42 protein-coding genes and 4 tRNA genes are annotated in these 49,077 nt (G+C 59.3%); 39 read left to right on the forward strand and 7 right to left on the reverse strand.

The window, feature by feature from the left end; translation table 11 throughout:
* Positions 1 to 296 precede the first annotated feature (296 nt).
* From gltX to QRN50_RS16335, 8 genes are all read left to right on the forward strand, one after another.
* Entirely contained in the window at positions 297 to 1,778 is a 1,482-nt protein-coding gene (gltX, locus tag QRN50_RS16300; protein WP_011267360.1) for a glutamate--tRNA ligase, read from the forward strand.
* Positions 1,779 to 1,926: 148 nt separating this feature from the next.
* Positions 1,927 to 2,002, forward strand: a tRNA-Ala gene (locus QRN50_RS16305).
* An 88-nt stretch (positions 2,003 to 2,090) separates the two neighbouring features.
* Positions 2,091 to 2,166, forward strand: a tRNA-Glu gene (locus QRN50_RS16310).
* A gap of 51 nt (positions 2,167 to 2,217) precedes the next feature.
* Positions 2,218 to 2,293, forward strand: a tRNA-Ala gene (locus QRN50_RS16315).
* 46 nt (positions 2,294 to 2,339) lie between these two features.
* A tRNA-Glu gene (locus tag QRN50_RS16320) sits at positions 2,340 to 2,415 on the forward strand.
* Positions 2,416 to 2,940: 525 nt separating this feature from the next.
* Positions 2,941 to 3,402, forward strand: a complete 462-nt coding sequence (locus QRN50_RS16325; protein ID WP_032654042.1) for an acyl-CoA thioesterase — start codon at positions 2,941 to 2,943, stop codon at positions 3,400 to 3,402.
* A 29-nt stretch (positions 3,403 to 3,431) separates the two neighbouring features.
* The gene (locus QRN50_RS16330; RefSeq protein WP_053275764.1) at positions 3,432 to 4,397 is read left to right on the forward strand and encodes a tRNA dihydrouridine synthase; all 966 of its coding nucleotides are present in this window, start codon (positions 3,432 to 3,434) and stop codon (positions 4,395 to 4,397) included.
* A gap of 129 nt (positions 4,398 to 4,526) precedes the next feature.
* Complete coding sequence (locus QRN50_RS16335; protein WP_003316521.1) at positions 4,527 to 4,970, forward strand: Hsp20 family protein; 444 nt, start codon at positions 4,527 to 4,529, stop codon at positions 4,968 to 4,970.
* Between the two features lie 66 nt (positions 4,971 to 5,036).
* Here QRN50_RS16335 and QRN50_RS16340 read toward each other — a convergent pair whose 3' ends face one another.
* Together QRN50_RS16340 and QRN50_RS16345 are read right to left on the reverse strand one after the other, a co-directional pair.
* A complete protein-coding gene (locus tag QRN50_RS16340; RefSeq protein WP_096127404.1) occupies positions 5,037 to 7,229 on the reverse strand; it encodes a putative bifunctional diguanylate cyclase/phosphodiesterase in 2,193 nt (730 codons plus the stop codon).
* A 63-nt stretch (positions 7,230 to 7,292) separates the two neighbouring features.
* The gene (locus QRN50_RS16345) at positions 7,293 to 8,165 is read right to left on the reverse strand and encodes a LysR family transcriptional regulator (RefSeq protein WP_003345646.1); all 873 of its coding nucleotides are present in this window, start codon (positions 8,163 to 8,165) and stop codon (positions 7,293 to 7,295) included.
* Between the two features lie 145 nt (positions 8,166 to 8,310).
* Between QRN50_RS16345 and leuC the strand changes: the two genes are divergently transcribed.
* The 9 genes from leuC to QRN50_RS16390 all read left to right on the forward strand — a co-directional run bounded on the left by leuC (position 8,311) and on the right by QRN50_RS16390 (position 18,374).
* Positions 8,311 to 9,735 (forward strand): 3-isopropylmalate dehydratase large subunit, encoded by a 1,425-nt coding sequence (leuC, locus tag QRN50_RS16350; RefSeq protein ID WP_003406190.1) that lies wholly within the window; start codon positions 8,311 to 8,313, stop codon positions 9,733 to 9,735.
* 10 nt (positions 9,736 to 9,745) lie between these two features.
* Positions 9,746 to 10,387, forward strand: a complete 642-nt coding sequence (gene leuD / locus QRN50_RS16355) for a 3-isopropylmalate dehydratase small subunit (RefSeq protein WP_003406188.1) — start codon at positions 9,746 to 9,748, stop codon at positions 10,385 to 10,387.
* A 155-nt stretch (positions 10,388 to 10,542) separates the two neighbouring features.
* Complete coding sequence (leuB, locus tag QRN50_RS16360) at positions 10,543 to 11,625, forward strand: 3-isopropylmalate dehydrogenase (protein ID WP_003406186.1); 1,083 nt, start codon at positions 10,543 to 10,545, stop codon at positions 11,623 to 11,625.
* 70 nt (positions 11,626 to 11,695) lie between these two features.
* Positions 11,696 to 12,808: an aspartate-semialdehyde dehydrogenase gene (gene asd / locus QRN50_RS16365; RefSeq protein WP_002552957.1), complete on the forward strand. Its 1,113-nt coding sequence runs from the start codon at positions 11,696 to 11,698 to the stop codon at positions 12,806 to 12,808.
* 180 nt (positions 12,809 to 12,988) lie between these two features.
* On the forward strand, positions 12,989 to 13,993 hold the full coding sequence (locus QRN50_RS16370) for a 2-dehydro-3-deoxygalactonokinase (protein WP_011267365.1): 1,005 nt from the start codon (positions 12,989 to 12,991) through the stop codon (positions 13,991 to 13,993).
* 1 nt (position 13,994) lies between these two features.
* Positions 13,995 to 14,630 (forward strand): 2-dehydro-3-deoxy-6-phosphogalactonate aldolase, encoded by a 636-nt coding sequence (locus QRN50_RS16375; protein ID WP_024640844.1) that lies wholly within the window; start codon positions 13,995 to 13,997, stop codon positions 14,628 to 14,630.
* A gap of 12 nt (positions 14,631 to 14,642) precedes the next feature.
* The gene (dgoD, locus tag QRN50_RS16380; protein ID WP_011267367.1) at positions 14,643 to 15,848 is read left to right on the forward strand and encodes a galactonate dehydratase; all 1,206 of its coding nucleotides are present in this window, start codon (positions 14,643 to 14,645) and stop codon (positions 15,846 to 15,848) included.
* A gap of 326 nt (positions 15,849 to 16,174) precedes the next feature.
* Complete coding sequence (locus tag QRN50_RS16385; RefSeq protein ID WP_024651876.1) at positions 16,175 to 17,485, forward strand: MFS transporter; 1,311 nt, start codon at positions 16,175 to 16,177, stop codon at positions 17,483 to 17,485.
* A 79-nt stretch (positions 17,486 to 17,564) separates the two neighbouring features.
* Positions 17,565 to 18,374 carry an IclR family transcriptional regulator gene (locus QRN50_RS16390; protein WP_011267369.1) on the forward strand — a complete coding sequence of 270 codons (810 nt, stop codon included), beginning with the start codon at positions 17,565 to 17,567 and terminating at the stop codon, positions 18,372 to 18,374.
* Between the two features lie 11 nt (positions 18,375 to 18,385).
* On the opposite strand, the gene QRN50_RS16395 is transcribed toward QRN50_RS16390, so the two are convergent.
* Positions 18,386 to 19,438 carry an NAD(P)-dependent alcohol dehydrogenase gene (locus QRN50_RS16395; protein ID WP_003406175.1) on the reverse strand — a complete coding sequence of 351 codons (1,053 nt, stop codon included), beginning with the start codon at positions 19,436 to 19,438 and terminating at the stop codon, positions 18,386 to 18,388.
* A 179-nt stretch (positions 19,439 to 19,617) separates the two neighbouring features.
* On the opposite strand from QRN50_RS16395, the gene QRN50_RS16400 reads away from it, so the two are divergent.
* Complete coding sequence (locus QRN50_RS16400) at positions 19,618 to 20,511, forward strand: AraC family transcriptional regulator (protein ID WP_024639731.1); 894 nt, start codon at positions 19,618 to 19,620, stop codon at positions 20,509 to 20,511.
* A gap of 115 nt (positions 20,512 to 20,626) precedes the next feature.
* Here QRN50_RS16400 and QRN50_RS16405 read toward each other — a convergent pair whose 3' ends face one another.
* A complete protein-coding gene (locus QRN50_RS16405) occupies positions 20,627 to 22,282 on the reverse strand; it encodes an electron transfer flavoprotein-ubiquinone oxidoreductase (protein ID WP_003406170.1) in 1,656 nt (551 codons plus the stop codon).
* Between the two features lie 519 nt (positions 22,283 to 22,801).
* Here QRN50_RS16405 and QRN50_RS16410 point away from each other — a divergent pair.
* The 9 genes from QRN50_RS16410 (at position 22,802) to QRN50_RS16450 (ending at position 30,034) form a co-directional block, all read left to right on the forward strand.
* Entirely contained in the window at positions 22,802 to 23,551 is a 750-nt protein-coding gene (locus tag QRN50_RS16410) for an electron transfer flavoprotein subunit beta/FixA family protein (protein WP_003406168.1), read from the forward strand.
* The gene (locus QRN50_RS16415; RefSeq protein ID WP_003366683.1) at positions 23,552 to 24,481 is read left to right on the forward strand and encodes an electron transfer flavoprotein subunit alpha/FixB family protein; all 930 of its coding nucleotides are present in this window, start codon (positions 23,552 to 23,554) and stop codon (positions 24,479 to 24,481) included. It begins immediately after the preceding gene.
* 116 nt (positions 24,482 to 24,597) lie between these two features.
* Entirely contained in the window at positions 24,598 to 25,425 is an 828-nt protein-coding gene (locus QRN50_RS16420) for a substrate-binding periplasmic protein (RefSeq protein ID WP_011267373.1), read from the forward strand.
* A gap of 10 nt (positions 25,426 to 25,435) precedes the next feature.
* Complete coding sequence (locus QRN50_RS16425) at positions 25,436 to 25,789, forward strand: DUF4398 domain-containing protein (RefSeq protein WP_003409835.1); 354 nt, start codon at positions 25,436 to 25,438, stop codon at positions 25,787 to 25,789.
* A complete protein-coding gene (locus QRN50_RS16430) occupies positions 25,786 to 26,601 on the forward strand; it encodes an OmpA family protein (RefSeq protein ID WP_024660987.1) in 816 nt (271 codons plus the stop codon). The genes QRN50_RS16425 and QRN50_RS16430 overlap by 4 nt, the downstream gene beginning before the upstream one ends.
* Positions 26,602 to 26,818: 217 nt before the next feature.
* Positions 26,819 to 28,258 carry an aminotransferase-like domain-containing protein gene (locus QRN50_RS16435; protein ID WP_003366691.1) on the forward strand — a complete coding sequence of 480 codons (1,440 nt, stop codon included), beginning with the start codon at positions 26,819 to 26,821 and terminating at the stop codon, positions 28,256 to 28,258.
* Between the two features lie 114 nt (positions 28,259 to 28,372).
* A complete protein-coding gene (locus QRN50_RS16440) occupies positions 28,373 to 29,014 on the forward strand; it encodes a hypothetical protein (RefSeq protein ID WP_011267375.1) in 642 nt (213 codons plus the stop codon).
* Between the two features lie 94 nt (positions 29,015 to 29,108).
* Entirely contained in the window at positions 29,109 to 29,366 is a 258-nt protein-coding gene (locus QRN50_RS16445) for a YkgJ family cysteine cluster protein (RefSeq protein ID WP_003406159.1), read from the forward strand.
* 56 nt (positions 29,367 to 29,422) lie between these two features.
* On the forward strand, positions 29,423 to 30,034 hold the full coding sequence (locus QRN50_RS16450) for an START domain-containing protein (protein WP_003406158.1): 612 nt from the start codon (positions 29,423 to 29,425) through the stop codon (positions 30,032 to 30,034).
* Positions 30,035 to 30,100: 66 nt separating this feature from the next.
* Here QRN50_RS16450 and gltA read toward each other — a convergent pair whose 3' ends face one another.
* Positions 30,101 to 31,390 (reverse strand): citrate synthase, encoded by a 1,290-nt coding sequence (gene gltA, locus QRN50_RS16455; protein WP_003366698.1) that lies wholly within the window; start codon positions 31,388 to 31,390, stop codon positions 30,101 to 30,103.
* Between the two features lie 361 nt (positions 31,391 to 31,751).
* Between gltA and sdhC the strand changes: the two genes are divergently transcribed.
* From sdhC to sucD, 9 genes are all read left to right on the forward strand, one after another.
* Positions 31,752 to 32,126, forward strand: a complete 375-nt coding sequence (sdhC, locus tag QRN50_RS16460) for a succinate dehydrogenase, cytochrome b556 subunit (protein ID WP_003423585.1) — start codon at positions 31,752 to 31,754, stop codon at positions 32,124 to 32,126.
* On the forward strand, positions 32,120 to 32,488 hold the full coding sequence (sdhD, locus tag QRN50_RS16465) for a succinate dehydrogenase, hydrophobic membrane anchor protein (RefSeq protein ID WP_003316551.1): 369 nt from the start codon (positions 32,120 to 32,122) through the stop codon (positions 32,486 to 32,488). The genes sdhC and sdhD overlap by 7 nt, the downstream gene beginning before the upstream one ends.
* Before the next feature lie 3 nt (positions 32,489 to 32,491).
* Positions 32,492 to 34,264, forward strand: a complete 1,773-nt coding sequence (sdhA, locus tag QRN50_RS16470; protein ID WP_003394562.1) for a succinate dehydrogenase flavoprotein subunit — start codon at positions 32,492 to 32,494, stop codon at positions 34,262 to 34,264.
* A 12-nt stretch (positions 34,265 to 34,276) separates the two neighbouring features.
* On the forward strand, positions 34,277 to 34,981 hold the full coding sequence (locus tag QRN50_RS16475; protein WP_003316554.1) for a succinate dehydrogenase iron-sulfur subunit: 705 nt from the start codon (positions 34,277 to 34,279) through the stop codon (positions 34,979 to 34,981).
* Positions 34,982 to 35,240: 259 nt separating this feature from the next.
* A complete protein-coding gene (locus QRN50_RS16480; protein ID WP_003366703.1) occupies positions 35,241 to 38,072 on the forward strand; it encodes a 2-oxoglutarate dehydrogenase E1 component in 2,832 nt (943 codons plus the stop codon).
* A 41-nt stretch (positions 38,073 to 38,113) separates the two neighbouring features.
* Positions 38,114 to 39,349, forward strand: a complete 1,236-nt coding sequence (odhB, locus tag QRN50_RS16485; RefSeq protein ID WP_011267377.1) for a 2-oxoglutarate dehydrogenase complex dihydrolipoyllysine-residue succinyltransferase — start codon at positions 38,114 to 38,116, stop codon at positions 39,347 to 39,349.
* A gap of 172 nt (positions 39,350 to 39,521) precedes the next feature.
* Positions 39,522 to 40,958, forward strand: coding sequence for a dihydrolipoyl dehydrogenase (lpdA, locus tag QRN50_RS16490; RefSeq protein ID WP_011267378.1), 1,437 nt, complete (start codon positions 39,522 to 39,524; stop codon positions 40,956 to 40,958).
* A gap of 208 nt (positions 40,959 to 41,166) precedes the next feature.
* The gene (gene sucC / locus QRN50_RS16495; protein ID WP_003316561.1) at positions 41,167 to 42,333 is read left to right on the forward strand and encodes an ADP-forming succinate--CoA ligase subunit beta; all 1,167 of its coding nucleotides are present in this window, start codon (positions 41,167 to 41,169) and stop codon (positions 42,331 to 42,333) included.
* Positions 42,333 to 43,214: a succinate--CoA ligase subunit alpha gene (gene sucD / locus QRN50_RS16500; RefSeq protein ID WP_003316562.1), complete on the forward strand. Its 882-nt coding sequence runs from the start codon at positions 42,333 to 42,335 to the stop codon at positions 43,212 to 43,214. Before sucC ends, sucD begins: the two co-directional genes overlap by 1 nt.
* A 98-nt stretch (positions 43,215 to 43,312) precedes the next feature.
* Here sucD and QRN50_RS16505 read toward each other — a convergent pair whose 3' ends face one another.
* Positions 43,313 to 43,888: a GNAT family N-acetyltransferase gene (locus QRN50_RS16505; RefSeq protein ID WP_024642776.1), complete on the reverse strand. Its 576-nt coding sequence runs from the start codon at positions 43,886 to 43,888 to the stop codon at positions 43,313 to 43,315.
* Positions 43,889 to 44,189: 301 nt separating this feature from the next.
* Between QRN50_RS16505 and brnQ the strand changes: the two genes are divergently transcribed.
* A complete protein-coding gene (gene brnQ / locus QRN50_RS16510; protein ID WP_003406141.1) occupies positions 44,190 to 45,503 on the forward strand; it encodes a branched-chain amino acid transport system II carrier protein in 1,314 nt (437 codons plus the stop codon).
* 94 nt (positions 45,504 to 45,597) lie between these two features.
* Here the strand turns inward: brnQ and QRN50_RS16515 are convergent, their stop codons facing one another.
* Entirely contained in the window at positions 45,598 to 45,858 is a 261-nt protein-coding gene (locus QRN50_RS16515; protein WP_002552985.1) for a lipoprotein, read from the reverse strand.
* Positions 45,859 to 46,171: 313 nt separating this feature from the next.
* On the opposite strand from QRN50_RS16515, the gene htpG reads away from it, so the two are divergent.
* A complete protein-coding gene (htpG, locus tag QRN50_RS16520) occupies positions 46,172 to 48,079 on the forward strand; it encodes a molecular chaperone HtpG (RefSeq protein WP_096127406.1) in 1,908 nt (635 codons plus the stop codon).
* A 90-nt stretch (positions 48,080 to 48,169) separates the two neighbouring features.
* Positions 48,170 to 48,898, forward strand: a complete 729-nt coding sequence (locus QRN50_RS16525) for a dienelactone hydrolase family protein (protein ID WP_058822265.1) — start codon at positions 48,170 to 48,172, stop codon at positions 48,896 to 48,898.
* Positions 48,899 to 49,077 lie beyond the last annotated feature (179 nt).

The raw sequence follows: 49,077 nt of genomic DNA on the forward strand, positions 1-49,077 counted from the left end.
CCTACTTTGGCCCCATCAAAGTAGGTCGCCGAGGGGCGAAAAGGTGACCTGAGCCCAACCTCAATCCACCTGACATCGCAGAACCGCTTTGTGACGCAGAGCGTCACGAACTGCATTCCCACGCGGAGCGTGCGGAACGAGAACTATCGTGGCTTGAAGCCTTTTTTCAGCACCCATCGGGCCCTGTGAGCAGCGCTGAGCGCGGAGCGCGAACGCAATCACATTGCCCGTGCTGGAGCCCCATGCCCCCGGCCTGTTAACATTCCGCGCTTGATCGACCTCATTCGGGATTTTCCATGACCACCGTTCGTACCCGCATCGCGCCATCGCCCACAGGCGACCCCCACGTCGGCACGGCCTACATCGCGCTGTTCAACTACTGCTTTGCCAAACAGCATGGCGGCGAGTTCATCCTGCGCATTGAAGACACCGATCAACTGCGCTCTACCCGCGAGTCCGAACAGCAGATCTTCGACGCACTGCGCTGGCTGGGCATCGACTGGAGCGAAGGCCCCGACGTCGGTGGTCCTCACGGTCCCTACCGGCAGAGCGAGCGCGGCGACATCTACCAGAAATACGCGCAGCAACTGGTCGACATGGGCCATGCCTTCCCGTGCTTCTGCACCGCCGAAGAACTCGACCAGATGCGCGCCGAACAGCAGGCCAAGGGCGAAACCCCGCGCTATGACGGTCGTGCCTTGCTGCTCTCCAAGGAAGAGGTTCAGCGCCGCCTGGATGCCGGCGAGCCACACGTTATCCGCATGAAAGTGCCGACCGAAGGTGTCTGCGTAGTACCTGACATGCTGCGTGGCGAAGTCGAAATCCCGTGGGACCGTATGGACATGCAGGTCCTGATGAAGACCGACGGCCTGCCGACCTACTTCCTCGCCAACGTGGTCGATGACCACCTGATGGGCATCACCCACGTACTGCGCGGTGAAGAATGGCTGCCATCGGCGCCGAAACTGATCCTGCTGTACGAATACTTCGGCTGGGACAAGCCGCAGTTGTGCTACATGCCGCTGCTGCGTAACCCCGACAAGAGCAAGCTGTCCAAGCGCAAGAACCCCACCTCAGTCACCTTCTACGAGCGCATGGGCTTCATGCCCGAGGCGATGCTCAATTACCTGGGGCGCATGGGCTGGTCGATGCCTGACGAGCGCGAGAAGTTCTCCCTGCAGGAGATGGTCGACAACTTCGACCTGTCGCGTGTTTCGTTGGGCGGGCCGATCTTCGATATCGAGAAGCTTTCCTGGCTCAATGGCCAATGGCTGCGTGATCTGCCGGTCGAGGAGTTCGCCTCGCGTCTGAAGACCTGGGCGCTGAATCCTGACTACATGATGAAGATTGCACCGCATGTGCAGGGCAGGGTAGAGACCTTCAGTCAGGTCGCACCGCTGGCCGGCTTCTTCTTCGCAGGTGGCGTCACGCCTGATGTGAAGCTGTTCGAGCACAAGAAACTGTCCCCGGAGCAGGTGCGTCAGGTGATGCAGTTGATCCTGTGGAAGCTGGAATCGCTGCGTCAGTGGGAGAAGGAGCGGATCATGGGCTGCATCCAGGCCGTGGTCGAGCATCTTGAACTCAAGCTGCGTGATGCCATGCCACTGATGTTCGCTGCGATCACCGGCCAGGCCAATTCGGTGTCGGTGACCGATGCGATGGAAATCCTCGGTCCGGACCTGACCCGCTTCCGGCTGCGTCAGGCCCTCGATTTGCTCGGTGGCGTTTCCAAGAAAGAAAACAAGGAATGGGAAAAGCTTCTGGGCTCTATCGCCTGAGGCGTTACCTGTTCCTGTGAGTCGCCCCCGGTTTTCCGGGGGTTGAATGGTAAGTGGTTGTATTACCGACAAAAAAGTTTGCAGATTGTAGAAAATAAATTTGACAGCCCTGTCACTCACGCTTAATATGCGCCCCGTCCACTGATGTGGGGCTTTAGCTCAGCTGGGAGAGCGCCTGCATGGCATGCAGGAGGTCAGCGGTTCGATCCCGCTAAGCTCCACCAAATTTAGCGTTTCAGAGTGCTGCTACACTGCTCTGAAATGATGTGAAACAAGCGGATCCAGCGACCGTTTGCTTTACGAGAAGGTTTTGTCCCCTTCGTCTAGTGGCCTAGGACACCGCCCTTTCACGGCGGTAACAGGGGTTCGAGTCCCCTAGGGGACGCCAGTTTCACCGAGTGATGCCGGAAGGTTGATCTCCGCCGAGAGGCGTAAATCCGGGGCTTTAGCTCAGCTGGGAGAGCGCCTGCATGGCATGCAGGAGGTCAGCGGTTCGATCCCGCTAAGCTCCACCAATTTTGCCAGGGTTCATCGTTCGATGAACCTGACTGAAGGTTTTGCGTCCCCTTCGTCTAGTGGCCTAGGACACCGCCCTTTCACGGCGGTAACAGGGGTTCGAGTCCCCTAGGGGACGCCACGATTTCCCGCTCTGCGGGACCAAGGGTCATTCGATTATTGAATGGCCCTTTTGTTTTTTAGGGGTTTGAAAACCCCTCCTTTCTGTTTTTATCTATTGCCACACTCAACTGTAACCGACTCTCGTGCCGATACTGCGTTGGCATGCCGTTCGGGACACTCCGCGTCCTCTATGCGTTCGCAACGCAGTGCGCCGCGAACTGCATCCTCGCGCTACAGCCCTCATGGTTATACATAAGTCTTGTGGGAGCGAGCTTGCTCGCGAAGAGGCCGGTATAGCTCCCAGGAAATAGGGGTTGGATGCATCGTCTTCGTGAGCAAGCTCACTCCCACAGGTCTGTGTCCAGTCTGCACGTACGGTTTCAGGCCTTTTATCCGGGCTTATCCAGACTTGTGTGTGACTCTGAGCGCTGTAGCGTGAAGAGCAAAAGGCGTTCCGAGGGGCGCTTTTCATGCCAGCGCGTGTGAACGCGCGCCATGACCCGCTACACTCCCGCCAATCACATCTACTCAAGCAGGAGCACGCATGGTCTGGGATCGGGCAACGCCTTTCGTCATTGATCTGAATGTCGCCGCCGAAGACATCGACGGGCTGGGGCATGCCAATAATGCTGTCTATGTGTCCTGGCTGGAGCGCTGTGCCTGGCGTCATTCGCAGTTTCTCGGGCTGGACCTCACCGAATACCGGCAACTTGATCGGGCCATGGCGGTGGTCAGGCATGAGATCGATTACCTGGCCAGCGCCTACGAGAACGACGAACTGCAATTGGCGACCTGGATCGTCGACTGGGACCGCCGCCTGAAAATGACCCGCTGCTTTCAGCTCAAGCGTCCTGCCGACAACCTGACCTTGTTGCGCGCGCAAACCACCTTTGTCTGTATCGAACTGTCCAGTGGGCGACCCAAGCGGATGCCTGCCGAGTTCATCGAGGGCTATGGCGCAGCCATCTCTGACAGCGCCGTTCCCAATCCGCACGTCGGGCAGTAAACTGGCGGACTTTTTTTCGAGTGTGACCCATGCAAATTGCTCTGGCGCCCATGGAGGGGTTGGTCGACGACATCCTGCGTAATGTGCTGACGAAAGTCGGCGGCATCGACTGGTGCGTGACCGAATTCATCCGGGTGTCCGAGCGTTTGATGCCGGCGCACTACTTCTACAAGTACGCTTCGGAGTTTCATAACGGCGCGAAGACTGACGCCGGTACGCCTTTACGGCTCCAGCTGTTGGGCTCCGATCCGGTGTGTCTGGCCGAGAATGCCGCGTTCGCCTGCGAGCTGGGCGCGCCGGTGCTGGACCTGAACTTCGGTTGCCCGGCCAAGACCGTCAACCGTTCCCGTGGTGGCGCAGTTCTGCTCAAGGAGCCGGAACTGCTGCACACCATTGTCAGCCAGGTGCGCCGTGCTGTGCCCAAAGACATACCGGTCACCGCCAAGATGCGTTTGGGCTACGAAAACACCGACCTGGCGCTGGATTGCGCCAGAGCGTTGGCTGACGGCGGGGCCGAGCAAATCGTCGTGCATGCGCGCACCAAGGTCGACGGCTACAAGCCGCCGGCGCACTGGGAGTGGATCGCGCGCATTCAGGAAGTGGTCAAGGTCCCGGTAGTTGCCAACGGGGAAATCTGGACCGTTGAGGACTGGCGCCGTTGCCGCGAAATCTGCGGCGCGCGGGACATCATGATCGGTCGCGGGCTGGTGGCGCGCCCTGATCTGGCCCGGCAGATTGCTGCGGCGCAGAAGGGCGAAGAGGTGGTGCCGATGACTTGGGACGCGTTGCAGCCGATGCTGCGGGTCTTCTGGCAGGACTGTCTGGTGAAGATGACGCTGATTCAGGCACCGGGTCGGCTCAAGCAGTGGCTGGTGCTGCTGACCAAAAGCTACCCCGAGGCGACCCTGATGTTCAATAGGTTGCGCCGCGAGACCGACTGCGATCGCATCAGCGTATTGCTGGGCTGCGCGCCCGGTTGCTTACCCAAAAGCTGATCCCGACGAACGGTCAAAAAAATCCTGAAAAAAGTCTCTTGAAAAGCGAAAGGCTGTCCCTATTTTGGTGATCAGGCGATGCCGAAAACGGGTCGCTTAAACCACTCGCTGATAAACAGGAGAATTGTTATGGCTACTGCATTTTCTCTGGCTCCACTGTTTCGCAACTCAGTGGGATTCGACCGCTTCAACGACCTCTTCGAGTCGGCGGCGCGAAATGAGACAACCAGCGGCTATCCGCCCTACAACGTCGAGCGGCACACCGATGACCATTATCGAATCGTGATCGCTGCAGCAGGCATGCAAGAGCAGGATCTCGAGTTGCAGGTTGAAAAAGGTGTGCTGACCGTGATCGGCAACAAGCGCGAGCAAGAAGCCGAAAACGTGACGTATCTGCATCAGGGTATTGCCCGGCGTGAATTCAAGCTGTCGTTCAGGCTGGCGGACAATATCGAGGTCAAAGGGGCCGATCTGTCTCACGGCCTGCTGAACATTGACCTGGTGCGCAACGTGCCGGAAGAAGCGAAACCGAAACGCATTCCGCTCAATAGCCAGAAAGCGCTGGAAAACTGATCCGTCAGGTGATGTTGAGTCAGCGGCACGTAACAGGGAAGGCGCCTCAGGGCGCCTTCCTTTTTTTCAGTCCTGATGTGCAGTTTGCTGCGCAGGCCGTTTGAGCTCCAACAAGGACTCGAACTGCGGGCCTGGCAGCGGTTCGCTGAACAGATAGCCTTGATAGGTGTAGCAGCCGACTTTTTCCAGAAATGCCAACTGCTCCGAGGTTTCCACGCCTTCCGCGATCACGTTCAGGTTGAGGCTCTGCGCCATGGCGACGATGGCGCGGATGATTTCTGCGTCGTTGGGGTCGTTGGTGGCATCCTGGACGAAGGACTGGTCGATCTTCAGCGTATCCACCGGCAAGCGCTTGAGATAGGTCAGGGACGAATAGCCGGTGCCGAAATCATCCATCGCAAAGCTGACGCCCAGCGCCTTGAGGCTGAGCATCTTGAGAATGGTGTCGTCCAGATTCTGGATGACGATACCTTCGGTGATTTCCAGCTTGAGCATGGACGCCGGCAACTGGTGCAGCGTCAGGCTGCGCTCCACGCGCTCGATGAAATCGTGCTGGAGAAACTGTCGCGGGCTGATATTGACACCCATCAGGAATTTGTTTTCCGGGATCAGCCCTTGTCTTAGCAGCAGGCCGCCGGTTTTGCAGGCTTCGTTCAGAATATGGCTGCCGACCTCCAGAATCATCCCGCTTTCTTCGAGTATCTGCACGAACTGATCGGGCGCCAGCAAGCCGTATTCGGGGTGTTGCCAGCGCAGCAGGGCCTCGGCCCCGGTGATGTATTCGTTGCGACAGTCGACCTGGGCCTGGAAGTGCAGGTGAAATTCGTTGCGGGTCAGGGCCAGGCGCAAGTCATTTTCCAGGCGCAGACGCTGGCTGACGGCCTGTTGCATGGACACATGGAAAAACTGTGAAGCGTTGCGCCCGCAATCCTTGGCCCGATACAGGGCAATATCGGCGCGCTTGAGTAGATCGGCCGGGGTCAGACCATCATCCGGAATCAGCACCACGCCGATGCTCGGGGTGACCTGCAGGCGATGGCCGTCGAGAAACATCGGCTCGGCCAGCAGGTTGCGCAGGTTGTCGGCCAGCTCCCGCACTTGTCGGGTGACCTCGCCCTGCGAGCCTTCCAGGCCGCAGATCAATACCACGAATTCGTCGCCGCCCAAGCGCGCCACGGTGTCTTCCTGGCGCACGCTGGCTTCCAGGCGCGCGGCGATGATGCTCAGAACGCTGTCGCCCACCGGATGGCCGAGCGAGTCATTGATGTGCTTGAAATGGTCCAGATCGAGAAACAGCAGGGCGCCGCGCAGGTTCTGGTGCTGAAGCAGCGACACCTGCTGGCTCAGGCGGTCGAGCAGCAGTGCGCGATTGGGCAGCCCGGTCAGCGGGTCGTGATAAGCCAGGTGCTGAATCTGCGCCTGGGCATTTTTAAGCGCGCCGATGTCGCGGGCGTTCATCAGCAGGCAAGCGGTGTTGTTCAGGGTGATGAACTCGACCGATATATCCAGCACCAGCGGCGCGCCATGCTTGTCCCGACCGTCCATTTCGCGGTGATGCACGCGGCCTTTCTGGCGCAGTTCTTCAAGCATGTGTTCGCGCTGCAAGGTGTCGGTCCAGATGCCGACTTCATGCGCTGTACGGCCAAGCACTTCCTGGGCGCTGAAACCGGTCAGGCGGCTGAAGCCATCGTTGACCTCGACGTAGCGGCCCGAGTCGATTTCAGTGATGGTGATCGAGTCGGGGCTTGAATGAAACGCCTTGGCAAATTTTTCCTCGCTGGCCTCCAGGGCGACCTGAGCGCACTGTTGGGTAATGTCCATCAGGGTGCCGGACAGCCTGACGGGCTGGCCCTGTTCATCCCGATAAATCCGCGCGCGGCTTTCAAGCAGGCGTGACGTGCCGTTCTTCAATTGAAACCGGTAGGTGACTTGCAGGCAGTCCTGCCCGTTTTCGAGTGCCGCAGCGTAGATTGCACGCATGCGACGGCGTTCTTCGGCGGGCAGGCTGCCGAAGAACTGCCCGCCAGACTCATCGAAGGTCCGTGCCGGCATGCCGTGTAACAGCGCCGCGCGTGCCGAAGCCTGCAGCCGGTTGCGGACGATATCCAGATCCCAGGTGCCCATTTGCGCCAGGTCCAGTGCCAGCTCCAGGCGATCACGGGTTTCCTGCAGGGCCCGCTCTGCGTCTTTCAGCGACAGCCTGGCAGAGGCCGTCTGTACGGTGGTTTTCGGCGCGGCGTTATCCGGTGGGTTGGGCATGGTATCCGAGCCTTTGATCGATGGAGCCGCCAGAGCGATCTGTCTGCGGCCTGCAGCCTCTATTCACTGTGTCTGCGCATCGAGCAGTTTCATGAATGCCCGTGCCGCATTCGATAGCGTGCGTTCGGTGTGCAGGATGTAGCCTAGCTGGCGATTGAGCTGTACGCCCGGCAGCGGAATGCGCGCCACCTGCTCGTCGAGCATGGTGCGCGGCAGAACGCTCCAGGCCAGGCCTATGGAAACCATCATTTTGATGGTCTCCATATAGTTGGTGCTCATGGCGATGTTGGGCTTGAGGCCCTGGGCCTCGCACAAGCCGCTGACAATGTGATGGGTAAACGTGTTACCGCCGGGAAATACCGCCGGATAGCGCACAATATCCTCCAGCTTCATCGGGCCGCTGTTGGCCAGCGGGTGCTCGGGTGCAGCGACGAAATCCAGCGGATCGTCCCAGACGGGCACGGCGCGGATCAGTGCATGCGGCTCGGGCGCCAGTGTAATGACTGCCAACTCGGCGCGCCCGTGAAGAATTTCTTCATAAGCGATTTCCGAATCCAGGAACTGAATGTCCAGTGCAACCTTCGGGTAAGTGCGGGTAAAGGCCCGTAATATCGGCGGCAAACGGTGCAGGCCGATGTGATGGCTGGTCGCCAGAGTCAGCCGCCCGGTGACTTCCCCGGTCAGGTTGGTCAGTGCCCGGCGGGTGTCATCCAGCACGTTGAGAATCTGGTAGGCGCGTGGCAGCAGGGCGCGTCCGGCCTCGGTCAGACTGACTTCGCGGCCCAGGCGATCGAACAGGCGCACGTTGAGTTGCTGCTCCAGACCGGCGATGCGCTTGCTGATGGCCGGTTGGGTCAGGTAAAGGCGTTCGCCTGCCCCGGAGAAACTGCCGGTCTCGGCAATGGCGATGAAGGCATTGAGGTTGGCCAGGTCCATGGTCAGATTCCAGTTGGTTATCCAAAGTATGAAAATTATGAATTTGAGTTATTTAAGCATATTCCATAGGATGACCGCACAAGCCAAAGGGTCATCGCCACGATTGCCCAAGGCATAGAAACAAGCTGATGAGGAAGTACGTCCGATGGCCGGGAAAACGCTCTACGACAAGCTCTGGGATTCGCATTTGGTCAAACAGCGCGACGACGGTTCGGCGCTGATCTACATTGACCGTCATATCATCCATGAAGTGACCTCGCCGCAGGCGTTCGAAGGTCTGCGGCTGGCGAAGCGCAAGCCGTGGCGGATCGACTCGATCATCGCCACGCCTGACCATAACGTGCCGACCACCGCCGAACGCAAGGGTGGCATCGGTGCCATCGAGGATCAGGTGTCGCGCTTGCAGGTGCAGACCCTCGACGACAACTGCGACGAGTACGGCATCACCGAATTCAAGATGAATGACCCGCGCCAGGGCATCGTCCATGTAATCGGCCCGGAGCAGGGCGCAACCCTGCCAGGCATGAGCGTGGTCTGCGGCGACTCGCACACCTCTACCCACGGCGCGTTCGGTGCGCTGGCCCACGGTATCGGCACTTCCGAGGTCGAGCACGTGCTCGCCACCCAGTGCCTGGTCGCCAAGAAAATGAAGAACATGCTGGTGTCGGTCGAGGGGCAATTGCCGTTCGGCGTGACGGCCAAGGACATCGTACTGGCGGTGATCGGCAAGATCGGCACCGCAGGCGGTAACGGTTACGCCATCGAGTTCGCCGGCAGCGCGATTCGCGACCTGTCGATCGAAGGGCGCATGACCATCTGCAACATGTCCATCGAAGCGGGTGCCCGGGTCGGCATGGTGGCCACCGACGAGAAGACCGTCGAGTACGTCAAAGGCCGTCCGTTCGCACCCAAGGGCGCGGAGTGGGACCTCGCTGTCGAAGCCTGGAAGGACCTGGTGTCCGACCCGGACGCTGTGTTCGATACCGTGGTCAGGCTGGATGCCGCACAGATCAAGCCGCAGGTCAGCTGGGGCACCTCGCCGGAAATGGTCCTCGCGGTCGATCAGAACGTGCCGGACCCTGCGCAAGAGCCGGATCTGGTCAAGCGCGGCTCCATCGAACGTGCGCTCAAGTACATGGGCCTGAAAGCCAATCAGCCGATTACCGATATCCAGCTGGACCGGGTATTCATCGGTTCCTGCACCAACTCGCGCATCGAAGATTTGCGTGCTGCTGCGGATGTCGCCAAGGGCCGCAAGGTGGCTTCAACCATCAAGCAGGCCATCGTGGTGCCGGGTTCGGGGCTGATCAAGGCGCAGGCCGAGAAGGAAGGGCTGGACAAGGTGTTCATCGAAGCCGGCTTCGAATGGCGTGAACCGGGCTGCTCCATGTGCCTGGCGATGAACCCGGACCGCCTGGGTTCCGGCGAGCATTGCGCGTCGACCTCCAACCGTAACTTCGAAGGTCGTCAGGGCGCCGGTGGCCGGACGCATCTGGTGAGTCCGGCGATGGCCGCTGCCGCTGCAGTGAATGGCCGTTTCATCGATGTTCGCGACCTGATCCAGCACTGAGGAGTCCCGTATGAAAGCCTTTACCCAGCACCATGGCCTGGTCGCTCCTCTGGATCGTGCCAATGTCGACACCGACCAGATCATTCCCAAGCAGTTTCTCAAGTCGATCAAGCGCACGGGTTTTGGCCCGAACCTGTTCGATGAATGGCGTTATCTGGATGTCGGCCAGCCGTATCAGGACAACTCCAAGCGCCCGCTGAACCCTGACTTCGTGCTCAATCATGAGCGGTATCAGGGTGCCAGCGTGCTGTTGGCCCGGGAGAACTTCGGTTGCGGTTCCAGCCGCGAACACGCGCCTTGGGCACTGGAAGAGTACGGTTTCTGCGCAATCATTGCGCCGAGCTACGCGGACATCTTCTTCAATAACAGCTTCAAGAACGGCTTGTTGCCGATCATCCTGTCCGAGGAAGACGTTGATCAACTGTTCAGGCAGGTGGAAGCTTCGCCCGGTTATCAGTTGAGTATCGATCTGCAGGCGCAGACCGTGACCCGTCCGGATGGCAAGGTCCTGAGCTTTGAAATCGATGCGTTCCGCAAGCATTGCCTGCTCAATGGTCTGGACGACATCGGCCTGACGCTGATGGACGCCGAGGCCATCGCCGGTTTCGAGAGCAGGCACCGCGCCAGCCAGCCGTGGTTGTTCCGCGACTGATCGATTGATCGATCGACAGCGGATGCATGTTTGCCAGTAAGGTGTAATTGCGCCTTGCTGGCAAAAGTGTTTTGGCCGGACGCTAAATTTTCTGTGGTATTGAGCGTTTCAAGCAGGCGTTGTCAAAGACGCCGATGCACAAAATCGAGGATGTTATGAGCAAGCAGATTCTGATTCTCCCAGGCGACGGTATTGGTCCGGAAATCATGACCGAAGCGGTCAAGGTGCTGGAGCTGGCCAACGAAAAGTATCAACTGGGCTTTGAATTGACCCACGACGTGATCGGCGGCGCGGCCATCGACAAGCACGGCGTGCCGCTGGCCGATGAAACCCTGGAGCGTGCCCGTGCGGCCGATGCCGTGCTGCTCGGCGCCGTCGGCGGCCCGAAATGGGACACCATCGAGCGCGACATCCGTCCTGAGCGCGGTCTGCTGAAAATCCGTTCGCAACTGGGCCTGTTCGGCAACCTGCGTCCGGCGATCCTTTATCCGCAACTGGCCGACGCGTCGAGCCTGAAGCCGGAAATCGTCGCGGGTCTGGACATCCTGATCGTTCGCGAGCTGACCGGTGGCATCTATTTCGGCGCGCCACGCGGCACGCGGGTGCTGGATAATGGCGAGCGTCAGGCCTATGACACGCTGCCGTACAGCGAAAGCGAGATCCGCCGCATTGCCAAGGTCGGTTTCGACATGGCCATGGTGCGTGGCAAGAAGCTCTGCTCGGTGGACAAGGCCAACGTGCTGGCGTCCAGCCAGCTGTGGCGCGAAATCGTCGAGCAGGTCGCCAGGGATTACCCTGAAGTCGAACTGAGCCACATGTACGTCGACAACGCTGCCATGCAACTGGTGCGTGCACCCAAGCAGTTCGATGTAATCGTGACCGACAACCTGTTCGGCGACATTCTCTCCGATCAGGCGTCGATGCTCACCGGTTCCATCGGCATGCTGCCGTCGGCCTCGCTGGACACGGCCAACAAGGGCATGTACGAGCCATGTCACGGTTCGGCGCCGGACATCGCCGGCAAAGGCATCGCCAACCCGTTGGCGACCATTCTCTCGGTGTCGATGATGCTGCGTTACAGCTTCAATCTGACCGATGCGGCCGACGCCATCGAAAAGGCTGTCAGCCTGGTTCTGGATCAGGGTATCCGCACCGGCGACATCTGGTCGGAAGGCAAAGTCAAAGTCGGTACGCAGGAAATGGGCGATGCGGTAGTCGCCGCGCTGCGGAATCTGTAATCTCTCTGGCCCGCCGCCTGCTGTGTACGCGCAGAGCGGCGGTCCCACTTTTATTCAAGGTGTAGTTGCGATGAAACGTGTAGGTCTGATCGGTTGGCGTGGCATGGTCGGTTCCGTGCTCATGCAGCGGATGCGGGAAGAGCAGGACTTCGATCTCATTGAGCCGGTGTTCTTCACTACTTCCAATGTCGGTGGCCAGGCGCCTTCGGTGGGCAAGGATGTTGCGCCCCTGAAAGATGCCTACAGCATCGACGAGCTGAAAACCCTGGACGTGGTGCTGACCTGCCAGGGTGGCGACTATACCAATGAGGTGTTCCCCAAGCTGCGCGAAGCGGGCTGGCAGGGTTACTGGATCGATGCGGCGTCCAGCCTGCGCATGCAGGATGATGCGGTCATCGTGCTTGACCCGGTGAACCGCAAGGTCATCGACCAGCAACTGGATGCGGGCACCAAGAACTATATCGGTGGCAACTGCACCGTCAGCCTGATGCTGATGGGCCTGGGCGGCCTGTTCGATGCCGGTCTGGTCGAGTGGATGAACGTCATGACCTATCAGGCGGCCTCCGGCGCCGGCGCGCAGAACATGCGTGAGCTGATCAGGCAGATGGGCGCGGTGCATGCTTCGGTGGCCGATGATCTGGCCAACCCGGCCAGCGCCATTCTGGACATCGACCGCAAGGTGGCTGAAGCCATGCGCAGCGAGTCGTTCCCTACCGAGAACTTCGGCGTACCGCTTGCGGGCAGCCTGATCCCGTGGATCGACAAGGCCCTGCCAAACGGCCAGAGCCGCGAAGAGTGGAAAGGCCAGGCCGAGACCAACAAGATCCTCGGTCGCTTCAAGAGCCCGATCCCGGTGGACGGCATCTGCGTGCGCATCGGCGCCATGCGTTGCCATAGCCAGGCGCTGACCATCAAGCTGAACAAGGATGTGCCGATTGCGGACATCGAAGGTTTGATCAGCCAGCACAACCCGTGGGTCAAGCTGGTGCCGAACAACCGCGAAGCCAGCATGCACGAGCTGAGCCCGACCGCCGTGACCGGCACCATGAGCATTCCGGTAGGGCGTCTGCGCAAACTCAACATGGGTTCGCAGTACCTGGGCGCTTTCACCGTGGGTGACCAGCTGTTGTGGGGCGCTGCGGAGCCGCTGCGTCGCATGCTGAGAATCCTGCTGGAGCGTTGAGGCTTCGGTTTCACAGCCAACCCGCTTCCTGAAAGGGAAGCGGGTTTTTTAATGGCTGATACTTTTGGTTGATCGCCCTTTGTCCCTATATATGGGATTGAAATTTACATATTGAGATAAGTGTAACAACGGGTTTATAGTCGTCCTGCACTCACTTCCAAAAAAACAACAGGTGACGCAATGCAGGCGCAATTGATCGCGCTCGATTGGGGGACAACCTCACTTCGTGCTTATCGACTTGGCGAACATGGCCAGGTACTGGAACAGCGCGCGTTGAGCGCGGGCATCATGCAGTTGCCAACCACGCCGCGGCTGATCGCGGGGCAGTTCTGCAGTGACGGTTTCGAACTGGCCTTCGACCAGGCGTGCGGCGACTGGCTCGATGCCCAGCCGGATCTGCAGGTGATTGCCTGCGGCATGGTCGGCAGCGCGCAGGGCTGGCGCGAGGCGGCTTATCGGGAAACGCCGGCCAGCGTCAACGAGCTGAGCGCAGCGTTGCAGACGGTACGCAGCGTGCGCGGCGTGACGGTGCACATCATCCCCGGCGTCCTGCAGCGCTCGACCCTGCCCAACGTCATGCGTGGCGAAGAAACCCAGGTGCTGGGTGTGCTGGCAGGGCTCGAAGACGGGCAGGGCAGCCAGCCGCTGCTGATCGGTCTGCCGGGCAGCCACTCCAAATGGGTGCAGGTAGAGCGCGGTCGCATCGTTCACTTCGATACCTTCATGACCGGTGAGGTTTACGCCGCGCTCTGCGCCCACACCATTCTCGGGCGCACCATGCAGCCTGCCGAGGCGTTCGATGAGCAGGCCTTTGACCGCGGCTTGTCGATTGCCCTGTCCGACGCGGGCTCCGCCGGGCCACTGTCGACTATTTTCAGCACGCGAACGCTCGGCCTGACCGGGCAATTGAGTGCCAGCGCGCAACCTGACTATCTTTCCGGCCTGTTGATTGGCCATGAACTGGGCGCCATCGCCAGGCTGCATCTGCACAACCACGAACAATTGCCTGCGGTGATCCTCATCGGCAGCGATTCGCTGTGCACTCGTTATGCACGCGGGCTGGCCGTTTGTGGCTTTCCCGGGGTGACATTGGCCGAGCAGGCGACCGAGCGCGGCCTCTGGCAGGTCGCCGTGCAGGCCGGCCTGATCGCGCGCCGCTCGTCCCAACACATTCGAGAGGTTTGACATGCTCAAGCAAGCATTGAAAGAAAATGGTCTGGTCGCGATTCTGCGCGGCCTGCGTCCCGAAGAAGCGCCTGCCATGGGCGATGCGCTGTACGAAGCGGGTTTTAGGGTCATCGAAGTGCCGCTCAATTCCCCGCAACCGTTCGACAGCATCCGCCTGTTGCGTCGGCAGTTGCCTGCCGATTGCCTGATCGGTGCTGGCACCGTGCTCACCCCTGAGCAGGTGACTCAGGTCAAGGACGCCGGCGGGCAAGTGATCGTCATGCCGCACAGCGACGCCAAGGTGCTGCGTGCGGCCAAGGCGGCCGGGCTATTCCTGTCGCCAGGCGTCGCGACGCCGACCGAAGCCTTTGCGGCACTGGCCGAAGGCGCCGATGTGCTCAAGCTGTTTCCTGCCGAGCAGATGTCGCCGGCGGTGGTCAAGGCGTGGCTGGCGGTCTTGCCCAAGGGCACGATTCTGCTGCCGGTCGGTGGTATCTCGCCGGACAACATGAAGGTATTTCTCGACGCCGGTGTGAAGGGGTTTGGTCTGGGCTCCGGGCTGTTCAAACCTGGCATGAGCGTCGCAGACGTCACCGAGCGTGCCCAGGCCTATGTGGCGGCCTGGAAGCAGCACAGCGCAGCGCTTGCAGACTGACCGGCGCAGCAGATGCCGCCGTGCAGTAGCCGCTATCCAATAAGAGAATCAACAAGAGAAACCGCACCCATGAAAATCACCAAACTCACCACGTTCATCGTTCCGCCGCGCTGGTGCTTCCTCAAGGTCGAGACCGACGAGGGCGTTGTCGGCTGGGGCGAGCCAGTGGTCGAAGGCCGCGCGCATACCGTCGCCGCTGCCGTGGAAGAGCTGTCCGATTACCTGATCGGCAAAGACCCGCGCAACATCGAAGACATCTGGACCGTGCTGTATCGCGGCGGCTTCTACCGCGGCGGCGCGATCCACATGAGTGCGCTGGCCGGCATCGATCAGGCGTTGTGGGACATCAAGGGCAAGGCGCTGGGTGTGTCGGTCAGCGACCTGCTCGGCGGTCAGGTGCGTGACAAAATTCGCGTCTACTCGTGGATTGGCGGTGATCGGCCCGCCGACACGGCGCGCGCCGCCAAGGAAGCGGTGGAGCGCGGTTTTACCGCGGTGAAGATGAATGGCACCGAAGAGCTGCAGTTTCTCGACACCTTCGACAAGGTCGACCTGGCGCTGGCCAACGTGGCCGCCGTGCGTGATGCGGTGGGGCCGAATGTCGGCATCGGTGTGGACTTCCACGGCAGGGTCCACAAGCCGATGGCCAAGGTGCTGATGAAAGAGCTGGACCCGTACAAGCTGATGTTCATCGAAGAGCCGGTGCTCAGCGAGAACTATGAAGCACTGAAGGAACTGGCGCCGCTGACCAGTACGCCGATTGCGCTGGGCGAGCGGCTGTTCTCGCGCTGGGACTTCAAGCGCGTATTGAGCGAAGGCTACGTCGACATCATCCAGCCGGATGCCTCGCACGCCGGTGGCATTACCGAAACCCGCAAGATCGCCAACATGGCTGAAGCCTACGACGTCGCACTGGCGTTGCACTGCCCGCTGGGGCCTATCGCGCTGGCGGCGTGCCTGCAACTGGACGCGGTTTGCTACAACGCCTTCATCCAGGAGCAGAGCCTGGGTATCCACTACAACGAAAGCAACGACCTGCTCGATTACGTCAAACACCCGGAAGTCTTCGACTACGACAAAGGCATGGTCAAGATCCCCAACGGCCCCGGCTTGGGCATCGAAATCAACGAAGAATACGTCATCGAACGCGCCGCCATCGGCCACCGCTGGCGCAACCCGATCTGGCGTCATGCGGATGGCAGTTTTGCCGAGTGGTAGAACAGCAAATCCGCTAGCCATCTTTTCGGCGCTCTGCGCTCATTGCCATACATAAGTCCTGAAGAGCCTGGAAAATGGGCGTTCAGGCTTCTGCCCACAGGGCGTGGGAGCGAACTTGTTCGCGAAAAGGCCGACATGTTCTCTGAAAATGTTTCGTTTGAACAATTGTCTTCGCGAACAAGTTCGCTCCTACGGCCTTCGGCCAGAATCAAAAGCGCACTTGCGTATAACGATGAGCGCTCTGCGTGGGAACGAGAATCGGCGTGCCTTCAGCTCGGTTATATCGAAATACAGACCTCAATAAATCCAACAAGAGGCTACATTCCATGCGCACTCGAACTATGGAAGGCGCGGCGTCGCTGGTGACGCCGTCCCGCAAACGTTTCTTTATCATGGTGCTGCTGTTCATCACCGTAGTGATCAACTACCTGGACCGCAGCAACCTGTCGATCGCCGCACCAGCGCTGACCTCCGAACTGGGCCTTGACCCGGTGCATGTCGGGCTGATCTTTTCCGCGTTCGGCTGGACCTACGCCGCCATGCAGCTGCCCGGGGGCTGGCTGGTGGACCGCGTGCCGCCGCGCATTCTCTACACCGCAGCCCTGTTGCTGTGGTCCATCGCGACCATCATGCTCGGCTTCGCCGCCAGCTTCATCGCCCTGTTCGTACTGCGCATGGCGGTTGGTGCGCTGGAAGCGCCTGCTTATCCGATCAACAGCCGCGTGGTCACCACCTGGTTTCCCGAGCGCGAGCGGGCTACCGCCATCGGCGTCTACACCTCCGGACAGTTCGTTGGTCTGGCGTTTCTGACCCCGGTGCTGGCCTGGCTGCAGGCGCACTACGGCTGGCACATGGTGTTTGTCGCTACCGGTGGAGTCGGCGTGCTGTGGGCGTTGATCTGGTACACGGTGTATCGCGAGCCACGTGATTTCAAGGGCGTCAATCAGCAGGAAATTGAGCTGATCCAGGAGGGTGGCGGGCTGGTGGACATCCAGAAGGACGTCGAAAAACAGAAGCAGGCGTTCAGCTGGCTGGACCTGGGTATTGTGTTGAGCAAGCGCAAGCTGTGGGGCATCTACCTGGGGCAATTCTGCCTGAACTCCACGCTGTGGTTTTTCCTGACCTGGTTCCCGACCTACCTGGTGAAATACCGGGGCATGGACTTCATCAAATCGGGCCTGCTGGCGTCGTTGCCGTTCCTCGCCGCGTTTGTCGGTGTGCTGTGCTCGGGCTTCTTCTCCGACTGGCTGATCCGCCGCGGGCATAGCGTAGGCTTTGCACGCAAGTTGCCGATCATTGCCGGGCTGCTGATCTCGACCTCGATCATCGGTGCCAACTTCGTCGACTCCACGCCGCTGGTGATCACCTTTCTGGCGCTGGCGTTCTTCGGCAACGGTCTGGCGTCGATCACCTGGTCGCTGGTCTCGACCCTGGCGCCAGCGCGCCTGCTGGGCCTGACCGGTGGCACGTTCAACTTCATCGGCAACCTCTCTGCCATCGCCACCCCGATCGTGATTGGCTTTCTGGCGTCGGGAGACTCGTTTGCGCCTGCCATTACCTACATATCGGTCCTGGCACTGCTGGGCGCGCTGTCTTACATCCTGCTGGTAGGGAAGGTGGAGCGTATCGAGCTCTGATGTCGACGCGTCTGGACACTGGCGGTGATAATGCCGCCCGTTTTCGATCCGAACCCTTTTGATCCGAGCAAGGTTTTTCATGCATAACGATTCGATCACTCCTGAAAAGACTATCGGCAAGGAATCCGTACCCACCGGGACCCAGACCTTGCTGCGCGGGCTGGGGGTGGTGCAGGCGGTTGCCGGTGGCGCACGGGACCTCAAGGAGATCGCCCGGCTGATCGGCACCACGCGCAGTACCACGCACCGTCTGGCCAGTTGCCTGGTCGAGGAGCGTTACCTGCGCATCGTTCCTCAGGTGGGCTATCTGCTTGGGCCGAAATTGATCGAGCTGGGGTTTCAGGCGCGTGAAGAAGTGCCCCTGGCGATGCTGGCCCGGCCGTATCTGGATCGCTTGTCGGAGCTGACCGGCGATACCGTGCATCTGGCGGTGCGGGAAGGGGATGACGTGCTCTATCTGCACAAGAATCCCGGTCGCAATGGTCCGGAAATGCGTTCGCGGGTCGGGCATCGGATGCCGCTGGTGCGTACCGGTATCGGCAAGGCACTGCTGCTGGACAGTGCTCAGTCCGAGTGGCAACGGCTGTATGAAATCAGCATGCCGAGCACAGGCAGAAATCCGCTATGGCCTGCTCATGAGCAGCAAACCTGGGAGCAGTTGAAGGCGCGGCGGGAGGAGTATGTACAAGGAGGGTATGCATTCGATCTGGAGGACAACGAACCGTCGATCCGTTGTGTCGCAGCGCCGGTGCGTGATGCCAGCAAACAGATCGTTGCCGGCATCAGTGTCGCCAGTACCGTGCCCTACATGCCGCTGGAGAAGATGGCCGAGCTGGTTCCGCTGATCAAAACCATCGCGGCGGAACTCTCGGCCGATCTCGGCGGCTGATCGACAGTCGATCAGGCCTTCAGCGTGGCCATGTCGATCACGAAGCGGTACTTCACGTCACCGGCCAGCATGCGCTCGTAGGCTTCGTTGATGTTACGGATATCGAGCATTTCGATGTCGCAGGTGATGTCGTTCTCGGCGCAGAAATCCAGCACTTCCTGAGTTTCCGCGATACCGCCGATCAACGAACCGGCCAGCACGCGACGGCTCATTACCAGATTGGCTGCGTGTACTGGTGGCTCGATCGGCTCGATCAGGCCGACCAGAATGTGGGCGCCGTCGAAACGCAGGGTTTCCAGGTAGGGGTTCAGGTCGTGCTGCACCGGAATGGTGTCGAGCAGGAAGTCGAAGTGCCCGGCAGCAGCCTTCATCTGTTCGGCATCGGTGGACACGATCACATGATCGGCGCCTTGACGATGTGCTTCCTGAGCCTTGGCGGCGGAGCGGGTGAACAGGGTCACTTCAGCGCCCATGGCCTTGGCGAACTTGATGCCCATGTGGCCCAGGCCGCCCATGCCCAGAATGCCGACCTTGTCGCCCGCCTTGACGCCGTAGTGCTTGAGCGGCGAATAGGTGGTGATGCCTGCGCAGAGAATCGGCGCAGCAGCGGCCGGATCGAGTTTTTCCGGGACGCGCACGACGAAGTGCTCGGCGACCACGATGCTGTTCGAGTAACCGCCCATGGTGTTGCTGCCGTCCACGCGATCCGGCGTGGCGTAAGTCATGGTCGGGCCTTCCAGGCAGTACTGCTCGAGGTCCGACTTGCAGGCCGAGCATTCGCGGCACGAATCGACCATGCAGCCGACACCGACCATGTCACCGACCTGGTATTGGGTTGCACTGCTGCCGGTGGCAGTGACGCGACCGACAATTTCGTGGCCCGGCATCAGCGGGTAGACGGCAATGCCCCATTCGTTGCGTGCCTGGTGAATATCGGAGTGGCAGACGCCGCAATAAAGGATTTCGATGGCAACGTCGTCGGCACGCAGAGCGCGACGTTCGAAGGTCATCGGGGCGAGGGGAGCGGTAGCTGACTGTGCGGCGTAACCGATAGCTGTGTACATGTTTGACCTCGCAAGGTGTGACGGAAGAGAGGCGGACCATTGTCCTGATACGGGCCCTTCGCGGCTATGGTGAATCCTCCGTGTTTCATGCCTATTCCTCCGGCCTGATATTTCAGGGTCGGCGCTGAGGCGCAAATCTGCGATGATACGGCTGTCTGTTTCTCTGTCAGGCTGTGCCCATGACCTTACCTGTTATGCCGGATGGCAATGCCACCCTTGTTTCCCTGATCCAGCCGCTGGCGGTGCGCCCGGGGTTTGTCGCTACGTCGTTGCCGGAGGTCCGCGTGCTTTCGGCGTTTGGTTATGTCGCCAGCAGCCCGCAGATCTACGAGCCGAGCCTGATGATCGTGGTGCAGGGCAGCAAGGTCGCGTGCCTGGGGCCGCGTACGTTCGAATACGGCACCGGGCATTACCTGATTCAGGCGCTCTCTGTGCCGTTCAAGTGCGAAACCTTTGCCACTCCGGAAAAGCCGCTTTACGGCGTTTCGGTGGCCATCGACCGGGTATTGCTCGGTGAGCTGGTGCAGGCGATGGGCCCGGTCACCGGGCACGAGAGTCAGGTGCAGACACCGGAGTCCATGACCTCGGTGCGCATCGACAACACCATGCGCGACAGTGTCGAGCGTCTGCTGCGTTGCCTGCATGATCCGCTGGAGTGCCAGGCCATGGGCCAGGCACGGATTCGCGAGGTGCTGTACACCGCGCTGCGTGGACCGCAGTCCGGGGTGTTGCGTGCACTGGTCGAACAGCAGGGGCAGTTCGCGCGAATTGCCTCGGCCGTGACCTATCTGCATGAGCATTATGACCACGCGCTGAACGTCGACACGCTGGCCAGTTGCGCGAACATGAGCACGTCGACCTTTCATGAACATTTCAAGCGCAGCACGCTGTTGTCGCCGGTGCAGTACCTCAAGCGCCTGCGCCTGCTCAAGGCTCAGCAATTGCTGGTGGCCGAGGGCCTGGGTGTGGCGCAGGTCGCGCTGAAGGTCGGCTATCAAAGTGCGTCGCAGTTCAGTCGTGAATACAAACGTTACTTTGAGCGCAGACCGGGCGAAGAGGGATGTCGGGGTTAGCTGCAAGCTTCAAGCTGCAAGCTTCAAGATCAAAGCTTGTAGCTTGTAGCTTGTAGCTTGTAGCTTGTAGCTTGTAGCTTGTAGCTTGTAGCTTACAACTTGCAGCTGCTTCACCTCACATATTCGGGTAGGTCGGGCCGCCAGCACCTTCCGGTGCCACCCAGGTGATGTTCTGCGAGGGGTCCTTGATGTCGCAGGTCTTGCAGTGCACGCAGTTCTGCGCGTTGATCTGGAAGCGTTTCTCGCCGTCTTCCTTGGTGATGACTTCATACACGCCGGCCGGGCAATAACGCTGAGCCGGCTCGTCGTACAGCGGCAGGTTCTTGCTGATCGGGATGCTCGGATCGGTCAGCTTCAGGTGGCAGGGTTGTTCCTCTTCATGGTTGGTGCTGGAGAGGAATACCGAACTGAGCTTGTCGAAGCTGAGCTTGCCGTCGGGTTTCGGGTAATCGATCTTCTTCGAGTCGGCTGCCAGCTTGAGGCAGGCGTAGTCCGGCTTGGTGTCATGCAGCGTGAACGGCAGCTTGCCACCGAAGATGTTCTGATCGATGAAGTTGAATGCGCCGCCCTTGATCGCGCCGTATTTGTGGATCGCCACGCCAAAGTTGCGGCTGGCGAACAGCTCTTCATGCAGCCAGCTGGCCTTGAAGGCATCCACGTAGGAGGTCAGCACGTCGCCGCCTTCCTTGCCGGCCAGCAGCGCGTCGGCCACCGAATCGGCAGCCAGCATGCCGGACTTCATCGCCGTGTGGCTGCCCTTGATCTTGGCGAAGTTCAGCGTGCCCAGATCGCAGCCGATCAGCGCGCCACCGGGGAAGACCATTTTCGGCAGGGAGTTCAGGCCGCCCTTGGTGATCGCGCGGGCGCCGTAACTGATGCGCTTGCCGCCTTCCAGGTATTGCTTGATGACCGGGTGATGCTTGTAGCGCTGGAATTCGTCGAACGGCGACAGGTACGGATTGCTGTAGGACAGGTCGACGATCAGACCGACCACTACCTGATTGTTTTCCAGGTGGTAGAGGAACGAGCCGCCCGGATTGTCATCGTTCAGCGGCCAGCCTGCGGTGTGAACCACCAGCCCCTGTTCGTGTTTTGCCGGGTCGACTTCCCAGATTTCCTTGAGACCGATAGCGTAATGCTGCACGTCGGCTTCGTCGTCGAGGTTGAAGCGCTTGAGCAGCTGCTTGCCGATGTGACCACGGCAGCCTTCGGCGAACAGCGTGTACTTGGCGCGCAGTTCCATGCCGGGGGTGTACAGGCCTTCCTTCGGATTGCCTTCGCGGTCGACACCCAGATCGCCGGTGACGATGCCGCGTACCACACCGTTCTCGTCGAACAGCGCTTCCTGGGCGGCAAAGCCCGGATAGATTTCGACACCGAGGTTTTCAGCCTGCTGAGCCAGCCAGCGGCACAGGTTGCCCAGCGAGATGATGTAGTTGCCATGGTTGTGCATGGTCTTGGGGACGAAAAAGTCCGGTATTTTCTGGGCTTTTTCGGCATCGCGCAGCATATAGATGTCGTCGCGCTTGACCGGCGTGTTGAGCGGGGCGCCCAGTTCCTGCCAGTTGGGGAACAGTTCATTCAGCGCGCGGGGCTCGAACACGGCACCGGAGAGGATGTGCGCACCGACTTCGGAGCCTTTTTCCACCACGCAGACGCTGATTTCCTGGCCAGCTTCAGCGGCCTTCTGTTTAAGGCGGCAAGCGGCAGAAAGCCCGGACGGGCCGGCTCCGACGATAACGACGTCGAATTCCATGTATTCGCGTTCCACAGGCTATCTCCTACTCTCAAGGCTCACGGTGTTTTTATGGGCACTGCTTTTTTAGTCGCTGCAGGCCGACGCATGGAGGTATTGAACCGCCCCGTCTTTTAATGGTTCGCATTATATCTACACCACTGCGCGGGTCCAATACAAACGTTTGTTTGAATCGGCCGCAGGCCAGATAAATCAAAGACACCAGACTCGGAACTGGCCGATTTGGCGTATTGACCGGAAAAGGCGTTGCGGTCAATATACGGGCGGTTTTGCGTTTGCCGTAGGCTGAAACGAGGTTCCCGGATTGCGGGCAATCTCTGAAAAGGCATCAGGCAGACGCGCTGCAGGCAACAGGTCAACGTCGCACGGCGCATTTTACACACCCAGCCGCTGCTTGACGGGTGACTCCCGGCTTTTATAGGGCTTTTTAAAGCCGTCCGAATGGCCTGCACGCATAACGATTGCTTGTTGAGGACACATATCGATCGCCTGGTGCCGCCGGGCGACTTCTTTTCACCGGAGAGTGAGGAATCCATGAAGGTTCTTGTAGCTGTCAAACGAGTGGTCGACTACAACGTCAAGGTTCGCGTCAAGGCGGACAACTCCGGCGTCGATCTTGCCAACGTCAAAATGTCCATGAACCCGTTCTGCGAAATCGCCGTTGAAGAGGCGGTTCGTCTTAAAGAGAAGGGTGTAGCCACCGAAATCGTCGTCGTCACCATCGGCCCGACCACCGCTCAGGAACAACTGCGTACCGCCCTGGCACTGGGTGCCGACCGTGCCGTGCTGGTCGAGTCCGCCGAGGAGCTGACTTCTCTGGCCGTGGCTAAGCTGCTCAAGGCCGTGGTCGACAAGGAGCAGCCGCAACTGGTGATCCTTGGCAAACAGGCCATCGACAGTGATAACAACCAGACCGGCCAGATGCTGGCTGCGTTGAGCGGCTACCCGCAGGGTACGTTCGCATCCAGGGTTGAAGTGACCGGTGACAAGGTTGCCGTGACCCGTGAAATCGACGGCGGCCTGCAAACCGTTTCCCTGAGCCTGCCAGCCATCGTGACCACGGACCTGCGTCTGAACGAGCCACGCTACGCTTCGCTGCCCAATATCATGAAGGCCAAGAAAAAGCCGCTTGAAGTGCTGACCCCGGATGCACTGGGCGTTTCCACGGCCTCGACCAACAAGACCCTCAAGGTCGAAGCGCCGGCTGCACGCAGCGCCGGCATCAAGGTCAAGTCGGTGGCTGAACTGGTCGAGAAACTGAAAAACGAAGCGAAGGTAATCTAAATGACGATCCTGGTTATCGCTGAACACGACAACGCGACCGTAGCCCCGGCTACGCTCAACACCCTTGCTGCTGCCCAGAAGATCGGCGGTGACATTCATTTGCTGGTGGCCGGTTCCGGCGTGAGCGCCGTTGCCGACGCCGCCGCCAAAATTGCCGGTGTGACGAAAGTGCTGGTGGCCGACCACGAAGCCTACGCGCACCAACTGCCTGAAAACATCGCTCCCCTGGTTGTAGAGCTGGCTGCGGGCCATAGCCATGTTCTGGCTGCGGCAACGTCCAATGGCAAGAACATCCTGCCGCGCGTCGCTGCGCAGCTGGATGTCGACCAGATCTCCGAGATCGTTTCGGTGGTGTCCGCCGACACCTTCACGCGTCCGATCTACGCCGGTAACGCCATCGCCACCGTGCAGTCGACGGCTGCAGTCAAGGTCATCACCGTACGAGCCACCGGCTTCGATCCGGTGGCTGCAGAGGGTGGCTCGGCCGCTGTTGAAGCGGTTTCGGCTGCTCACGATGCGGGCAAGTCCAGTTTTGTGGGTGAAGAACTGGCGAAATCCGATCGTCCGGAGCTGACAGCAGCGAAGATCGTCGTTTCCGGCGGTCGCGGCATGCAGAACGGCGACAACTTCAGGCACCTGTACACGCTGGCCGACAAGCTCGGTGCGGCAGTGGGTGCTTCCCGCGCTGCGGTCGACGCCGGTTTCGTACCCAACGACATGCAGGTCGGTCAGACCGGTAAGATCGTTGCGCCTCAGTTGTATATCGCGGTCGGTATTTCCGGTGCGATTCAGCATCTGGCCGGTATGAAGGATTCCAAGGTGATCGTTGCGATCAACAAGGATGAAGAGGCGCCGATCTTCCAGGTCGCCGATTACGGTCTGGTGGCTGACTTGTTCGAAGCCATCCCCGAGCTGGAGAAGCTGGTTTAAGCCACGCGCTTGCACTATAAAGAGAACCCGTTCGATTCGGGGTTCGCGCACCGGCGGTTTACGGTGCGCCTGCCCGGATCGAACGGGTTTTTTATTGAGTATCGAAAGGACTTCTCATGGTGCATTCCCGGCTGCTGTCTTCGCTTCTCTTCGGGCTGATCACGCTGCCGACGCTGGCATCCGCCGCAGGCAAGTGCGAGCGTCTGATCGTGACCGGCAGCCCGGACGCGCCGCCTTATCTGTGGCGTGATCCCCAGGACCCGCGGCACCTGATGGGCGCCAATGCCGATCTGCTGACGCAGGCAGCGGGCGAGCTGGGTATCAAGGTCGAATTTCTGTATGGCGGCAAGCGCAGTCAGGCACTCGAAGAAGTGCGCACCGGACGCATGGACCTGCTGGCTGACGCACCGTTGAATGCCGCACAACTCGAAGCGCTGGATTACATTCATCCGCCGATCGTGCAGAACGAGATCATGGTCTGGACGCGTCACGATCACAGCGTGCCGTTCAATGCCGTCAGCGAGCTGCAGGGCCATCCCGGCGCCATGTCGGAAAAGACCCGTTTGACGCCTTCCTTTGATGCGCTGGCCAGACAGAATCTGACTCTGGAGCGCCTGCCTGCACTCACGCCTGCCTTTCAGAAGCTGGCCTTGGGTGAGGTGGATTACGTGCTTGCCGGGCGTTATGCCGGTATGGTTATGGTGCAGACGCTAGGTCTTTCCACAGACCTGACAGCGCAGCCGTTACCGGTCGATACACCGGGTTTTTACCTGGCCTTGTCGTTCAACTCGGCCTGCAATGAACCATGGTTGCGCGGACAGCTGGCGAAAAAGATGACAGAATCGGCCGCCTCTGGCCTTGCGGGCGATGTCATCAGGCACAACCTGGCATTGTGGAAAGCCCAACTGCTGCAGCCTGCCAGCGCCAGCGCACCCAACAAGTAGGGATGTTTTTGTGAGTATTCGTTTTTCAATTGCCGTCATGGCAATCGCCACGCTGGCCGGCTGCGCCAGTGATCCGGTACCAACCGAGCAGTTCAAACTGACCGAGCAGGCGCTGGAGCAGGCCAAGGCGGTCGGCGCCAGTGACGATCAACCCGAGATGGAAGTCGCTCAGGCCGGATTCGCCGAAGCCCGCGCCTCCATGGCAAGCCACGCCTACAAGGACGCGCGCATGAAAGCCGAGCAGGCCGAGCTTGATGCGCGCCTGGCCGAGGCGCGAGTGCTGACCCTCAAGAGCCAGGAGCAGATCAATCAGTTGAATACCCGCCTCAATCGCTTGCGCAAGCAGCTGGGGGAGGCGCAATGAAGCGTATTCCTCGTGTCCTGAGTGTGTGTCTGTTGCTGGGGGCGGCTGGCCTATACGGTTGTGCCGGTCACAAGGACAGTGGCCAGGCCTTGCAGCAGGCCAGTGCCGACTTCCAGAAGGTCAAGGAAGATACCGATGTGCTGCGCAGTGCGCCCAAGGATGTCATTCGCGCGGGTGAATCACTGGCCCGCGCCGAGCGTCTGTCCAGTTATCTGGGAAGCGGTGCCGATGTCGCTCACTACGCCTACCTCAGCAGCCGCTACAGCGAGATCGCGCGTGAGCACAGCAATCTGATGTTGAGCCAGGAGCGTCTGGCGAAAATGGACATGGAGCGTCAGCGTATGCAGCTGGCACTGCGTGAAGCCAAGCTGGCCAGCGCCCAGCAGCAGGGCCGTTGGCTGGAGGATCAGATTCTCAGCCTGGCCACCACCGAAACCGACCGCGGGCTGGTCATGACCCTGGGCGATGTGCTGTTCGACGCCGGACATGCCGAGCTGAAAAACTCGGCCAGTCGCACCATCCTCAAGGTTGTGCAGTTTCTGCAGATCAACCCGCGCCGAGTGGTCCGCATCGAGGGTTATACCGACAGCACGGGCGATCGTCAGGAGAACCTGAAGCTGTCGAAAGACCGGGCACAAGCCGTCGCTGACGTGCTGATGGACCTGGGCATCGATGAAAAACGTATCCATGTCGAAGGCTATGGGCAGGAGTTTCCTGTGAATGCCAATACCTCCGAGCGGGGTCGCGCGCAAAACAGGCGTGTCGAGATCGTTTTCTCGGACGAAAAAGGTCAGCTGGGCGCAGCTCGCTGATAAAAAGCCGGTAAAAAGCCCGACGCCGGAAACGGCCTCGGGCTTTTTTGTCTTTAATCACGTTGATTATGGCGTTTCTGCCCGCGTTTATTTTCACTCAGCAAGCATCAATGCTGGCCTGATTTCAAACTGTTCCCGTACACTTCCGATCTGTGCCGGTTATTACGCATCTGTATGTTCAAAAATAATAAATCACCGGTCTTTTTGAGGCTGTGTCATGACCAATCTCTTGCTCTACCAGCGTATCGCTCAGCAGTTGGCCGAAGACATCCGTCGTGGTGTTTATCAGCCCGGCGAGCGGGTGCCGTCCGTTCGCAAAATGAGTTCGCAGCTCAACGTCAGCCATGCCACTGTATTGCAGGCTTACGCGAACCTTGAAGACCAGGGGCTGATCCGGGCACGTCCTCAGTCCGGCTATTACGTCCATCAAACGCCTGCGCTGACGGCATCGACCCCGGATATCGCGCGGGTCGAGCGGCCCGGCCTGGTTACACGCAGCAGCATTATCCAGCAGGTCCTCGAAGAGTCCCGCCGCGAAGGCGTGTTCGCCCTCGGGGCTGCGGTGCCCCATGTGGATTACCTGCCGGTACGCGCGCTGCATCAGCAACTGGCCAAGGTCACGCGTTTTCACAGTCCGCGGGCCTTCAGTTACATGTTCAGCCCCGGCTTCGAACCCTTGCGCAGGCAGGTCGCGATTCGTATGCGCGACGCCGGGGTGGTGGTCGATCCGTCTGAAGTGGTGATCACTCACGGCTGCGTGGATGCGCTGCAGATGGCCCTGCGGGTGCTGACCCGGCCCGGCGATCTGATAGCCGCCGAATCGCCAGCCTATTACGGGTTGCTGCAACTTGCCGACCTGCTGGGTTTGAAGGTCATCGAAATCCCCAGTGATCCGGCCACCGGCATCAGTCTTGAAGCCTTGCAGCTGGCGGCCAATCAATGGTCCATCAAGGCTCTGGTGCTGACCTCACGGCTGAGCAATCCACTGGGCGGCACCATGCCGGAGGAGCGGCAGAAAAATCTGCTGCGGCTCACCTCGGATTTCGATATCCAGGTGGTTGAAGACGACGTCTATGGCGAGTTGATGTTCGAAGTAGGGCGGACCAAGGCGCTCAAGGCGTTCGACCGGTTGGGGAGGGTGATTTACTGCTCGAGCTTCTCCAAGACCTTGTCGCCGGGTGTGCGCATCGGCTGGATGATAGCCGGCAAATACCAGGCGGAAATTCAGCGCCTGCAAACCTTCAGCACTCACTCGGCGTGCAGCGTCACGCAAATGGCTGTCGCGGCTTACCTCGAAAACGGCGGCTACGATCGGCACCTGCGCTTCATCCGTCTCGAATACCGCAAGAATCTCAGTGCCTATCAGCTGGCGGTGCAGCAGTTCTTCCCCGAAGGCACGCAGATGAGTCGTCCCGCGGGAGGCTTTATCCTCTGGGTCAGTCTGCCGGGCAGGGTCAACACCCAGGAGTTGCACGTGCGTGCGCTTGAGCAGGGCATCAGCATTGCGCCCGGATTGATTTTCAGTAACACCGAGCAGTTCAACCACTGTATTCGTTTGAATTGCGGCATGAAATGGAACAAGGAAGCCGAACGGGCCTTGATGACATTGGGGATTCTGGCCAAGCAGTTATGTCAGGAGGCTGTTCAGGCGTATTGATCGGCAAAGATTTTTGTCAATTCTTCGGAACTCTTGTCTTGTCAGGTTGGCCTCAAAAGGACAGCATGTGTTTCTTTCCGGCTTTTTGCCACTGTCTTGCCTGACTCTTTGCCTATGAATGTTTTTCGCTGTCTCGGATTGCTTGTCGTCGTACTTCTGAGTGGTTGTGACGCTCCGGACACCTCTGTGCCCAAACCCAAGACCGAGGCGGTCATCACCGCGCCGGTATCGCCCGAGGTGCATCTGAAGACTGAGGCACCTGCGCAGGCAGTCGCCACCGATGCCAAGCAAATCAAGGCGCCGGACACCATGCATCAGCTGATGCCGGGCGTGCCTGTCGTGCCTGTGGTGGTCGGAAAGGAAAAATCAGAACCTGCAGCACCTCAGAGCGTCAAATCGGCGACTTCCGAAAAACCCTCTTCCAGGGTTGTGGCAGCCAAGGCGCCTGCGAGCAAGCGCAAGAACGCCAAGGATGCCAAGACCGCCAGCGTCAAGGATGTGCGAATCAAAGCACCCAGGCTGGACCTGAGCCTGCCTCCCGAGCTGGTCAAGGAGCTCGACCCGCCTGCCAAGGTGATTACCAACAAGCGCAAGCCGATATTGCCGCAGATGTTCAGCGACAAGGGCGATTCTGCGAACCCCGGCCCGTTCGAGCTCGAGGGGCGATTGCTGACCAACGAAATGCAATTGCAGATGCGTAATGACAACCGTCGCGATGTAGAAGGTGCTGCGCTGGACTTCAAATTCAAGCAGTAAGTCCTGCCTGTCGTCCGATACGGCGTTTTCAAACAGACGTTTTGACGGTTAATATCCTTTCTCTTTTTCAATTTTCAAACAAGGGTGTCTGGTCATGGACTGCCGTTCCGGTTGTGGCGCGTGCTGCATAGCGCCTTCCATCACGTCTCCCATACCCGGTATGCCCGACGGAAAGCCTGCTGGCGAACGCTGTCTGCATCTGTCGGTCGAGTTTTTGTGCGCCTTGTTCGGCAGGGCTGAGCGGCCCGCGGTGTGCAGTCAGTTCAAGGCGGCAGAGGATGTCTGCGGTGCCGATCAGGCGGATGCCATTCGCCTGATCGGTTGGTGGGAAAAAGCCACTGCGGTGGCCTGAAAAAGTGTTTTCGAGCACAAATGCTTCTTCGGAACTTCAAAACAAGGAATAAAACAATGGGTCCGCTGTATCGCATGGCTGTTGCTTGTGGCTTCACTGTAATGCTTGCCGGAACGGCGCAGGCTGAAGAGTGGAAAGAGGTCAAGAATCAGGATGGCATCAAGGTCTCGTTGAGCGACGTGCCTGGTTCCGATTACAAGGCGTATCAGGGTATTGCGCTGATCAATGCCAGCGTAAGCAAGTTGCGTGCGCTCCAGGAGGATGTCACGGGGGCCTGCGCCTGGATCCATGAGTGCAAGTTGCAGAAAGTGCTCAAGCACGAAGGCAACAAGACCTGGACCTACAGCCAGTTCAATACTCCCTGGCCGGTGACGCCTCGCGATTCGGTACTGTTGATCACCACTCAGGAAGGTCCTGACGGGAGTGTTACCCGCAACCTCGAAGAGCAGCCTTCGTATATCCCCGAGGAGAAGGGGTATGTGCGCGTAACCGAGGTCAAGGGCTTCTGGAAAATGGTGCCCAAAGGGCCGAACCAGACTGAAGTGACCTATCAGGTTCACACCGAGCCGGGTGGCAGTGTGCCGTCGATGCTGGCCAACAAGTTCGTTGTCGATGCGCCGTTCAATACCTTGAAAGCGCTCAGGGAGCGTGCCGCGCAAACCAAATGATCCGCACCGGATAGCGCGCATAAAAAAAGGGCTGCCAATGGCAGCCCTTTTTTTTGCGTGTGGCGCTTACTTGCGGTCTTGCAGGGCGACGATGTCGCGTTGCACGTTGCCGGTGTACAGCTGGCGAGGGCGACCGATCTTGTAAGGGCTGGAGAGCATTTCTTTCCAGTGCGAGATCCAGCCGACAGTCCGCGCCAGGGCGAAGATCACGGTGAACATGCTGGTCGGAATGCCGATGGCCTTGAGGATGATGCCCGAATAGAAGTCGACGTTCGGGTACAGCGAGCGCTCGATGAAGTACGGATCGGTCAGGGCGATCTCTTCGAGGCGCATGGCCAGTTCGAGTTGAGGATCGTTGGTGATGCCCAGCTCTTTCAGTACTTCGTCGCAGGTCTGCTTCATTACAGTGGCGCGCGGGTCACGGTTCTTGTAGACGCGGTGACCGAAGCCCATGAGCTTGAACGGATCGTTCTTGTCCTTGGCCTTGGCAATGAACGTGTCGATGTTCGACACATCGCCGATTTCATCGAGCATGGTCAGTACCGCTTCGTTGGCGCCGCCGTGGGCAGGGCCCCAGAGCGCTGCGATGCCGGCTGCGATACAGGCGAACGGGTTGGCGCCCGAAGAGCCTGCCATGCGCACGGTGGAGGTCGAAGCGTTCTGCTCGTGATCGGCGTGGAGGATGAAGATCTTGTCCATCGCCTTGGCCAGCACCGGGCTGATCGGTTTGATCTCGCACGGGGTGTTGAACATCATGTGCAGGAAGTTTTCCGCGTAGCTGAGGTCGTTGCGCGGGTACATCATGGGCTGACCCATGGAGTACTTGTAGACCATCGCTGCCAGGGTCGGCATCTTGGCGACCAGGCGTACCGCGGAAATCTCGCGGTGCTGCGGGTTATTGATGTCCAGCGAGTCGTGGTAGAACGCTGACAGGGCACCGACTACGCCACACATGACGGCCATCGGGTGGGCGTCGCGACGGAAACCGTTGAAAAAGGTCTTGAGTTGCTCGTGAACCATCGTGTGGTTCTTGACCACGGCCACGAACTGGGCTTTCTGCTCGGCGGTGGGCAGTTCGCCGTTGAGCAGCAGGTAGCAGGTTTCGAGGTAGTCGGACTGCTCGGCCAGTTGTTCGATCGGGTAGCCGCGGTGCAGCAGAATGCCATTGTCACCATCGATGTAGGTGATCTTCGAATCGCAAGACGCCGTGGACATGAAACCAGGGTCAAATGTGAAGCGGCCGGTGGCGGTCAGGCCGCGTACGTCGATCACGTCCGGACCCACTGTACCGGTCAGAATTGGCAGCTCGACGGGGGCAGCGCCCTCGATGATCAACTGCGCTTTTTTGTCAGCCATGTGGCCTCCTATTTATGCTTCAAATCATCAGACAGGCCCCCCACGCAGGGCCCGCATCACTATAGTGAGATAAATTCTAAAGTCAATTTGCCTAAAGTCGTGTTCCGCAAGGGCCCGGCCGTGGATTTTGCAGACGGTTTACTGCCGTTTACGCCTTTTGTCGCGGCAACGCAATGCGCTATTGGCGGTACGTCTGCGCGTTGTCATTAGTAACCTAACTGTCTATACTCGGCGTCCGACCGCCAGAGGCTTTTGGCCTGTTTCAAGGGGGTCGTCACTTCCTGGGTGGTGGGTACCTGACCAGTGCACTTCCCAACAACTTGCCCTGATTGTTAGGGGCTCTTCAGTGTGAAAAAAAGCCGTGAATAGCCAACGACCTGTAAATCTAGACCTAAGGACCATCAAGCTCCCAGTCACCGCTTACACGTCCATCCTTCACCGCATCTCCGGTGTCATCCTCTTTGTCGGTATTGCAATCATGCTGTATGCAATGGACAAGTCGCTGGCTTCCGAAGAGGGATTTGGTGAAGTCAAGGCGTATATGACCAGTCCGCTGGCCAAGCTGATCATCTGGGGACTTCTGTCTGCCCTGCTGTACCACCTGGTGGCCGGTATTCGTCACCTCATCATGGACTCGGGGGTAGGCGAGACGCTTGAAGGCGGCAAGCTGGGCTCCAAAATCGTTATCGCGGTCTCCGTGATTCTGATTCTTCTGGCGGGAGTATGGATATGGTAACCAACGTCACCAACCTGTCGCGTTCGGGCCTCTATGACTGGATGGCTCAGCGTGTTTCCGCAGTCGTGCTCGCGGCTTATTTCATCTTCCTGATCGGCTACATGGTCTTTCACCCGGGTCTGAGCTACGCCCAATGGCATGGTCTGTTCGCTCACAACGGAATGCGTATCTTCAGTCTCCTGGCCCTCGTTGCCCTTGGCGCTCACGCCTGGGTCGGCATGTGGACCATCGCGACCGACTACCTGACGCCGATGGCGCTGGGCAAGTCCGCCACTGCAGTACGTTTCCTGTTCCAGGCGGTATGCGGCGTTCTGATGTTCGCCTACTTCGTCTGGGGCGTGCAGATTCTTTGGGGTATCTGATCCATGGCTAACATTAATGCGCTTTCTTTCGACGCCATCATCATTGGTGGTGGCGGTGCCGGCATGCGCGCTGCGCTGCAGCTCGCCCAGGGCGGTCACAAGACTGCCGTGGTCACCAAGGTCTTCCCGACCCGCTCGCACACCGTATCCGCCCAGGGTGGCATCACCTGTGCAATCGCTTCCGCCGATCCGAACGATGACTGGCGCTGGCACATGTACGATACCGTCAAGGGTTCCGACTACATCGGTGACCAGGACGCTATCGAATACATGTGTTCCGTAGGTCCGGAAGCGGTCTTCGAGCTCGAGCACATGGGCCTGCCGTTCTCCCGTACCGAGCAGGGCCGTATCTACCAGCGTCCGTTCGGTGGCCAGTCCAAGGACTTCGGCAAGGGCGGGCAGGCTGCCCGTACCTGCGCTGCCGCCGACCGTACCGGTCACGCGCTGCTGCACACCCTGTATCAGGCCAACCTGAAGGCCGGCACTGTATTCCTCAACGAATACTATGCAGTGGATCTGGTGAAGAACAACGATGGCGCCTTTGTCGGCATCATCGCGATCTGCATTGAGACGGGCGAAACCTCGTACATCCGCGCCAATGCAACCGTGCTGGCGACCGGCGGTGCAGGCCGTATCTACTCGTCGACCACTAATGCCCTGATCAATACCGGTGACGGTATCGGCATGGCGCTGCGTGCCGGTGTGCCGGTTCAGGACATCGAAATGTGGCAGTTCCACCCGACCGGCATTGCCGGCGCAGGTGTACTGGTCACCGAAGGTTGCCGCGGTGAAGGCGGTTACCTGATCAACAAGCACGGCGAGCGTTTCATGGAGCGTTATGCTCCGAACGCCAAGGACCTTGCCGGTCGTGACGTTGTGGCACGTTCCATGGTCAAGGAAATCATTGCCGGTAACGGCTGTGGTCCCGATGGCGATCATGTGATGCTCAAGCTCGATCACCTTGGCGAAGAAGTGCTGCACAGCCGTCTGCCAGGCATCATGGAACTGTCCAAGACCTTCGCTCACGTCGATCCTGCGACCGCGCCGATTCCTGTCGTACCAACCTGCCACTACATGATGGGCGGCGTTGCCACCAATATTCATGGCCAGGCAATCACTCAGGATGCGGCGGGCGTCGATCAGATCATTCCTGGTCTGTTCGCGGTCGGTGAAGTGGCTTGCGTATCGGTTCACGGCGCCAACCGTCTGGGCGGCAACTCGCTGCTCGATCTGGTGGTGTTCGGCCGCGCGGCGGGTATCCACCTGGAGCAGGCGCTGCGTGAAGGCGTCGATTATGCGCGCGCTTCCGAGTCCGACATCGATGCTGCCCTCGCACGCCTTGCCGGCCTGAACGAGCGCACCACCGGTGAAGACGTTGCAACCCTGCGAAAAGAGCTGCAGAGCTGCATGCAGAACTACTTCGGTGTATTCCGTACTGGCGAATACATGCAGAAGGGTATTGCCCAGCTGGCTGATCTGCGCGTACGTATCGCCAACGTCAAGATCAACGACAAGAGCCAGGCGTTCAACACCGCCCGTATCGAAGCGCTTGAACTGCAAAACCTGCTGGAAGTTGCCGAAGCCACGGCGATTGCCGCAGAGCATCGTAAAGAGTCCCGCGGCGCTCACGCTCGTGAAGACTTCGAAGATCGCGATGACGAGAACTGGTTGTGCCACACCCTGTATTTCCCGGGTGACAAGAGTGTGACCAAACGTGCCGTGAACTTCTCGCCGAAAACTGTCCCGACTTTTGAACCGAAGATTCGGACTTATTAAGGGGTGACCGATATGTTGCAAGTCAGTGTTTATCGTTACAACCCTGATCAGGACGCTGCACCATTCATGCAGGAGTTTCAGGTCGATACCGGTGGCAAGGACCTGATGGTGCTGGACGTGCTGGCCTTGGTCAAAGAGCAGGATGAAGGCTTTTCGTACCGTCGCTCGTGCCGTGAAGGCGTGTGCGGTTCCGACGGCATGAACATCAACGGCAAGAACGGCCTGGCCTGCATCACGCCGCTGTCGGCTGTCGTTGCCAAGAACAAGCTGATCGTACGTCCGTTGCCGGGTTTGCCGGTTATCCGTGACCTGGTCGTCGATATGAGCATCTTCTACAAGCAGTACGAGAAGGTGAAGCCGTTCCTGCAGAACGACACGCCGGCTCCGGCCATCGAACGTCTGCAAACGCCGGAAGAGCGCGAAAAGCTCGATGGTCTGTACGAGTGCATCCTGTGCGCTTGCTGCTCGACTTCCTGCCCGTCCTTCTGGTGGAACCCCGACAAGTTCCTGGGTCCTGCTGCACTGCTGCAAGCCTACCGTTTCCTGGCTGACAGCCGTGATACTCGCACCAGTGAGCGTCTGGCTTCGCTTGATGATCCGTTCAGCGTATTCCGCTGCCGCGGCATCATGAACTGCGTCAACGTCTGTCCGAAGGGCCTTAACCCAACCAAGGCTATCGGTCACGTGCGCAACATGTTGTTGCAGAACGGCGTCTGATTCATCGCTTTATCTGTTACACCGTTACACCGAAGTGGCTACGGCGCAGGCTTCAACCGGCGCCGTAGTTTTAACCTGAGCAGTAGCTCGCAAAGCTGCGGCTCTTATTTTGAAGAAATGAGACCAGCAGGGGCATCCGGGCTGGTACCCGGACTATCTGCGTGATCCCTGGTGACTTGATACAGTCGCTGCACACGACTATTTCAGGATTGCTCTGGTGTCTTCGCCGGTGGTGTCCCCTTACCGAGGGTGACCAAGCATGCAAGAAAGCGTGATGCAGCGCATGTGGAACAGTGCCCACCTATCCGGTGGTAACGCTGCCTATGTGGAAGAGCTCTATGAGCTTTACCTGCACGACCCTAACGCTGTGCCAGAAGAATGGCGCACCTACTTTCAGAAGTTGCCAGCTGATGGCAGCTCTGCCACTGATGTATCGCACTCGACCATTCGCGATCATTTCGTGTTGCTGGCCAAAAACCAGCGCCGCGCTCAACCGGTATCCGCCGGCAGTGTGAGCAGCGAACACGAGAAGAAGCAGGTTGAAGTGCTGCGACTGATCCAGGCATATCGGATGCGTGGCCACCAGGCTGCCCAACTCGATCCGCTGGGCCTGTGGCAGCGCCCTGCGCCTGCGGATCTGTCGATCAATCATTACGGCTTGACCAATGCCGATCTTGATACGACCTTCCGTGCCGGCGACCTGTTCATCGGCAAAGAGGAAGCGAGCCTACGCGAAATTCATGAAGCGTTGCAGCAGACATATTGTCGCACCATTGGCTCCGAGTTCACTCACATCGTGGATTCCGAGCAGCGCAACTGGTTCATGCAGCGTCTCGAGAGTGTTCGTGGCCGTCCGGTGTTCTCGGCTGACATTCAGAGCCACCTGCTCGAGCGTGTTACCGCAGCCGAAGGCCTCGAAAAATACCTGGGCACCAAATACCCGGGCACCAAGCGTTTCGGTCTGGAAGGCGGCGAAAGCCTGATTCCGATGCTCGACGAGCTGATTCAGCGTTCCGGGTCCTATGGCACCAAGGAAGTCGTGATCGGCATGGCCCACCGTGGCCGCCTCAACGTACTGGTGAATACCTTCGGCAAGAATCCTCGCGACCTGTTCGACGAGTTCGAAGGCAAGAAGAAAGTGGAGCTGGGTTCCGGTGACGTCAAATACCACCAGGGCTTCTCTTCCAACGTCATGACCGCAGGCGGTGAGGTTCACCTCGCCATGGCCTTCAACCCGTCTCACCTGGAGATCGTGTCTCCGGTGGTAGAAGGGTCGGTGCGTGCACGTCAGGATCGTCGCAACGATCCGAACGGTGACAAGGTTCTGCCGATTTCCCTCCACGGCGACGCGGCCTTTGCCGGTCAGGGCGTGGTCATGGAAACCTTCCAGATGTCGCAGACTCGCGGCTTCAAGACGGGCGGCACGATCCACATCGTGATCAATAACCAGGTGGGCTTCACCATCAGCAACCCGCTGGACTCGCGTTCCACCGAGTACGCCACCGACGTTGCCAAGATGATCCAGGCGCCGATCCTCCATGTGAATGGGGATGATCCGGAAGCCGTGATGTTCGTGACCCAGCTGGCCATCGATTACCGCATGCAGTTCAAGCGCGACATCGTGATCGATCTGGTCTGCTACCGTCGTCGTGGTCACAACGAAGCTGACGAGCCGAGCGGCACCCAGCCTCTGATGTACCAGCAGATCACCAAGCAGCGCACCACGCGCGAACTGTATGCCGAGCATCTGATCAAGACCGGCGTTCTCGACGATGCCCGCGTTCAGGCCAAGGTCGACGACTACCGCAGCGCGCTGGACAACGGTCTGCACGTGGTGAAAAGCCTGGTCAAGGAGCCGAACAAGGAATTGTTCGTCGACTGGCGTCCATACCTGGGCCATGCCTGGACTGCGCGTCACGACACCCGCTTCGATCTCAAGACCCTGCAGGAACTGTCCGCCAAGCTCATGGAGCTGCCGGAAGGCTTCGTCGTGCAGCGTCAGGTTCAGAAAATCTACGAAGACCGCCAGAAGATGCAGGCCGGTGGCTTGCCGATCAACTGGGGCTACGCCGAAACCATGGCGTACGCCACACTGGCCTTCGAAGGTCACCCGATCCGCATGACGGGGCAGGACATCGGTCGTGGTACGTTCTCGCATCGTCACGCCGTTCTGCATAACCAGAAAGACGCCGGGACCTATATCCCGCTGCAGAATCTGTACTCCGGTCAGCCACGTTTCGACCTGTACGACTCGTTCCTTTCGGAAGAGGCCGTACTGGCATTCGAATACGGTTATTCGACCACCCAGCCTGATGCACTGGTTATCTGGGAAGCCCAGTTCGGCGACTTCGCCAACGGTGCCCAGGTGGTTGTCGACCAGTTCATCACCAGCGGCGAGCACAAGTGGGGCCGTCTGTGCGGTCTGACCATGCTGTTGCCTCATGGCTATGAAGGGCAGGGGCCAGAGCACTCGTCGGCCCGTCTCGAGCGTTACCTGCAATTGTGCGCCGAGCACAACATTCAGGTGTGCGTACCGACGACTCCGGCGCAGATCTATCACTTGTTGCGTCGTCAGGTCATCCGTCCGCTGCGCAAGCCGCTGATCGTGCTGACACCGAAGTCGCTGCTGCGTCACAAGCTGGCTGTTTCGACCCTGGAAGATCTGGCCGAAGGCTCGTTCCAGACCGTCATTCCGGAAATCGACACCCTCGATCCGGCCAAGGTCACGCGTCTGGTGCTGTGCAGCGGCAAGGTTTACTACGACCTCCTGGAAAAACGCCGTGCCGAAGGGCGTGAAGACATCGCCATCGTTCGCCTCGAGCAGCTGTATCCGTTCCCTGAAGATGATTTGATGGAAACCATCGCGCCTTACACCAACCTGCAGCATGTGGTCTGGTGTCAGGAAGAACCGATGAACCAGGGTGCCTGGTACAGCAGTCAACACCACCTGCGTCGCAGCATGGGCAACCACAAACGTGAACTCGTTCTCGAGTACGCCGGTCGTGATGCTTCTGCCGCTCCGGCGTGTGGTTACGCTTCGATGCACGCCGAGCAGCAGGAAAAACTGCTGCAAGATGCCTTCACTGTTTAACGCCTTCGCGCATTAGAAACCGAATTAAGGAATTACAGATAATGGCTATCGAGATCAAAGCCCCCTCTTTCCCGGAATCCGTTGCCGACGGCACCATTTCCAAGTGGTACAAAAAAGAGGGCGATGCGGTAAAGCGCGACGAGATGCTGGTCGATATCGAGACTGACAAGGTTGTCCTCGAAGTGCTGGCCGAAGCTGACGGCGTGATGGGAACGATCACCAAGGAAGAGGGTGCCATCGTCCTGTCCAACGAAGTGCTTGGGACATTGAATGACGGTGCTACAGCATCTGCAGCTCCGGCACCTGCTGCTGCGCCTGCCGCGGCACCTGCTTCGGCACCCGCCGCTGCACCGGCTGCAACTGCTGGCGAAGAAGACCCGATTGCTGCGCCTGCTGCGCGTCAACTGGCTGAAGAAAACGGCATCAACCTGGCCAGCGTCAAGGGCACTGGTAAAGACGGCCGTATCACCAAGGAAGACATCGTTGCTGCCGTTGAAGCGAAGAAATCCGCTCCGGCCGCTGCGCCTGCTGCCAAGCCTGCTGCTGCCGCTGCTCCTGTCGTCGCCGCTGGCGATCGCACCGAGAAGCGTGTACCGATGACCCGCGTGCGTGCAACGGTTGCCAAGCGTCTGGTCGAAGCCCAGTCGAACATGGCGATGCTGACCACGTTCAACGAAGTCGACATGACCGAAGTCATGGCACTGCGTTCCAAGTACAAGGACCTGTTCGAGAAGTCGCACAACGGCGTACGCCTGGGCTTCATGTCGTTCTTCGTCAAGGCTGCCACCGAGGCGCTGAAACGCTTCCCGGCCGTCAACGCGTCGATCGACGGGTCCGATATCGTTTACCACGGCTATGCCGACGTCGGTGTCGCGGTTTCCAGCGATCGCGGTCTGGTCGTACCGGTTCTGCGTAACGCAGAGCACATGAGCCTGGCTGAAATCGAAGGCGGCATCGCCACCTTCGGCAAGAAAGCCCGTGACGGTAAACTGTCCATCGACGAGATGACCGGCGGTACGTTCACCATCACCAATGGTGGTACTTTCGGTTCGATGATGTCGACGCCGATCGTCAACCCGCCACAGGCTGCAATTCTGGGCATGCACAACATTCTGCAGCGTCCGATGGCAGTCAATGGTCAGGTTGTGATTCGCCCGATGATGTATCTGGCGTTGTCCTACGATCACCGTTTGATCGACGGCAAGGAAGCGGTAACCTTCCTCGTGACCATCAAGAACCTGCTGGAAGATCCTGCTCGTCTGCTGCTGGATATCTGATGGAGTAGCCTCGAGCTGCAAGCCTCAAGCTTCAAGTCAGAAGCGAAAGGCGAGCAGTCGGGGCTGATGTGTTTCACCTAATTCAATAGGTCGCAAGTCGGCCTCGCGATGAAACGCGGACTGACTTGCAGCTTGCAGCTAAAAGCTCGCAGCTATAGAGGAATTCTTTTTTATGTCCCAGAAATTCGACGTGGTAGTGATTGGCGCAGGCCCTGGCGGTTATGTTGCCGCCATCAAGGCTGCGCAACTTGGTCTCAAGACTGCCTGCATCGAGAAGTATCAGGACAAAGAGGGCAAACTGGCCCTTGGCGGTACCTGCCTGAACGTGGGTTGCATTCCTTCCAAGGCACTGCTCGACAGCTCCTGGAAATTCTATGAAGCCAAGAACGGTTTCAGCGTACATGGCATCTCCACCTCCGACGTGAGCATCGACGTTCCGGCGATGATCGGCCGTAAGTCGACCATCGTCAAAGGCCTGACCGGCGGCGTTGCCAGCCTGTTCAAGGCCAACGGCGTGACCACGCTGCAGGGCCACGGCAAACTGCTGGCCGGCAAGAAAGTCGAGCTGACCGCTGCCGACGGCACTGTCGAAATCATCGAAGCGGACCATGTGATCCTGGCTTCGGGTTCGCGTCCTATCGACATTCCACCCGCTCCGGTTGATCAGAAAATCATCGTCGACTCGACCGGTGCTCTTGAATTCCAGCAGGTTCCACAGCGTCTGGGCGTCATCGGCGCTGGCGTGATCGGTCTGGAACTGGGTTCCGTGTGGGCTCGCCTGGGTGCCCAGGTCACCGTTCTGGAAGCGCTGGACAAGTTCATCCCGGCAGCCGACGAAGCGGTTTCCAAGGAAGCACTGAAAACCTTCAACAAGCAGGGCCTGGACATCAAGCTGGGCGCTCGCGTGACCGGTTCCAAGGTCGAAGGCGAACAGGTTGTGGTCAGCTACACCGACGCTGCCGGCGAACAGTCGATCACCTTCGATCGTCTGATCGTTGCCGTGGGCCGTCGTCCGGTTACCACTGACCTGCTGGCTTCGGACAGCGGTGTCGATCTGGACGAGCGCGGTTTCATCTACGTCGATGACTACTGCACCACCAGCGTACCGGGCGTATACGCCATCGGTGACGTGGTTCGCGGTCTGATGCTGGCGCACAAGGCCTCGGAAGAGGGCATCATGGTTGTCGAGCGCATCAAGGGCCACAAGGCCCAGATGAACTACAACCTGGTCCCGTCGGTTATCTACACCCACCCGGAAATCGCCTGGGTAGGCAAGACCGAACAGACCCTGAAGGCCGAAGGTGTTGAAGTCAATGTCGGTACGTTCCCGTTCGCAGCCAGTGGCCGTGCCATGGCAGCCAACGACACCGGCGGTTTCGTCAAGATCATTGCCGACGCCAAGACCGACCGTGTTCTGGGTGTTCACGTGATTGGCCCGAGCGCTGCCGAACTGGTACAGCAGGGCGCAATCGCGATGGAGTTCGGTACCAGTGCAGAGGACATCGGCATGATGGTCTTCTCGCACCCGACCCTGTCCGAAGCGCTGCATGAAGCTGCACTGGCTGTGAATGGCGGCGCCATCCACATTCAGAATCGCAAGAAACGCTAAGACAACAAGAGAAACCACGACGCAGTGCCCGTCGTTGGCCTTGCAAGCAGGGCTTACCGCGGAATCTGCGCCGGACTCGACCTCTCAGGCGGCTTCATGAGTGTCCCACGGCATTTGCGGAGTCCACCCGGAGTAGCGGTCACAGGTGGTGCGGCACGCTGACGTGCAGCACCGAATGCGCAGTACCTAAACGAAGACGGTAATAAGCATGAATCTTCACGAGTATCAGGGTAAGCAGCTGTTCGCTGAGTACGGCCTGCCAGTATCCAAGGGTTACGCGGTAGACACCCCGGAAGCAGCAGCAGAAGCCTGCGACAAGATCGGCGGGACCGAGTGGGTCGTCAAAGCCCAGGTTCACGCAGGTGGTCGCGGTAAAGCGGGCGGCGTAAAGCTGGTTCGCAGCAAGGAAGACGCTGCAGCGTTCGCTCAACAGTGGTTGGGCAAGCGCCTGGTGACTTACCAGACTGACGCCAACGGTCAGCCAGTGACCAAGATCCTGGTCGAGTCCTGCACCGACATCGCCAAAGAGCTGTATCTGGGCGCTGTGGTCGATCGTTCCAGCCGTCGTATCGTGTTCATGGCTTCCACTGAAGGTGGCGTGGACATCGAGAAGATCGCTCACGACACTCCTGAAAAGATTCTCAAGGCCACCATCGATCCACTGGTCGGCGCTCAGCCGTTCCAGGGTCGCGATCTGGCATTCCAGCTGGGTCTGGAAGGCAAGCAGGTCACTCAGTTCGCCAAGATCTTCACCGGTCTGGCCAAGCTGTTCCAGGACCATGACCTGGCATTGCTGGAAGTGAACCCGCTGGTGATCAAGGCTGACGGCGATCTGCACTGCCTGGACGCCAAGATCAACATCGACGCCAACGCCATGTACCGTCAGCCAAAGCTGAAGGGCTTCCACGATCCTTCGCAGGACGATCCTCGCGAAGCTCACGCAGCCAAGTTCGAACTGAACTACGTTGCGCTGGAAGGCAACATCGGCTGCATGGTCAACGGTGCCGGTCTGGCCATGGGTACCATGGACATCGTCAACCTGCATGGCGGCAAGCCTGCAAACTTCCTTGACGTTGGCGGCGGTGCCACCAAGGAACGCGTTACCGAAGCGTTCAAGATCATCCTGTCCGACGCCAACGTCGCTGCAGTACTGGTCAACATCTTCGGCGGCATCGTTCGTTGCGACATGATTGCCGAAGGCATCATCGGTGCAGTGAAAGAAGTCGGCGTTAAAATCCCGGTTGTTGTGCGCCTTGAAGGCAACAACGCTGAGCTGGGCGCTAAAGTACTGGCAGAAAGCGGTTTGAACATCATCGCTGCTACCAGCCTGACCGACGCTGCTCAACAAGTTGTCAAAGCCGCGGAGGGCAAGTAATGAGCGTCCTGATCAATAAAGACACCAAGGTTATCTGCCAGGGTTTCACTGGTTCGCAAGGTACCTTCCACTCCGAGCAAGCCATTGCCTACGGCACCAAGATGGTGGGCGGCGTGACACCAGGCAAGGGTGGCACCACGCACCTGAACCTGCCCGTGTTCAACACTGTGAAAGAAGCAGTAGACACCACTGGCGCAACCGCCAGCGTGATCTACGTTCCGGCTCCTTTCTGCAAGGATTCCATCCTTGAAGCAGCGTTCGGCGGCATCAAGCTGATCGTTTGCATCACCGAAGGCATCCCGACCATCGACATGCTGGAAGCCAAGGTCAAGTGCGACGAGCTGGGTGTGGTCCTGATCGGTCCTAACTGCCCAGGCGTCATCACTCCGGGCGAGTGCAAGATCGGCATCATGCCAGGTCACATTCACTTGCCAGGCAAGGTCGGCATCGTGTCGCGTTCCGGCACCCTGACTTACGAAGCTGTGAAGCAGACCACTGACGCCGGTTTCGGTCAGTCCACCTGTGTTGGTATCGGCGGTGACCCGATCCCTGGCTCGAACTTCATCGACATCCTGAAGCTGTTCCAGGAAGATCCTAAGACCGAAGCGATCGTCATGATCGGTGAGATCGGCGGTTCGGCTGAAGAAGAAGCGGCTGCCTACATCAAGGCACACGTGACCAAGCCGGTTGTTTCCTACATCGCTGGTGTGACTGCTCCTCCGGGCAAGCGCATGGGCCATGCCGGTGCAATCATCTCGGGTGGTAAAGGTACTGCAGACGAGAAATTCGCTGCACTGCAGGACGCTGGCGTGAAAACCGTGCGCTCCCTGGCAGACATCGGCAAGGCCCTGGCCGAGCTGACCGGTTGGCCGACCAAGTAAGCCTCGCTTGCTTTTCGGGTAATCGGCAAAAGCCACCTCCGGGTGGCTTTTGTTTGGGCGGGTGAAAAGACCGCGGGGCGTTCTGGCCCTGTTTCCTTCTATGGATTGTTATTCATATGCCATTCCTGGCGGGTCAACTCCCATATCTGCTCCTGTGTGGCCCCGCAGACAAACTGCGCTTCCTGCACCGCCACCAGGCGCATGCCTTCGCGCCGCGACAGGCGGCACGACGCTTCATTCAAGGCCGATTTGGCCACGCGCAACACGGGGCGTTTGAGGGTTTCAAACCAGAAACGGTCGATGGCCACGCAGACCTCCGATATCAGGCCCAGCCCCTGATAGGGTGGGGATAGCCAGAACCCGCGATTGTTGTCCTCCTCATCCATCATGCACGCGGCACCGATCAGATGATCCTGTTCGCCGCGAAGGCGAATCGACCAGTGCCACTCCTCACCGTCCTGCATGGCCGGCAAGGCGTCCTCGCGGATATAACGCAGCGCTTCTCCGTCCGGATAAGGCCAGGGCACGTGGTGAGTCAGATAACGCACCACCTCCCACTGGTTGAACAGGCTTTGCATCGCTGCGGCGTCGTCAAGCTGCAAGGGCTGCAGGACCAGGCGCGGCGTGAACAGGGTCGGTGTGGGTATCGCGCTCAGATGGGTGATGTCAGGCATGGAAATAAGCTGCCGGGTATAGAGAGGAGGCCCAATCTATCCGTTAGGAAACGGCTGGTCTGTCAGGCATTTCTGGTTTTACAGCGGCTTTTGCAATTGCCAGTTCAAGGTGCGTCGTCGGGTGGCTCGCCCTGAGACAGTGCATTTTCGAGCGAAGTTGGCTACCCTGTCCGCCGTTTTTGCGTTGCCCTCACGAGGGGCGTTTCGCAAGGTACTGCCACGTCTTACGCCGACGGGCTGCGTCTGCCCCATTCATGGGTGACGTCCCATCCCTTATTTCGATTCCGTGTGGTCCCTCGTAATGAAAGTGTTGAAAGGCCAGGACATCCTGGCACTCGGTTTTATGACATTTGCCCTGTTCGTCGGGGCTGGCAACATCATCTTTCCCCCCATAGTGGGTCTGCAGGCCGGGCCGCATGTATGGATGGCGGCGCTGGGCTTTCTGGTCACCGCGGTTGGCTTGCCGGTCATTACCGTGATCGCTCTGGCCAGGGTCGGGGGCGCGATGGATGCCCTGAGCAGTCCGATTGGCAAGATCGCCGGCGGGGCGCTCGCTGCCGTCTGCTACCTGGCGGTCGGCCCTTTGTTCGCCACTCCGCGTACCGCTACGGTCTCGTTCGAAGTCGGTCTGGCGCCGCTGACCGGCGACACCCCGATGGCATTGTTCCTCTACAGTCTGGTGTATTTTCTGGTGGTGTTCTGGGTTTCGCTGTACCCGGGGCGCTTGCTCGATACCGTCGGACGCTTTCTGGCGCCGCTCAAGATCATCGCGCTGGCGGTATTGGGCATCGCGGCATTCGCCTTGCCGGCAGGCGGAATAGGGGAGGCGGAGCCCGCGTACGCCGTAGCACCGTTTTCCCAGGGCTTCATCAATGGTTACCTGACCATGGATACGCTGGGGGCGCTGGTCTTCGGTATCGTCATCGTCAACGCGATCCGCTCTCGCGGTGTCGAATCGCCCCGTCTGATCACGCGTTACGCGATCATTGCCGGGCTGATTGCCGGAGTCGGACTGGCGCTGGTGTATGTCAGTCTGTTTCGCCTCGGTTCCGGCAGCCACGCCGTGGCGGCAGGTGCCAGCAACGGAGCGGCGGTTCTGCATGCCTACGTACAGCACACCTTCGGTTCGCTGGGCAGCGGATTCCTGGCCGTGCTGATTTCCCTGGCGTGTCTGGTCACTGCGGTAGGCCTGACCTGTGCCTGCGCCGAATACTTTGCCAAGGTGCTGCCGCTGTCCTACAGAACGCTGGTGATCATCCTCGCCGTGTTCTCGTTGCTGGTGTCCAATCTCGGGTTGACCAAACTGATCCAGTTTTCGATTCCGGTGCTCACGGCGATTTACCCGCCATGCATCGTTCTGGTCGCGCTGAGCTTCTGCAAGGAGCTCTGGCAGAGCCAGGGACGCGTGGTGGCGCCTGTGATGCTGGTTTCGCTGGTGTTCGGCCTGATCGATGCGCTGAAGGGCGCCGGTTTCGGCGACGCGCTGCCCGATGTTCTGAGCCATCTGCCGCTGGGTGATCAGGGGCTTGCATGGCTGGTGCCCGCTGTTGTCACGCTGGCAGTTGCTGTGGTGGTCGACAGGGTCATGGGCAAGCGCAGCGAGGCGCTGGCTTGAAGGCCGTGCTTTAGACGATTGCGCAGGAAAAAAACGTGTTGCATGAAGAGGCCCGCTATAAGCGGGCCTCTTTAGTTCTGCGAGCGTCTCAGCCTTACTTGGTGGCTGGTGCTGCTTCTGGCGCCTTGTTGGCGTTTTCATTGGTGCGCTGCTGAGCGGCTTCAGCGTTCTTCTGAGCGGCTTCCTGGCTTTCCTTGGCCGCGTCATTCACTTTTTCCTGAGCCTTTTCCATCGACTCCTGGGATTGCTGAGCTGCCTTGTTGGCATCTTGCTGGGTGTTTTCGGACTTTTTGTCACAGGCGGCAAGGCCCAGGGTGGCAGAAAGCATCAAGGCATAGGCTAAAGATTTACGCATGGGGTGTTTCTCCTTATTGATTATTCACGAGCCTAAGAGCCTGCCCCTGAGGGTTAAGTTCCACCGGTGACGACAATAATGGAGGGCGTTGTTTCACGGTCGTTACAGGCTGATCAAAGCGCGCCGGTCATGAGCCGTTCCGGCAAGCTCCGAGCAGGCTGGTTCGCCTCGTGCCCGATGCACGAAACACGCTCCAGGCATCATTGGCTCTTGAAATCCCCGACCCAGCCCCCACCTTGATGACTACCCGCTGTCACACAGGCTGCTGCCTGACCGTGACGGCTTATACCATCCAGATCGGAGTTTGATGATTATGAGTGTGGAAACTCAAAAGGAAACCCTGGGCTTCCAGACCGAGGTAAAGCAACTGCTGCACCTCATGATCCATTCGCTGTATTCCAACAAGGAAATTTTCCTTCGCGAACTGATCTCGAACGCGTCTGACGCGGTCGACAAATTGCGTTTTGAAGCGTTGTCCAAGCCCGAGTTGCTGGAAGGCGGCGCGGAGCTGAAAATTCGTGTGAGCTTCGACAAGGACGCGAAGACCGTTACGCTTGAAGACAACGGCATCGGTATGAGCCGTGAAGACGTGATCACCCACCTGGGCACGATCGCCAAGTCCGGCACCGCCGATTTCATGAAAAACCTGTCGGGCGACCAGAAGAAGGACTCGCACCTGATCGGTCAGTTCGGTGTGGGCTTCTACTCGGCGTTCATCGTTGCCGATCAGGTCGAAGTGTTCAGTCGTCGTGCCGGCACGCCAGCGAGCGAAGGTGTGCACTGGTCTTCCAAGGGCGAAGGCGAGTTCGAAGTCGCCACCGTCGACAAGGCTGATCGTGGCACCCGTATTGTTCTGCACCTGAAAAACGGTGAAGAGGAATTCGCTGACGGCTACCGCCTTCGCAACATCATCAAGAAATACTCCGACCATATCGCCTTGCCGATCGAGCTGCCCAAAGAGCAGGCTCCGGCAGCCGAAGGCGAGGAGCCTCCGGCGCTGGAATGGGAAACCGTCAACCGCGCCAGCGCGCTTTGGACCCGTCCGCGCACCGAGGTGAAGGACGAGGAGTACCAGGAGTTCTACAAGCACGTCGCGCACGACTACGAGAACCCGCTGAGCTGGAGCCATAACAAGGTCGAAGGCAAGCTGGAATACACCTCGCTGCTGTACGTGCCTGCGCGTGCGCCGTTTGATCTGTATCAGCGCGAAGCACCGCGTGGTCTCAAGCTCTACGTGCAGCGCGTGTTCGTGATGGATCAGGCCGAGTCGTTCCTGCCGCTGTACATGCGCTTCGTCAAAGGCGTGGTCGACTCCAATGACCTGTCGCTGAACGTTTCCCGCGAAATCCTGCAGAAAGACCCGATCATCGACTCGATGAAGTCGGCGCTGACCAAGCGCGTGCTGGACATGCTGGAGAAGCTGGCGAAAAACGAGCCCGAGAAGTACAAGGGCTTCTGGAAAAACTTCGGTCAGGTCCTCAAGGAAGGTCCGGCCGAAGACTTCGCCAACAAGGAAAAAATCGCCGGTCTGCTGCGTTTCGCGTCGACGTCCGACGACAGCGGCGAACAGAGCGTTTCCCTGGCCGAGTACCTGGCGCGCGCCAAGGAAGGTCAGGACAAGATTTACTACCTCACTGGCGAATCCTACGCACAGGTCAAGAACAGCCCGCACCTTGAGGTCTTCCGCAAGAAAGGCATTGAAGTGCTGTTGCTCACCGATCGTATCGACGAGTGGCTGATGAGCTACCTGAGCGATTTCGATGGCAAGGGCTTTGTGGATGTGGCGCGTGGTGACCTGGACCTGGGCAATCTCGACTCCGAAGAGGACAAGAAGGCTCAGGAAGAGATCGCCAAGGACAAGGAGGGCCTGATCGAGCGTCTGAAAGCCGCCTTGGGTGAGTCGGTAAGCGAAGTGCGGGTTTCCCATCGCCTGACCGATTCGCCTGCAATTCTGGCCATTGGCGAGCAGGATATGGGTCTGCAGATGCGTCAGATTCTGGAAGCCAGCGGGCAAAAGGTGCCGGATTCCAAGCCTATCTTCGAATTCAACCCTGCCCACCCGTTGATCGGCAAGCTCGATGCCGAACAGAGCGAAGACCGCTTCGGCGATCTGTCGCACATCCTGTTCGATCAGGCTGCGCTGGCCGCTGGTGACAGCCTCAAGGATCCGGCCGCTTACGTGCGTCGTCTGAACAAGTTGCTGGTAGAACTGTCGGTTTGATAGCCGGTTGACAAGAAACCCGCCTCGGCGGGTTTTTTGTTTCAGTTCCCGCGACACGTCTTTCATTTCTCCAACGATCAGGAGTCAGTAATGAGCAGCACTATCGAAATTCGTTCTGTGGTCTATCAGATTGATGGTCAATCTTATGAAAGCCGCCTGGTATACGACACAAAAGCGACTGCTGCACAGCCAGGTCTGTTGATGGCGCCCAACTGGATGGGTGTCAGCCAGGGTGCCGAAGACATTGCCAAAGCCGTGGCCGAGAAGGGCTACGTGGTATTGCTGGCTGATCTTTATGGCCAGCAGATTCGCCCGAGTAACAATGACGAAGCAGGCGCCGCCATGACGCCGCTGAAGAACGACCGTGGTTTGTTGCGCAAGCGCATGCAGGCAGGTCTCGATCAGTTGCTGAGTCAGGCGGATGTTTCGCTGGATGTAAGCAGGATCGCAACGTTCGGCTTCTGCTTTGGCGGCTGCTGCTCGCTGGAGCTGGCGCGTACCGGTGCCGAGCTGAAAGCCGCTATTTCCTTCCACGGCACGCTGGATACGCCTAACCCTGCTGATGCGCATAACATCAAGGGCTCGGTGCTGGTCCTGCACGGTGCTTCTGACCCGTTGGTGCCGAAAGAGCAACTGCCGGCTTTCGAAGATGAAATGAACGCCGCTGGCGTGGACTGGCAGCTATACAGCTACGGCGGCGCATTCCATTCCTTCACCGATCCGCACGCCAACGTGCCGGGGATGATGATGTACGATCCCAAAGTGTCGAGTCGCGCGTTCAAGTCCATGCATGACCTGCTGAACGAAGTGTTCGGCTGAAGGAACACTGTCCCCGCAGGCGTGCTGGAGAACACTGTCGTGCCCATGCCCCGCGTGGACATGCCGTTCTGGACGCTCTGCGTCCTCTTTCGACGCAGAGCGTCGTGAACTGCATTCCCACGCTGGTGGACTGCCCCCCGAAAGTTGGACAGTTTTAGCTCGCCGCCTGAGCCCTGTAT

This window comes from Pseudomonas sp. MEJ108 (assembly GCF_030208985.1).
In the GTDB taxonomy this organism is placed as follows: Bacteria; Pseudomonadota; Gammaproteobacteria; order Pseudomonadales; family Pseudomonadaceae; genus Aquipseudomonas; species Aquipseudomonas fragariae.

What these genes read in the sequence shown, in the direction of transcription:
- gltX (WP_011267360.1), top strand. Translation starts at nt 297, where the DNA reads ATGACCACCGTTCGTACCCGCATCGCGCCATCGCCCACAGGCGACCCC.
- QRN50_RS16325 (WP_032654042.1), top strand. Translation starts at nt 2,941, where the DNA reads ATGGTCTGGGATCGGGCAACGCCTTTCGTCATTGATCTGAATGTCGCC.
- QRN50_RS16330 (WP_053275764.1), top strand. Translation starts at nt 3,432, where the DNA reads ATGCAAATTGCTCTGGCGCCCATGGAGGGGTTGGTCGACGACATCCTG.
- QRN50_RS16335 (WP_003316521.1), top strand. Translation starts at nt 4,527, where the DNA reads ATGGCTACTGCATTTTCTCTGGCTCCACTGTTTCGCAACTCAGTGGGA.
- QRN50_RS16340 (WP_096127404.1), bottom strand. Translation starts at nt 7,229, where the DNA reads ATGCCCAACCCACCGGATAACGCCGCGCCGAAAACCACCGTACAGACG.
- QRN50_RS16345 (WP_003345646.1), bottom strand. Translation starts at nt 8,165, where the DNA reads ATGGACCTGGCCAACCTCAATGCCTTCATCGCCATTGCCGAGACCGGC.
- leuC (WP_003406190.1), top strand. Translation starts at nt 8,311, where the DNA reads ATGGCCGGGAAAACGCTCTACGACAAGCTCTGGGATTCGCATTTGGTC.
- leuD (WP_003406188.1), top strand. Translation starts at nt 9,746, where the DNA reads ATGAAAGCCTTTACCCAGCACCATGGCCTGGTCGCTCCTCTGGATCGT.
- leuB (WP_003406186.1), top strand. Translation starts at nt 10,543, where the DNA reads ATGAGCAAGCAGATTCTGATTCTCCCAGGCGACGGTATTGGTCCGGAA.
- asd (WP_002552957.1), top strand. Translation starts at nt 11,696, where the DNA reads ATGAAACGTGTAGGTCTGATCGGTTGGCGTGGCATGGTCGGTTCCGTG.
- QRN50_RS16370 (WP_011267365.1), top strand. Translation starts at nt 12,989, where the DNA reads ATGCAGGCGCAATTGATCGCGCTCGATTGGGGGACAACCTCACTTCGT.
- QRN50_RS16375 (WP_024640844.1), top strand. Translation starts at nt 13,995, where the DNA reads ATGCTCAAGCAAGCATTGAAAGAAAATGGTCTGGTCGCGATTCTGCGC.
- dgoD (WP_011267367.1), top strand. Translation starts at nt 14,643, where the DNA reads ATGCCGCCGTGCAGTAGCCGCTATCCAATAAGAGAATCAACAAGAGAA.
- QRN50_RS16385 (WP_024651876.1), top strand. Translation starts at nt 16,175, where the DNA reads ATGCGCACTCGAACTATGGAAGGCGCGGCGTCGCTGGTGACGCCGTCC.
- QRN50_RS16390 (WP_011267369.1), top strand. Translation starts at nt 17,565, where the DNA reads ATGCATAACGATTCGATCACTCCTGAAAAGACTATCGGCAAGGAATCC.
- QRN50_RS16395 (WP_003406175.1), bottom strand. Translation starts at nt 19,438, where the DNA reads ATGTACACAGCTATCGGTTACGCCGCACAGTCAGCTACCGCTCCCCTC.
- QRN50_RS16400 (WP_024639731.1), top strand. Translation starts at nt 19,618, where the DNA reads ATGACCTTACCTGTTATGCCGGATGGCAATGCCACCCTTGTTTCCCTG.
- QRN50_RS16410 (WP_003406168.1), top strand. Translation starts at nt 22,802, where the DNA reads ATGAAGGTTCTTGTAGCTGTCAAACGAGTGGTCGACTACAACGTCAAG.
- QRN50_RS16415 (WP_003366683.1), top strand. Translation starts at nt 23,552, where the DNA reads ATGACGATCCTGGTTATCGCTGAACACGACAACGCGACCGTAGCCCCG.
- QRN50_RS16420 (WP_011267373.1), top strand. Translation starts at nt 24,598, where the DNA reads ATGGTGCATTCCCGGCTGCTGTCTTCGCTTCTCTTCGGGCTGATCACG.
- QRN50_RS16430 (WP_024660987.1), top strand. Translation starts at nt 25,786, where the DNA reads ATGAAGCGTATTCCTCGTGTCCTGAGTGTGTGTCTGTTGCTGGGGGCG.
- QRN50_RS16435 (WP_003366691.1), top strand. Translation starts at nt 26,819, where the DNA reads ATGACCAATCTCTTGCTCTACCAGCGTATCGCTCAGCAGTTGGCCGAA.
- QRN50_RS16440 (WP_011267375.1), top strand. Translation starts at nt 28,373, where the DNA reads ATGAATGTTTTTCGCTGTCTCGGATTGCTTGTCGTCGTACTTCTGAGT.
- QRN50_RS16445 (WP_003406159.1), top strand. Translation starts at nt 29,109, where the DNA reads ATGGACTGCCGTTCCGGTTGTGGCGCGTGCTGCATAGCGCCTTCCATC.
- QRN50_RS16450 (WP_003406158.1), top strand. Translation starts at nt 29,423, where the DNA reads ATGGGTCCGCTGTATCGCATGGCTGTTGCTTGTGGCTTCACTGTAATG.
- gltA (WP_003366698.1), bottom strand. Translation starts at nt 31,390, where the DNA reads ATGGCTGACAAAAAAGCGCAGTTGATCATCGAGGGCGCTGCCCCCGTC.
- sdhD (WP_003316551.1), top strand. Translation starts at nt 32,120, where the DNA reads ATGGTAACCAACGTCACCAACCTGTCGCGTTCGGGCCTCTATGACTGG.
- sdhA (WP_003394562.1), top strand. Translation starts at nt 32,492, where the DNA reads ATGGCTAACATTAATGCGCTTTCTTTCGACGCCATCATCATTGGTGGT.
- QRN50_RS16475 (WP_003316554.1), top strand. Translation starts at nt 34,277, where the DNA reads ATGTTGCAAGTCAGTGTTTATCGTTACAACCCTGATCAGGACGCTGCA.
- QRN50_RS16480 (WP_003366703.1), top strand. Translation starts at nt 35,241, where the DNA reads ATGCAAGAAAGCGTGATGCAGCGCATGTGGAACAGTGCCCACCTATCC.
- odhB (WP_011267377.1), top strand. Translation starts at nt 38,114, where the DNA reads ATGGCTATCGAGATCAAAGCCCCCTCTTTCCCGGAATCCGTTGCCGAC.
- lpdA (WP_011267378.1), top strand. Translation starts at nt 39,522, where the DNA reads ATGTCCCAGAAATTCGACGTGGTAGTGATTGGCGCAGGCCCTGGCGGT.
- sucC (WP_003316561.1), top strand. Translation starts at nt 41,167, where the DNA reads ATGAATCTTCACGAGTATCAGGGTAAGCAGCTGTTCGCTGAGTACGGC.
- sucD (WP_003316562.1), top strand. Translation starts at nt 42,333, where the DNA reads ATGAGCGTCCTGATCAATAAAGACACCAAGGTTATCTGCCAGGGTTTC.
- QRN50_RS16505 (WP_024642776.1), bottom strand. Translation starts at nt 43,888, where the DNA reads ATGCCTGACATCACCCATCTGAGCGCGATACCCACACCGACCCTGTTC.
- brnQ (WP_003406141.1), top strand. Translation starts at nt 44,190, where the DNA reads ATGAAAGTGTTGAAAGGCCAGGACATCCTGGCACTCGGTTTTATGACA.
- QRN50_RS16515 (WP_002552985.1), bottom strand. Translation starts at nt 45,858, where the DNA reads ATGCGTAAATCTTTAGCCTATGCCTTGATGCTTTCTGCCACCCTGGGC.
- htpG (WP_096127406.1), top strand. Translation starts at nt 46,172, where the DNA reads ATGAGTGTGGAAACTCAAAAGGAAACCCTGGGCTTCCAGACCGAGGTA.
- QRN50_RS16525 (WP_058822265.1), top strand. Translation starts at nt 48,170, where the DNA reads ATGAGCAGCACTATCGAAATTCGTTCTGTGGTCTATCAGATTGATGGT.